Source organism: Orrella marina, assembly GCF_003058465.1.
Classification (GTDB): Bacteria; Pseudomonadota; Gammaproteobacteria; order Burkholderiales; family Burkholderiaceae_B; genus Algicoccus; species Algicoccus marinus.
Genome location: NZ_CP028901.1, coordinates 3,168,406 through 3,226,076, shown reverse-complemented (window position 1 = coordinate 3,226,076; position 57,671 = coordinate 3,168,406). Strand labels below are relative to the sequence as shown.

The window sequence follows — 57,671 nt, the reverse complement described above, 5'->3', positions numbered from 1 at the left end:
GTTGGGCTGATGATCGGCACGCTGGACGTGAACAATCAATGAATTTGTTGACTGAAATCCATACATTCCTCAATTGAAGCTCCTGCTGCGTGGCCGCCAGCCTGAAACACGACTCTGGATTCCAGGCAACCATATCAACTCCATACCTGCACTGCAGCCGGTTCTGACAGACCGCAGTGGTCATGGATCAGAGCCAGGTCAGACCAATCGAGATCAGGATACCTGACACAAAAAGCTGAATCAGACAAAAGCCCATGATGTCTTTGGCTTTGAGCCCGGCAATTGCCAGCACCGGTAAGGCCCAGAATGGCTGGAGCATGTTTGTCCAGCTGTCGCCCCACGCGACCGCCATCGCAACACGTGGAATATCTGCCCCAAGCGCCTGCGCTGCCGATATGACCACCGGGCTCTGAACAGCCCACTGCCCACCACCGGAAGGCACAAAGATATTCACCAGACCTGCACTGAGAAAACTCCAGAATGGCAGCGTCGTCGGGGTCGAGAACGATACAAACCATTCAGATAAACTCGTTGCCAGACCCGATTCGATCATGATGGCCATGATCCCTGCGTAGAAGGGAAACTGGATCACAATGCCTGCACCGCCCTTGATTGCCGCATCAAGGCTCCGAAGGATACGCCGTGGTGTGCCGTGCAAAATCAACGCCAGAAAGAGGAACGAGAAGTTAATGACGTTCAGGTTAAGGCTACCGGATCGCACTACGAAGTAGTCAAACATGTAAGCCAGGCCTGCCGCACCGAGCAACCATGAAATTAGCTTGCTGTTCTCCAGACGGTCTGCAGGTCGATTGCTCGTATCGTCATGCTCGGTCTCCTCGGTTTCAAGCTGGGCTGGATTGACATAGACGCTTTCCTTCTCAGAGGGTAGCATCAACCGATTGATCAAAGGAACAGCAACAAAAAGCGCCAGAACAATCGCGATATTAAAAACCGAGAAGATCGTTTCAGATGTCGAGATGACACCGATCTTGTTCGCAGAAAAATGTCCCGGCGTGGCGATCGTCAACGCAATCGAACTTGCCAGCCCACCATGCCAGACAAGGAAACCGGAGTAAGCGCTTGCGACGAGTAGCCGGTAATCCACTCTGACCTGACTCGCCAGTTGTTTGGCAAACAACGCGCCGACAACGAGTCCGAATCCCCAATTGATCCAGCTTGCGACCAGTGAGACAACCGTCACGAGAACGATGGCCGCTCCGGCAGATCGTGCAAGTCTCGCGAGCGCTGCCAACCAGCGTTTGACGATCGGTGTGTTAGCCAGCATATGTCCGGTCAACAGCACCAGCAGCATCTGCATCGCAAAAGTCAGCAGGCTCCAGAAGCCATTTCCCCACATACGTATGACCTGGATGGGAGAATTCTTCTCTCCTACTACCGCAGCAGTCCCTGCCACCACTGTCAGTAACAACACAAAAATGAAGGGATCTGGAAGGTAACGCTCGACCAGTCGCACCGAGGCACGAGTAAGCACTTTGAACATTTTTTGTCTACTCCAAATATTGAAAGCGGATTCTGAAGGACATCGGCACCACCTTCCCCCGAGTCCAGAAGCATCGCTTGGCAGATCCGTAGGTTATCCACCCGCTCTGAAAGTCGGTTGCGTCAAATCTTGCACGCGTAAACCGTTAAGTAAACGCAGATTTCTGGCGGCGTCTGCTCATGAAGGGGATGACAGTATCTGCACAGGCTGTGAAGAAACAGATCCCGCAAACACAAAGCAGCGATAGTAAGAAGTTTGTTGCATTTGACCAGGTTAACCAAGCATGGCTTAGGGTTATCGACTGGCAGTAACATCGCTCGAACGACCATGTCCGGTTGGTGATCAACAACCCGGCTAACGTGGCTTTGTACTGTCAGATGACTTCGCCCGGAGCTGTTTGGCCCAGATTGCCAGTTTGCCGCGATAAAAGTCTGGAGACGCTACTGCACAGCTCGCAAACCGTGGGATGTATGTGGTCTGCGACCGGTTATGTATCTTTCTCTGACGGTGCACTGAATGGGCCAAGGGGATAACACGCGTGCCCTCTGGCTGTCACTACTTTGTGCTGTCTGGCAAACCGGACTTCATCCAGTCGACCAGTTTTTCGAAGGACATGGGTCTGGCAAAGTAGTAGCCCTGAAACATGTCACAGCCAAACCCCTTGAGCAACTCAAACTGTTCCCGGGTTTCAACACCTTCTGCTATCACCTTCATGCCCATCTCGCGTGCCATGGTGATGATCCCTTTGCACACTGCGGCATCCTTTCGGTCTGTCGTCACGTTGTCCACAAACGTCTTGTCGATCTTGACGCTTTCAACCGGCAGGTCCTTCAGGTAGCTGAAGCTTGAATACCCTGTTCCAAAGTCATCAATGCTGGCACTGATGCCCTTATCTCTCAGAATATGCAACAAACCTATTGCGGTTTCACTGTTTCGCATCAGGATACTTTCCGTTAACTCGAGCTCCAGATACGTAGGAGGCAAGTCAGTCTGCTTCAGAATGTCAAGCAAACTTGCGACAAACCCTGGCCGGTGAAACTGCAGAGTGGACAGATTGACCGCGACTCTGCTCGTGAGAAGACCAATATCCAGAAGTTGTTTCGCGTCTCGACACGTCTGCGTCGTGACCCAGCGACCGAGCTGGATGATCTGCCCTGTCTCTTCTGCCACCGGAATGAATTCCGCCGGAGAGATGAAGCCCTTGACTGGATGCCGCCAGCGCACCAAGGCCTCGATCCCGCAGATGCGACCTGCCTGATCTACCTGCGGCTGATAGTTCAGATGCAGCTGCTCTTGTCTGATGGCCTCCTGCAACTCGTTGCGCAAAGTGACTCGCATGGAGAGACTTTCATTCAGATCTTCAGCATAGACTGCGTAGGTGTCCCTGCCCTGTTGCTTGGCCTTGTACATTGCAATATCCGCCTGCTGCAGCAATCTGGCGGATGTATGGCCCTCGCTCAGTAGACTGATCCCGACACTGGCAGTCACATACAGCTCGTTGCCCGCCACTCGATGCGGCTGTCCAACCTGAGTCAACAACATTTCTGCCATTCGCTCTGCCTGCGCAACCGAGCTCAGATTGGGTAGCAATAGTACAAACTCATCCCCCCCGAACCGCGCGAGCGTGTCCGCTGGGCCAACAACTTCCTGTAATGAACGGGCCACGCTGATGAGAACTTCATCACCCACACGGTGCCCGAGCGCATCGTTGATTGGCTTGAACTCGTCGAGGTCGACAAAGAGCACGGCAAGTTGCGTTCCTTTACGCTGACACATGGCGATATCATGCTCGAGCCGGTCTTCGAACAAAGTGCGGTTAGGCAGTCCGGTCAGCACATCATGTGTCGCCTGATAAGCCAGCTTGCCCGCCTGTTCGCGCATCTCAGACACATCTTTCATGATGGCGGTGTAATGGGTCACATTTCCGTCCACATCCCTGACAGGGGTCAGTGACAGCTGATTCCAGAAAGGAGCACCACTACGTCGATAACTTTTGACAGTCAAACTGGCAGCCTGACCATTCTCCATCGCCCTGTTGATCGCCTCGACATCGTCTGCCTCCTCCATCATTGAGATGAGCAAGGAAAGATTCCCAGCCATGACTTCTTCTTTGCTGAAACCCGTGACATCGGTAAATGCCGCATTGACAAACACGACTGGCATTGTGTCCTTTCTGACATCGACCACTAGCACCGCGCTGTCACTTGACTCAAGGCTACGCGTGAGCAGGTGCTGATTCTCCCGGGCAAGCAGTCGTTCAGTCACGTCCTTGACAACCGCATAGACGCCCTGGACGCGACCATCAACCAGAATGGGTACAAAAGAGATCTCATAGTCACGCGACTCATCATCAAAATTCAGAAACGTCACACTGAAGTTTTGTGCTGTTCCACCAACGGTGGTTTCGAACGCCGAGTCGAACATCGCGTAATCACGTTTGGACATGGCATTGTTGTCGAGAAAATCGTGGTAGTTGACTATCCCGAGATCTGAATCCTTGATTCCGGTAATCGCGCGCGCGTGTCGATTTAAGGACTGGTATGTTCCGTCATTGGAGAACTCGAATACAGCGTCTGGCGACTGGGAAAAGAGCGAGCGCAAGCGTTGCTCTTCCACACTCAGTTCATGTGATTTTCGTCGCTGGATCGATGCAAGACTGCTGGCCATCGTCAGCAGATAGCTCACCAGAACACCGAATATCAGAATGCCCGGAACCAACGCACCACGCAAACTGAGCATGTTGACCGGACCCGCATACGAGGAGACGTAAAAAGTCGGTCCGTTCGTGATGGAAACGGACATACTTTCATAAACTTCGTTCGGATGACCATGCCCATGGCTGAACTCCGGTTCCGATGTCGGGTCCGTCGACTCGAGTGCGAACTCGTATTCCTGGCCACCTGCATGCAATAGCGGATTCAGCAATGCCTGCAGGTCAAAACTTGCAAAAAACAAGTTCTGTGGCGAGCCCGTCGGCCGAACCAGCAGGATTGTCATCAACGAAGAAGCCGGATCCGTGATGTGCCATGCATACGGTATGTCACTTTGAACAATATTCTGCACCCAGCGCTTGCCTTGCGGGTCACTCAACACTTGCTCAAGCCATGCCTGGTCCTCAAAGGACTTACCCTGGGTCAGAATGAACTGTTCACCATTTCGGGTAACAGCCAGTGCTCGCAGGGATGGGACATCCGTCAGGTAGCGTTGCACCTCGACTCGCTGCAATGCCATGGGCACACTCATGTTCAATGAGGCCCAGCGATCGGCCAGCCGCTCAATCAATCCAACCGACGAATACATCTCCCGCTGCAATAGAGTGACCTGCTGTTCAAGCACCGCCCTTGCGGCCAGGTGACGTTCTGCATGAGATCCCCAGCTTGCAATCAGAAGCAGTCCAAAGGTTGCGCTGATACTCAGAGCCCCGATCACAGCAGCCGGGGCACTGATACGCAAACTTGGACGATCGGGTGTCATCGCCAGCAGCATCAGTCCGATACCGAAGCCAATACAGAAGACGGAGGTCATCCGACTGAAACCCAGCACCAGCTCGTCGCTCTGTTGTGGCGGCTCGAAAACGTATCCGTACATGACGACCAGGCCAACTCCGATGCCAACTAGACCTACAAAGCGTGCCAGGGTCCGGCCAGGGACAGTATCCAGCCCAAGTAACGCCAGCAGGCCTAGCAACGCAACACAAGCAGCCGGAAGGGATGCAAGGCTCGAGAGATCTGCTATCCAGGGCACACCCGAAAACAAGATCGAGACAAAGACGTTCTCGAGCAGACTGTACACAGCCATGAGCAGGAGCAAGACCCCCGAAGAAAGCCTAGGTGAACGAAGTCCTAGCAGCAACGACATCATGATGATGCCGCCGAGTATCAGTGCAATCGCCCCCTGGCTTGTCACCATCAGCGAGTCTGGTACAGATAGTTCTGGCCATGTATTGCCCACCAGACCAAGCGTCCCGGTCAACAGGCTCGACACAAAAAGGATGTATAGCCAAACCTGCAGTTCCAGGGAGTCTTTGATGGTTTTCATGGGGAGGCCTTGGCACATCCGGTGGTCAGTCGAACAGGTCCGTCGCGCTTGGGACAGTCAAATCGGGGATCCGGTAATCAGGTTTCTGAAGGCCTCAGAACGGTAGATCATATGTCTTCTGGTCACCACACCAGAACCCGTTACATTCAACAAGCCTGCCCTTCCTGAAGTATCAACAGGCTGTCTATGAAATGCGCCCGTCAACAAGTATGACACGCGCACCAGCTTTACGCACAGGTGAATAATCTGTCCGCAGCAAATCAAACCCCTCTCTTTTGCCGAATGTTGTCAGCACACCTCGCCACGCACACTCCATACAGTCCGGCCATCGACTACATTCAGCTAGATGCCCTCATCTGAGGCAGTTCGACTGCTTCACTTGTGCCGACCGATACCGAATGATGCTTACTACTTTTGCTGATGGAGAACCCGTTCCATGCGTATTCTGAAAACACTGTTGGCTGGCATCTGTCTGGCGCTCACGGGCAATACGCTGGCTGCCCCGGCACCATGGCTGCAACAGAATAATTCGCTAAATCTCGGACTGTTTGTGTGGGTGAGCGAAGACTGTCCTTTCACAGAAACAGAAGCATCGAGTCAGATTGGTAGCGAGTTTCGCAAAGCCAGACTCACCCCCACAGACAGTCTGGAACTGAACATGACAGTCAGTGTCGACTGCATGGTGATCGAGAGCAATGACAACGAAAAGATGGGAACCGCCGTCTATGTCGACAATCGCTTCGGCACTCAATTGGTAGATGGCTCGAACGTTCTGTATGAAGAACCCAACAACGGCATGTTCCTGATCGTGTCAGCAGATGAACCCAAAAGCCGGTTTCTGTACCATATCCAGCAATCGGCCAAAGACGCAATCAAGGACTACGTCGACTCTAATCGCTGAGACCCCGCAAGGCTAGGTCGTTTCTGCGGGTGTACAGCGAGCACGAAAGTACTCACGCGTTTGTTCATCCGTGCAATAGATGAAACATCCCTTCATGCCTCGAGTCATGAGCGTACGATAGGTATTGCGGATGATCAGATCGAGTTCAGCCCGAACTTTTTCGGGTTCCGTTTTGAGTCGCTTTTTGAACCCACGGATGGTCTTGTCATGCCGATCACGCTTTTCTGGAACCGTGATGATCTGACCGTCGCGTACGATCAGATCAGGCCCCACGATTACACCGATGTAATCGACTTCGAGCCCTTGGCAGGTATGTATACAGCCAACCTGCGCGATGGACTCCGGGGCGACGATCCATAGACTGGCATCCACGGTCAGATTCCATTGCCTCTTGTAGGTGTCACCAATCACAATATCCCAGGAGGCAGAATCCTTCTTGCTCGCCCACGGCCAGCAATAGCCAGCAACAACACGGGCCCGGTTCTGCCCGTTTCTGGCCTCGATTGCGGCATGCAAGTCTTGTGGCGTGTCATACACCCGAAACTCATACTCAGTGGGACCAACCCAGATGTTGGCCGTCTCCCGGATTCCGAGCGTGTTATCGAGCCAGGCCAGGTATCCGTCGGAACCACTGCAGCGAAATTGTGAGGCGAGCTCGTACTCATCAATTTTGGCCCCCTTGGTCAGAGCGAAGGATCGAATGACATCCCTGCTGCCAATATCGCTCAGGGCAACACGCTGATCTTCATCCAGAAAAAACACAGTACAGGCCGATGCATTGATGACTTCCTTGACCTGGTTCTCTCCGAGGTTGCCATACAGCCCACTTTTTTCGTTCAGGCGATGGGCCTCATCCACAATCAAAAAATCATAGGTGTTTGGCTCAACCCCATGAAACCCGCCAGAACCGGTGAACATGTTGGAGAAACGGGTTTTGGTGATGGTGCCAACGAGCTTGTGCTGATAGACCTCACGCGGAGCCGCGTTCTTTGACACATACTGCCCAAAGCAACCTTGCGCAGTCAGGCGGACCAGCAGATTGATCGCGAGTACGGTTTTGCCGGTACCCGGCCCGCCCTGGATGATCAGTACGCGCGGGTTCTCTGGACTCGCTGTTTGCACGGCTGACAGTACCGCCTCAAACACCTCTTTCTGATCATCGATCAGCACAAATTCAGGCCTGGCTGCAAGCAAGCCCGAGAGTGCATCGGCGAGTGCTTTGGACGGCCGGATTCGTCCATTGACGAGTTCGAACAGAACTTCCTTCGAGTCACCATAGCGGACATGTTGCTTGATGAACTCGCGAAGTTTTTGTCTTTCTCTCGCACCCTTCAGAAACAGAGGGGCCTTGGCCGCATACCCGGCATAGTGCTCACTGTCGAGCACCCCGTCACGGGTATAGTTGTGCAGATAGGCACAGGACCTTATCGAAATGCCGCCGTTGTAGACCGCCTCGTTGAAACCTTCGAGCAGGGATGCGTACGACCAGGCCTGATAGGAAGGGTGTACAACCTCGCGCTGTCCCTTTCCGAGATAAGTCACGACGATTGCATCTTTCTCTGTTGCGCGCGCCTTCTCCCATTGTTTGAGCTCGATCACGATCGCATTCTTGTTGCCATCGGCATCCCGACCCGTCAGTGTGACATCGATTCGCTTGGAAGACTGCGGGATGTGCAACTCGATCGCCACACCCATTTCATCGGGGATCTCGTCGTCACGCAGGACCCTGGCGACATGGCTCAGAGATTCACGCCAGGACCGGATCTCGGATTCATTAACCCTTTTGCCGGTCGTGATCTGATAATTCGCCAGAATCAGATCCTCAATGTCATCGAAATCGCTGTGATGCAGGAACTGCTTCTTGTCGGCCTCGTAGACGATCATGACTGCAGACTCCGGATTGTCCCTGTTTCAAACGCTCAGATCTGTGTGTACTTCTTGCTGGTTCCGCGGGATTTGTCGACGGGATACTTGAGCGCATTCTTCTGCAGTTTGTCGGCAACCGCCCGATTGAGATCGACACCCAGCACAGACGCCAGACGCACCAGATACAGTTGGACATCCGCAAGCTCATCTCTGACAGCCTGTGCGGTACCGGGATCGTCCCCTGCAGTCCTGGACTGATCTTCAGTCATCCACTGGAAGATCTCGGTCAGCTCCCCCACCTCGGCACTCAGTGCCATGGAAAGGTTCTTGGGGGAGTGAAACTGATCCCAGTCACGGTCGTGTGCGAACTCGCGCAACGCCCGTTCCACAGGGGCCACGTCCAACAGCACATCTTTCTCGATTGTCTTGTTTTGGGAGGTCACGAACGTCATCCAGAAATCAGTCAGGTTCATTCCTTATACGGTAAGTTCGATCGTGAAGCAATCCTGAGCGTATCAACCGGACTGGCTCTCAAGCAGTTTGTACAACCCTCTCCTGCATCGATCCGCTGTTTGAAAAACGCTGATGCCAGGCAAACGCCTCGGACAGCAGATGAGGTGTGTGCCCACCGGCAGCACAGGCACGGCGGTAATAGTCCCACAGCATGTCGCGATAGTCCGGATGCACGCAGCGATCGATGATCCGTGCGGCCCGCTCGCGCGGCGCGAGACCCCGGAGATCCGCCAGTCCCCACTCGGTTGCAACAATGTCGACATCATGCTCGGTATGGTCAACATGTGTCACCATGGGAACAATGCTTGAGATCGCGCCGTTCTTTGCGGTTGACTTGGTCACAAAAATGGACAGATGCGCGTTTCTCGCAAAGTCCCCGGACCCACCAATACCGTTCATCATGTGTGTACCGTTGACGTGTGTGGAATTGACGTTACCGTAGATATCAAGCTCAAGCGCGGTATTGATGGCAATGATCCCCAGACGTCGCACGATCTCCGGATGATTGCTGATCTCCTGGGGACGCAGAACCAGGCGTGAGCGATAGCGATCGACGTTATCCAGGAACTTTCGGTAGGTCGCTTCGGACAAGGTGATGGATGACGCCGATGCAAATGTCAGCTGCCCAGAATCCAGCAGCTCAAAGGTACTGTCTTGCAAAACTTCCGAGTACATGGTCATGCCGTTGAAGGATGACTCTACCAGTCCGTGCAGAACCGCATTGGCAATCGTACCAATGCCTGCTTGCAGTGGCATCAGAGCGGGGGTCATGCGGCCGGCAGCCACCTCACCGGAGAGAAACTCGACGACATGCCCTGCAATGGCCTGCGTCTGCTCGTCCGGGGGCAGGTTATTCGAAGGGCTATCCACACTGTCGGTCAGAACAATCGCAGCAATGCGATCGGGATCGACCTTGATGGCGGACGTGCCGATACGCTGAGACACCGTCGTGAGCGGAATCGGCTCGCGCGAAGGCCTGTCGCCAGGAATATAGATGTCATGCAAGCCCTCGAGTGCCAGCGGCATGGCAAGATTAAGCTCGACAATGATCTGGCGAGCCTGCTGCACAAAACTTGCCGTGTTGCCAACAGACGTGCTCGGCACGATGCTGCCATCTTCGCGTATGGCAATCGCCTCGACAATCGCAATGTCAACGGGTGGCAGATTGCCCGCGCGCAACTGTTCAACCGTCTCTGACAAGTGCTGGTCAGTGAACATAACGCGTCCCGCGTTGATTTCCTGACGAAGACGAGGATCTGCCTGAAACGGTGAACGTCGCTCAACCAGGCCGGCAAGTGCCATCATGCCGTCACTTTCATTTCCGAGTGATGCACCCGTCATGATGTTCAGTTTCAGTCCATCTTCGAGTGCCCTGCGAGCCAGCGCATCAGGCAGCGCCTTGCAATCACCTGCTTTGGTAAATCCGCTCATCCCGACGGTCATTGCGTTGCGAAACAGCGATGCCGCGCGCTCGGGGGTGGTAATGCGGCTCTCCAGGACCGCATGGCGAATTCTGTCTCTGTAAGTTGCCCTCATGTCTCACGTCTCCCTTGTATACGTTAAATATGAAGAGGTTGCGAGGGCAGATTAGCATCGCCATAATGAATTATATTGCTATCGATCATTCGTAAAATTCATCAAATAATTAAACTAATGGACCTGCGGTCACTTCGCTATTTCACGGAAACCGTCCGTCTCGGAAGCTTCACTGAAGCGGCCCGATTGTTGGGCGTTACGCAGTCGACGATCAGCAAGATGATCCGACAACTTGAGGACGAGACCGGGGAACCGCTCCTGCTCAGAGAAACTCGTCGACTCATTCTGACCGACACGGGCAAGATTGTTTACGATCGGGGGCGGGAGATTCTTGCAGCTGTTCAACGCCTTCAGATCGAGATACGTGAAACCCAGTCGGTCGCAAGGGGATCGCTTGCAATTGGCATTCCGCCCATGATCAACCTGCTGTTCACCGAAGCACTCAAGCAGTTCCGGGACAAGCACCCGAAGGTGGCTCTGACGCTGACCGAGTGCACCGGACAGCAGGTCGAGAAACTGGTGGCATCCGGAGAGCTCGCAGCGGGCATGACCGTACTCCCCACGCGACGACGGCCTGACGTTGCAGTCGCCCGTGTCGCAACGCATCGTGTGCTGGCGCTAGCAGCTCCAGGCATGATCAAGACCGGCAGTGATGCCCTCACCCTGCAAGCCCTATCCCAACTCCCACTTGTGCTACTCAATGATGAGTTTGCCCTGACACGACTGCTTCACCACCAGTTTGGCAAGGAAGGGCTTGAACCACGGATCGCAGCGCAAAGCGGGCAATGGGACTGGACCGTTTCCATGGCCCGTGCCGGCATGGGTGTTGCGTTACTACCTGAACCGTTCGCAAGGCGAATCAACACCGATGGACTCGACGTCAGACCGGTCATCAAGCCTGAAATCCTGTGGGAGATCGGCATACTCTGGAACCACAGACACCCGTCACACGCCCTTTCTGCGTGGCTTAACATCTGTCGCGAACGGCTAGGGGGTGAATGGCCTGAAGCGCCGGAACAATGAGCACACACTTCCTCTCAGAAAACCAGACCAGACTAGAACAGCGTCGGCTGGATGGACATATCCACTTTTGTCGCTTTGGGTTGGCTTCTTCTTGTCCTGGATACTCTCGCTGTAGTAGCCCCTGGCCTGTCAGAGAGTGTTTGTGTTGATACGTTCTGTGGGGCTTGTGCCTGACTGGGAGACAGCTGCTCGCGTCTGGAAGGTTCGTGTACGCGAGCGGTGCGCTCATGAAAGCGTCTGACAGGGACAAGCTGATGGGCAGAACGGATTTCAGTGATGGCTTGTTTGGTGGCTCGATGGGTCTGTGCAAAGTCAACCAAGGGCTCGGGGTAGCTTTTTTCCTGTGCCCAGCCTGCTGCCTCACGCAGGTTGGGTGTCATCTTCCAGGGCTCGAAGATCCAGAACTGACTGACATGAGCGAGCTCCGGCACCCAGCGCCGGACAAACTCACCCTGTGGGTCCAGCCGACTCGCCTGAATCACCGGGTTATACATGCGCAAGACCGAGCCACCAGACATGGCGCTTTGCAACTGGACCTGCGGGTAGTGAATCCCTGGCTCAAAGTCCACGAACATCTGTGCCATCCAGTGCGAAACAGGCTGCCATGGAAGCTCCAGCGAGTGCGTGGCTGCGCAGACCAGCATGGCTCGCATCCTGAAGTTGATCCATCCCTGATGGTGCAGGAATCGCATGCAGGCATCGACCATCGGCCAGCCTGTTCTGCCCATCCGCCAGGCATCAAAACGTTCCTTGTTAAGGGGACGACGCAACAGCGCCATCTGCTCGACGAGCGGCTCGTGTTCCATCTGGGAGGCCGCCTCGAAGGCCTGAATCCAGTAACAGTGCCAGTGCAACCTTGTCATGAAAGCAGCGAGGCTTTTAGACCAGCGCGTCGTCGCATCGCGCTGCGCAAGTATCGTGCGTTGAACCACCTCGCGCAAACCCAGGCAGCCATACGCGAGGTAAGGACTCAGGCGAGAACACGCTGACTCCGCCGTCAAGGGTGAGCTGATCGATCCGCGATAGACCTCACCGCGCTCCAGCAAAAAGCTCTTGAATACGTCCAGACCCGCGCTGCGCCCTCCCGTCTGTCGGCCCGGGCAGGGATACACATTCTCTCGAACCGTGCCTGGCCACGCATGAGGCGACAGTGAACTGACGCGCAACGAGTCGGGTGCCCGCCCAACGAATGTTGCGTTGACAGGGCGGGGATACTTCAAGGCCTGAACCCAGCGATCCCAGTGCTGCTTGAATCCCGTCTGCCGGGAAGATATCGGACGACATACACCGTTCTGGACATACTCATACCACTGGACCTCATGCTTGCGACACCAGCGCGCAACCGCTTTGTCACGCTCAAACGTCCAGCCAATACCCGTCTCGATATGACTGTGCAGCACGAACGAACAATAGGCCTTGCGAATGCTCTCCAACGCATCCACGGCATCGCCTTGCTGGACCACCAATGCGCCATCGAGAGCACGCAGCTGCGCATCGAGATCAGCCAGTGCTTCACGAACAAACAGCCATTGCCGATTGCTGGTACTGTCTTGTTGCCAGTAGGCTGGTTCGATCACGTACAGGCAGAGTGTGGGGCCGGTAGCACAGGCACGATAAAGCGCCTCGTGATCGGCAGTACGAAGATCTCGTTTGAACCAGACAACCTGCAGTGACACAGATGAACCTTTGACCGGATGATCTCAAAAGTTACGACAATTCGCTTGGAGCAACAGCTTTTGCATTGACGATCAGATACGGCCTGACGAGAACAGTTCCTGAACTGGATTTCGTAAGCGGGACAACCTCACTTCACGGGCGATCAAGGGCAGCTTCCAGTAACCGGTTCAAACGAGCGAGCTGTCTGTAATGCTGCACCACCCACATGGCAAACTCTGGCGAAGTAAAGACATCACTGGAGACACGCTTGACGACGAGAAATGTCTTGAGTCGTAACCATTGTTCATCGGAATGCTCCGGGTCAAACCCGCGCGGCATGCGTGCAGCCATGTTCTCGAGCTCAAAACCTTTGCTAAAGAAGCGTGCAAATGTCGGGTCGGAAAAGAGCGTGTGAAACGGTTCCGCATCTCTTGCGATCGCCTGACGGACTCGCTTGAGTTGTGCACTGGTGGGCATGAACAGACCACCGGCCAGAATCACACCCATGTAGGGAGCGATTCCGGGCAGTATCCCGAGAAACAGGTGCGGATTTCGTTCGAACCGGGAGGCTGAAGGTTTCGCAGCCGATAGCGACAGCCAGTCTTTGTAGCAGGCTTCACCACTGACCACCTTGTTGGCAGCCCGTTTGATACGGCCAATGCCTCGGGTCGGAAAATGATAGTCAGGCACCGTATCCTGGAGCTCTGACTTCAACGTCTGCGCCAACTCAAGAAACGGCAATCGAACGATCTCGTCGTACGTCTGCTGATGACGATCCAGCCAGCCGGGGTCAGTCTGCTGACCAGCCTCCAGCATGAATGGAATCGTTTTGTCGGTGAAGCGGCTGTTCATCATATGTTACGGGCACCATCAGGTGATCGTCAGATCAAGGCGATCGGATGCTCGCCCTGCTCGTAGACAACGTGCGCACGCCCAACGAGCAATGGATCAATCGAGCCAATGTTGTTCACGTCCTTGTTGTCGTACGGCAGTTTGTGCAGGACATAGCGCATTGCGTTCAGACGCGCACGCTTCTTGCAATCAGACTTGATGACCGTCCAGGGGGCCTCGGCTGTATCGGTGTGATAGAACATCGATTCCTTGGCTGCGGTGTACTCATCCCATTTGTCGAGCGACGCCAGATCGATCGGCGAAAGCTTCCATTGTTTGAGCGGGTGAATACGGCGCTCCTTGAAACGGCGGCGTTGTTCCTCTTTGCTGACCGAGAACCAGAACTTGACCAGGTGGATGCCACTGCGCACAAGATTACGTTCGAACTCGGGGGCCTGACGGATGAACTCCTCATACTCCGTGTCAGTACAGAATCCCATGACCCGCTCGACCCCTGCGCGGTTGTACCAGGAACGGTCAAACAGCACGATCTCACCGCTCGTTGGCAGATGCTGGATGTAACGCTGAAAATACCACTGGCCTTTCTCGATGTCGGTCGGCTTCTCCAGCGCGATGACGCGCGAACCCCGCGGATTCAAATGCTCCATGAAGCGTTTGATGGTACCGCCCTTGCCGGCGGCATCACGGCCTTCAAACAGAACCACAACCTTCTGGTTTTTCTCCTTGACCCACGCCTGCAGCTTCAACAATTCGACTTGCAACTGGTACTTCGCTTTCTCGTAGGCCTTGCGAGACATCAGGTTCCGGTACGGATACCCACCCTCTCGCCAGTTGCTCGACAATTCCTCGTCCTGGCCAGGTCCATCGGTCGGTTTGCCAAGACGACGCTTGACGGGCGTCATCAGCGCGCGTCTGAGCATCTGCGCATCATCGGGCGATGCGCCTTGCATGATGGTTTCAAGCGCCTGTGCCAGCTCGTGAACACTCTGTGGGAGCAGATTGCTAACAATGTCGCGGACCGCGACTTCTTTGGCATTCTGTGCTGCCGCCAGGGCATCCGCTGTGGTGTTTCGAGCGGCTGAAAGCGCACTGTTGCCCGCTTGTACATCACCGGACTGAACCCGTCTCGGTCTTTTAGAGGCAGCCGGCTTGCGTGCGGTACCTGATGTCTTGTTTGCAGTGCGTGAAGAAACTGGGGCTTTAGAAACTGGGGCTTTCTTCTGAGTCGAACTTGCCATCGGCCAGATCTCCGTTCACGGTCATCAAAAAGTTCATTGTCGCGTAGGAAGTTCGATCGCTCGTCCCTTCACGCCCTGCAACCTTGAGTTAAATCATGTGAAGCAAGAACTGCCCCAGAGGCAAGAAGAAGGAAAGCTCTTGGGAACATCCGTGATCAATCATTACGATGATGCCGCACTCATGTGATCTGGCAAAGCATGCCGCAAAACAGTCAGGGGTTACGTATCGTCACACCCAGTCATATGCATACAATTTCCTGAATCTCAAGGCGAAAGGGACCTGCCTGGCGATCCGCAACCATCAACCCCACATGGCAGACACGTTCCGGATCCAGTGACGCCTGACCGGGCACGACACGCCCACGAAAACGAGGCTCGAAACACGCAAGCGGCAATTCGATATCGACCCACATATGTTCCACACAGTCCTGACTCTGCCCTGCAGCACCTGGATTAAAACTGGCCTGATACTGAACCGAATCAAACGCCCTGTCCACACCGAGATTGAGCTTGTACTGTTTGCCATCACCACGGACCCGCAAACGATACCCTGTTGTCGTCGCCGTACCCAAGGGCACGTCCGCATGGCGAACCGATGCAAATCCTCCCCCGTTCTCAAGTGAAACGTTCCCCTCAAAAACCGCAAACCCTTGCTCGTCAAAACGCATTCGCCCATGGGACGTACCACCCATGACCTGATCGCCAATGCTCATCCATTTGTCAGTGCTGTGTGTGTTCTGAAAAGAGATCTGATTGATTCGCATAGGCTTATATCAGGTTGATCCACAAAATGGACGGAACGTACGCGACCAGGACAATGGCCAGGCACCTGGCAACCATACCTGATTGCGAAGGATGCAGGAACACCTCCAGACGAAGACGGGCACTGTACTGGAGTCGGATACTGGATCGTCGAGGATCTGGAGGCGATCGCCTCCATCAAGACCCTGGCCTACGTTGAACACATGATCGGGGTTCGTTCCGTGACTTCTGAACGTCTCGCAACGGCGCCGGATACAGCATGGGTGGCACAATCCAGCCCGTCTGAAAACAAGAACTGCACTGCATCGCGTAAAGGGCTCCTCCGCAGCGATCAACGCCAGACTGACATTCTTGAGTACCTTTTTGCCTATCCGTAACACCAGGGCATGTTGACCGCCCTGGGTCGCCGTTTCACATTCTCCGATAACGCGGACTGCCTGTATCTGCATGATCTGGCCGTGGCCCGACAGGCAAGCGGATCGGGTATCGCAACAGCGTTGATCAACGAGGCGAATCGATACGCGAAACGTCAGGGCTGCAGTTTCTCTGCGCTGATATCCTTCCAGAACTCTGTCGAGTTCTGGCAACGACATGGCTATGTTCTGCTCCTGGACCTGTCCGTCCCCCAGAGGGCCATACTGAAAACCTGCGGGGATCGGGCGTTTTACATGCGCAAGGTGCTAGATCGATCGGAATAATTCATGGCAATCAAGGGGACCGAGCAAGTCAGGGACAAACCTGAGCCCTCTCGGTGCCTGCGATAGATCGTCCGCAGTGCGGCGTACGATACTGCCAGCAGCACTCGATTATGCACGGCGATACGCAAAAACCTTCCTTGCAATACACCAAAGGGTGCATCGGACCCGATACCGGCACAGCCCTTGGCTAGGTGGGACTGTATCGGACAGGCCCGTGATGCTTTCAACAGGTGAGGGACGTATCAGCGTTTGGTTTCGATGCCAGCACCTTTGATAACCGGGCCCCAGCGATCGAAGTCGTCAAGGATGTACTGCTGGGTGTTCTCAGGGGTCGTAAAAATCAGGTGAGCACCGCCTTTCTCAAGTTGGCGCTGGGCATCCGAGTCCTTCATGGAGGCTGTCAGCGCGGCACTCAGCTTGTCAACGATCGGCGTGGGCGTTTGTGCCGGAACCATCGGGATGTAATAAAGCGAGGCGACCATTTTGGGGAAACCAAGCTCCGGGAATGTTGGCAGATCGGGATAGGCTGCATTCCTTTGATTACTCACGGCAGCAATGGGACGCAGATGTCCGGAACTCAGGCCAGACGACAGGCTGGGAAGACCATCAAACATGATATCCACCTCACCACCCATCAGCTCTCTTACCGCTGGCGCAGAGCCCTTGTACGGTACGTGAAGCATATCGATCCCTGTTTCGTTCATCAGGATCTCTGCGGTCAGATGCGGTGCACTGCCCACACCGGCCGATGCAAACTTGATGGCCCCAGGGTCTTTCCTGGCTAGTGCGATCAGTTCCTCCACTGAGTTCACTGGCAAGTCTGCCCGGACAGCCAGGATCAAGGGAAACTCGGCAATCAGTCCGAGCGACATGAAGTCCTTGAAGGGGTCATAGCTCAGGTTGTCAAAGAAGTACGGGCCAATGCCATGTGTAGAGATCGCGCCTTGCAAGATCGTGTAACCGTCAGGCTTGGCGCGTGCAACGTAGGCGGTGGCAACGGTGCCGCTCGCGCCGGCTCTGTTATCAACGACAACCGGTTGACCGACTTCCTGTGACAAAGACTGTGCAAGGCTACGGCCCACAAAATCAGCCGCACCGCCAGGTGGCACAGTGATGACATAGGACAGGGTCCTGTCCGGAAAGTTGTCCGCCGACTGGGCAAAAGCAGCGCTACCCGTGGTGATCGTCAGTGCGCATGTTGCACTGGCGAACGCGGTAAGACTCAGAAGTTTCAGTTTATTGGTGAGCATACGTTCATCCTCTGGACTAGTTGGAAAGGACTACTGGCAGCGACAACAATCCGGTCACAATCCTGGTGACTTGAGAGTATCGCCAAAACGGATTGATTCTTTACGTGGTAAAGGTTTGAGCACTCACCCTTCTGGGCGCACGCTGATCAACCCCTGACTCGACCATCCTAGTGCAATGAACTACTTCGATCTACGCATATTCCGGGTCTTAGCCATATTCATTCCAGCTTGCTCACCAAAAAATCAAGCGACACCCGAAAAATGAAAAATCATCTTAACAATCAAATACTTCCTTAGTTTGAAGATGCACCGGAAAAGCCCCACGCGGTCAGATATCTTGCACGCATAGGGGCCTTGTGGTCCGATGAGCATTCTTTCCTCCAGCCTGGGTGACTCCTCGAATGAAGATCGTGCTCGCAGAAAACTTCAGAACTGTTTTTTACACACCGTTCTATGCTGCCTACGCCAAAGGAGAGTTTGCCCGACTTGGCGTTGATGTCTCATTTGTGGAGTCTCCTACGCCCGGGAGCGCCATCGAACTGATGTATCAAGGCAAAGTCGATGTCGTCTGGGGCGGCCCCTTGCGAGCGATCAAGTTACGTGACGACCAGGCCCCTGTAGACAAGGCACTGCTTGCCTTTTGTGAGGTCGTCGGTAAAGATCCATTTTTTCTGGTGACATCAATACCTGAAACTCCTGCAAACCACTTCGCACTGAGCGATCTCATGACGGCCAGACTGGCTGTGGTGTCAGAAGTCCCGACACCATGGCTATGCTTGCAGGAAGATATCCGTGATGCCGGATTGAATCCGTCTGACATTGACATTGTGAGTGACAAGACCATGGCCCAGAACCTTGAGGCTGTGCTGGATGGTTCGGTCGCGTATGCCCAGCTATTCGAGCCGTATGTTTCTCTGGCTGTCCAGCGGGGTGCCCGTATTGTCTATAAAAGTGCTGATCGCGGTATGACGGCATATACGACTTTTCTGTCCACAGCATCTTCGATCGAAAGAAACCGCGAGGCGTTCGAGCACATGGCGACAGCGATTGAAAATGTTCGCGACTGGATCAATCATGCTGAGCCCTCTGAAATCGTCCAGCAAGTCAAACCGTTCTACCCGCATATCGACACTGATGTGCTCGAAACATGCATCGCCCGGTATCAAAAACTGGGTCTATGGACATGTCAGAGAAAGATCTCGGAAGACGGCTTTTACCAGCTTCGCCAAAGCATGAAGAACGGCAGCTTTATCAACAGCTTGCCGCAATACGATCAGTGCGTCATTGCCATCTGACCGATACTCGACACCGGCGGTAAGGATACCGCCGGTGCTACTTTCCTTATCTTACGAACTTTTACGCACTCACTTCCTTCTCACTGGTTCACTAGGTCCAGCGGGCAAGCGACGCACCATTCGGGGACGGAGGTAGATCCCAGCGAGCCGGTGTGCGTGAAAACTGTGCCACGGGAGGCAGTTGTTCCAGCTCCCCAAACGCAGACATTCTGCGCTCGAGAACCGGATTCAGCGTCTGCGCAAAATGTCCGCCTCGTAGTGACGCATCACGGGTCTGGAGCCCAAGCCCTTGAATCCACATTGACGTCCGTGTAAGACAGACTTTGACGTGGTAGCTGCCTCCCTCCTTTGCACGCCTGAGCAGGGCCAGCATTGCTCCCGTCGCCCCCAGATATCCGGTCAGATAGTCATTAAGCAGGTAGGTGGGGACAAGGCTCGGCCGACCATCCAGACCTTCATTGATGGCCAGTCCACTGACGGTCTGCCCTAATTGCTCAAAACCACCACGCTCGGCCCACGGTCCCTCGTCACCGAATGCACTCACTGAAACGTAGACGATTCCAGGCCTGAGTGCAGCCGCCTCGTGAGGCCCAAAACCTCGCCTTGCAAGGCTTGCATGTCGCCAGGACTGAACCACGACATCGGCCGTTGCCATCAGCTGACGCGCCTTGGCCTGGTCGACCGGATCATTGAGATCTATGAACGCTGTTCGTTTGCCGATGTTGGTGTCAATTGTCTGACGTAACGGATCCTGTTTGAGCGGCGGATCCAGTCGCAGCACCTGAGCACCATGTTCGGCCAGCGATCTGGCGACAACTGGACCGGCGATCACGTGTCCCAGATCCAGAACCCGGAGATGATCAAGCGGACGGCTTCCAACACTGAGTGACTCGGGTGGGCCGTCGGCCAGTTTCTCGATCTGGATAAGAGGTGTGGTGGCCAGCCAGGCGCCTTGTGAATGGTCCATCCACTCCTGACGGGTTCGTGCATACGCCCCCGGAAGTTTCTGGCTGGCGAAGGCTTGTTCCAGATCCTCTGCGTTATGTTTCGCGAATGCTCTGGACAATGCTTCAGGGGTGTTAGCGCAATCCATTAGCTCAAGCACGCCATCTCTCAGGTGCGGATAGGGGCCCACCGGAAAGAACCAGCGGGAGTCCTTCGTCTGATAAAAATCATTCCTGAGCTCCGCCATCATTGCCATTGCGGGCAGTGCTTTGCCATTCTGTTTCATAAACTGCCCTGGGTTCAGTGCACTGGCCGCCTGCATCCAGTCAATCCCGACCCTTTGGCGCTCTCCTTTCACGTGTGCCCACCAGCTTTCGACTGAGAGTGCATAGGCACCTATTGCACTGGCTGCCGCGACGGTCAGTTTGTGAGGACTGTCAAAGGACGGAATTTCCCCGAAGAGGGATAGCTGCTGAATCGCCTGTGTGCTCAGTTCATGATCATGCACGCACAGGATCTCCTGAATGGCGCGTCTGACTTCTGTATCGGCTTCATGCTTGCTTGTCATGGATTCACCGTCTCCTCGTGTTTTGATAGATTGCATAACATGATGCAGCAGAAGACAAAGATGAGCGACAGATATTTCCTCGTCGGGATAGTCAGACTGCACGAGCGATCATCATGTGCGAACACTGGATGCAGAGAATCTGACAACAATCACCCCCTGAATAAGAATCGACCATTGCTGAAGGCTGTTGCTGTCGTGTGATGTGGCGTATCGTGAACACGTTGACACCAGGTCCACGCCTTACGTGGTCGAAAAGGAGGACTCCATGATTGCCGTTATTTTTGAAGTGTGGCCCGCTCAGGGCAAGACCAACACGTATCTCGACATTGCCGCGTCACTTCGCTCTGAACTGGAGGAAATCGATGGCTTCATTTCCGTCGAACGATTCGAAAGCCTGACCACAAAGGGAAAGTACCTGTCCCTCTCCTTCTGGACGGATGAACAAGCGGTGCATGCATGGCGCAACCAGGACGCTCACCGGCTTGCCCAGAACAAGGGACGAACTAACGTCTTCTCTGACTATCGGTTGCGAGTCGCAACTGTCATTCGAGATTACGGCATGGACGATCGTGACCAGGCACCCGATGACAGCAAGAATACCCATGACCAAAATGGCTCATTGTGCTGATCACGTGGGTAGGCACTTGCACGGCATTACCAGACACTTAACGCCATCAAAAACCCATTTCTTCGCCAGCGCTAACATCCCTCATCAATCGCGTGCCTTGCTTTGACACAAGGCTACGAAGTTCTCCACCAACGGGTTATGTGCTCGGCCGCGCAGCGTAACGGCGCAAATTTTTCGACTCAATCGATCCTTGGATACGCCATTGCGTCTGATGAACCCTCGCCAGTGCTACCCGATGTGCCAACCATTGGTGAGATGGGCTATCCAGGCATCAACGCATCGACCTGGAACATGGTATTTACACCAGCAAACACCTCTATGCCGATTGTGAATAAGTTGAACCAAGCCATCAATGAAGTGCTACAGGAACCCGAAACCATTGAACGGCTGAAATCCCTGGCGATCAACCTCTCTACAGAATCAACAGTCGACGAATCAAGCGCTTTCCTCGAAAGTGAAATTCAACGCTGGGCTGATATTGCTCGTACCACCGGCATCAAGCCGAATTCGTAACGGGAAGAGGCCTCTTATGCTCATAGAGTACGTAACGGTACGCCAACTTTCCTTTCCACTCATTCGTCCTTATAAGCGATCCAACAGCAGCAGCGATGTCTTCGACCCATACGTCATTGAAGGATTGGGATCAAGTAAGTACTGCTTTTTGGATCACAAATTGACCAGTTGCTGAAGTAGTTGTGCTAAATTGGATGAAACGTTTAGCTTGTAGCCTCAAAAAAGGAACTCGACATGCGCATCAAGACTGTTCTGGCATCTCTTTTGCTGTCTCCAGTTGTAGCGTCAGCTGCAACGCAGCTGCCAAGCGCGCCTTTTCTGCCGCTTGAGTTGGCTCTCAAGGCAGCGAGCACTGCACTGCAGGCGTGTGCGGAGAAGGGATATGCTGTCAGTGTTGCGGTCGTTGCCCGTGATGGTTCGACCAAGGCTTTGTTAAAGGCCGACAACTCCGGGCCTCACACAGGAAGCAGCGCAGAAGGTAAAGCGTTTACCTCTGCAGCGATGGGTCGTGATACTGCCGGTCTATCTGAGTTCATTGCCAACAATCCAGCCAACGAAGGACTGCGTTATATGGATGCTCGAATGGTCATCCAGGCTGGCGGATTGCCCATCAAGTTCGGTGAGGCGTTGGTGGGGGGTATTGGCGTTGGAGGTGCTCCGACAGGAGCAATTGACGCTGAGTGTGCGGTAGCTGGACTCAAGAAGATTGGCGCGGCCACCCAGTAAGCGGAATGAATAAGCGGTAAGTCAGTATCTGTTACCTGGTGTTTGAACCAGATTCGGAAGGACCCCGCTATCTCTTGCACGACAAACAGTATCCAGCACGAGATGCTGTTATGGTTTTCGAGAGGTTTCTCGTCGTTGCAGAGACAGCCTTGGATGGAAACGGATGTTTTTGGGTTCTCAACTCAAGACTCGCATCGTCGCTTGTTACCCGACGAGCAGCAAAAGTCTGAATTGACCTGGGGACGCATATCATTAAGTTCGTTACTGCGATTGTGAGCGTGACAGTAGCGCTTAGTTTTACCTCCGCTTTTTCTTCGGAAGGAAGTATGAGGCAGTATCCGATGCATGCCGCTGCGCTGGAGAATAACGTCGATACCGTAAAGCAGCTTATCGACTCTGGCGTCGAGATTGACGCTCGAGATCAGTCTGGGTCAACGGCTCTGCTAGTCGCAGCAAGAGCGAACTCAATTGATGCTGCCGAGGTGCTTATTGAAGCAGGTGCCGATGCAAACGCCAAAGACAATATCAACGATAGTGCCTATCTCTATTCGGGTGCCAGGGGGCATCTGGAGATCCTGAAAATGACTCTGGCACATGGCGCTGATTTGAATAGTACGAACCGATACGGTGGAACGGCCCTTATCCCTGCTGCTGAGCGTGGGCACGTAGAAACGGTACAAACACTTGTCGAATCAGGTGTCGCCATCGATCACGTCAACAACCTCGGGTGGACAGCGTTGCTGGAAGCCATCATCCTTGGCAACGGTGGTGAGTCGCATCAACAGATTGTGAATATTTTGCTTGAGGCTGGTGCGAATCCAAATCTGGCAGATCGCGATGGTGTAAGCCCTTTGCAACATGCGCGGGCTCGTGGTTATCACAAGATCGAGCAATCCCTGCTTGCTGCGGGTGGACAATAGGCTACAAGGGGGATGGCACATGCAACGAGATAATGAGTTTCTTGAACTGGCTGTCCAGTTGGCGTACGTTAACGCTGAGCAAGGCGGGCGGCCGTTTGGTGCGGTAGTTGTCAGGGACGGCGAGGTGATCGCTGAAGCAGTCAATCAAGTTATCGAAACGAACGATCCCACGGCGCATGCCGAACTGCTGGCCGTTAGAGTTGCGAGCAAGAAATTGGGATCAGTCTCGCTCGAAGGCTGCTCAGTTTTCGCCAGTGGACATCCCTGCCCAATGTGTATGGCAGCCATGCGCCTGGCCGGCGTCAACGAGGTTACGTATGGGCACTCGAATGAGGATGGCGCTCCTTTTGGCCTATCGACTGCGGATATTTTCGCTGACCTTGCTAAGCCGTTTGATGAGCAGTCTATGAGAATCCGGTATGTGCCGACCCGGATTGATGGCAAACCGGGCCTATATGAGTACTGGAAACAGAGAGCTGGTACAAAATCCAATTGATTTCTATCATGCAGGCAGGACAAAGCTCATCGGGTTGACGCCGATTGGTGCCTAAAAACCCACTTGTCAATAAAAATCGCCCGCACAATCCTCCCAATCGTAGCGCTCACGAATCTGGACTACGTGCAGGGCGCACCTCGCGACGATCCGCCCACTTCAACAAAGCATCGAGTGCAGGACAAAGCGCCTGGCCCCAATCGGTCAGTCCGTATTCGACTTTAGGCGGAACCTGATGGTGGACAATCCGTCGAACAACCCCATCCTCCTCCATTTGACGAAGCTGCTGGATCAGCATCTTTTGTGTAATAGCAGGTATCGCCCTTTCAAGCTCTGAGAATCGAAGCAAGTTTCCACCAAACAGATGGAACAAAATAATCAGCTTCCACTTTCCTTCGAGAACTCTGAGCGCTCGCACTGATCAGAATCCCGGAACCTCAGAAATACATAGCCAGAAGTCGCGATGGTCACGATCATCGGAATACCCAAGAAGGGCCGACTTGCGAGCCCTGATCAGTTTCAGAGTAGCAGCCATTCCTGCATAGCTCACGCCGATGACGATCATGTTGTAGTGCATGATCAATTCCTTTCGCGTTTTGCTACTGGGCGGCGGCGCGCAAAGTCTGCGGCCAGATCGGCCAAGGAGAGTTCCGAGAATCGTTCTAGCAATAGCGCTTCTGCATCTATAACGGCATCTTCGAGCGCAGCGTTCACCGATTGCTCGACGAGGCACTTCGGGTTCTCGTTGCCGATGGCAAACATCGCTGGCTCGCCTAATGCCTCATGCTATTGGAACACGGTAATCAAGCCAAGATCCACGTGGATACACCACCCAACCCCATAGCCACGATCAGACGTGACAATGCCGGCCTTTCGTAGATACCCCATGGTGCGTCGCACGACCTGTGTATTGCTATTGACGTTGGACACAACGCCATCCCAGTGTTGAAATCTTGTATGGCAATACGGCAGGTATGATGGCTTGGAATGCACAAAGCGTGCCGCTTCGGTTGGCTCGTCATCTGCGCGTTTTTGCTGACGCTTACGATATGGGCGTATCGAATGAATATTGACCAGTGCCCTGTCGATGAGTGTTAATGAAACATGAACCAGATTTCTATTGAACAGCGCATCGCTGCAATCTATCTTCAAGAATCCAGTCGGGTACTCGCGACTCTGATTCGACTTTTGCACAGCAATTTCGATCTGGCAGAGGAAACCCTGCAAGCGGCAATCGCTGTGGATCATGCTGAAGCGCGGCTGGCCGAGGATACCGATTAGGCGCAGATCACTGGTCTTTATGACGTCCTCCTGAAAATCAACCCGTCTCCAATCGTGGAGCTCAATCGCGCTATCGCACTTGCGATGCGCGATGGGCCGCAGGCAGGATTGCGCGCAATCGATAAGCTGATGGATCACGAAGATCTGCAGCACTACCATCTGCTGTATGCCGCCCGTGCGGATCTCTTGCGTCGCCTGCATCAACTGCAAGACGCTAGCCTCTACTACCGGCGGGCACTGTCATTGACGCAGCAGGAACCTGAGCGACGTTTCCTGCGACAACGTCTGGCTTTGCTTGAAAAAGCGAAATAAAAATTTCCATTCTGTCGAATTCAGGTACAGGCAAACGACTAGTAGGTGACACAACCCAGAGACGTCAAAGAACCTAACAATCCCGGGGGAATCACCTCATGAGTTACATCGATGGATTTGTTCTCGCTGTGCCTAACGCCAATAAACAAGCGTTCATCAAACATGCGCAAGTGGCCGATGCTGCCTTTATGGAGTGGGGCGCGACACGCGTTCTCGAATGTTGGGAAGAGGACGTACCCAATGGAAAAGTCACTGACTTTCGTCGGGCTGTCCAGGCCAAAGAAAACGAAGTCGTGGTGTTTTCCTGAATAGAGTGGCCTGACAAAGCGACCCGTGATGCGGCCGTGAAGAAAATGATGTCAGACACGAACGCCGATCCACGCATAGATCCGGATAAAAATCCCATGCCATTTGATGGCGTGCGTCTGATCTTCGGTGGTTTTTCACCTGTGGTTGTGCTGGAAAAATAAAGAAAATCATCAACAGCCGAACTGGTGGAGAGGACCATGCCCAACCAAAATGGTGAATTTATCTGGTATGAACTATTCACTGAGAATAGCGATGAAGCACTGCAGTTTTACAGTGCAATACTCGGCTGGAAAGCCACCAACAGTGGCTTTCCTGAGACCGATTACCGTATTGTTCAGGCCCTGGATGAACACGCCGGAAAGTGGCACGACGTCGGTGGCCTGCTGCAACTGACCGACGACATGAAAAACAACGGCGCCAGGCCGGTATGGCTGGGTTATCTCAGCGTCGACGATGTGGAGCAGACACTTGCCTGTATCGTCAACAATTGTAGGCCGTTACATAACGCGAGATGCAAACTCTTTAAAAATCTCCACCATACAGAAATTATGCACTCGTAAGTTGAACGATTACAAACCAAAAGGGGAGATTTTCCCTCCAACTTGGGTATTCCGGTCGATCGTGACCGGGCATTCCGGGATCGTGACCACCTATTCTGCTGATCGTGACCAGCATTCCGGCGATCGTGACCACCTTCGGGTCAACGGTTGGGTCATGCGTGTGGGAGATTGTACTTGCAGACGTGATTCCGGCCCTGATCCTGTGACCAGGAATCAGGGCCGGCCTGGTGTGATCAGACGGGTTTCTTTGGCGTCCTGGAGCGGCTTGGCGCACGCAAGGATTCGCCCTTCAGGACCATGCGATGCGACTGCTGCAATAGCCTGTCGAGCATGGCATCAGCGATGGCCGCATCACCGATCCAGGCATGCCAGTGATCAACGGGTAACTGGCTTGTGATGATGGTTCCCCTTGATCCGCAACGATCGTCAACTATCTCCATGAGTGCGTCCCTGGCCTGGGCATCCAGGCCCACCAGCCCCCAGTCGTCCAGTACGACGAGATCCGTGCGTGCGAGTTCCGTCAGCCACTTGGTGTAGGTGCCCGTGACACGCATGGTCCGGATCTCTTCGGACAAACGGGTGATGCGCAAGTACCGCGCACTGTGACCCATTCGGCATGCGTACTGTGCCAGGGCACATGCGAGCCAGGTTTTGCCGCATCCGGTCGCACCGGTGATCACGATGGTGTTGCCTGTTGAGACCCACTCACTGAGCGCCAGACTGGTGAACTGACTGCGCTCGACACCACGTCCTGCGCGTGTGTCAAAGTCCTCAATGCAGGCCTGTGAGTACTTGAGTTTGGCCTGTTGTATCAGGCGGGTGTAGCGACGCTCGTTGCGATGGTCACTTTCATGCTGGACCAGAAATGCCAGACGTTCTTCGAAGGTCATGTCACTGCTGCCCGGTTGTTCCATCTGGCGCTGTAAGGCGTTGGCCATGCCCAGCAGTTTGAGGTCGCGCAATTGTGCAATAGTGTGTTGATGAAGCATGTTCATTCTCCGCTGAATCAGTGATAGGAATCCGCACCACGCAGGTGCTCATGTTCGGGGCTTGACCACAGATCAGGCTGATCGGCTTTGACCTTGTCACGCTCGTTGCGCAACATGTCACGCACGGCGCGGTAGTTGTAGACACCGATCGATATCGCCAGAGCGCAGGCCGTCTCGAGCCGGGCGTTGCCATAGCGCTTGGCCAGTGCGATCACGCCCAGAGAGCTGCGATATCCGTGCTCGGCGAGCTTGTGCCGCTTGAGAAGACCTTCAACCAGTGTGCCGGTGTTCAGGCTAATACTCATGCCCTAGGCAATCATTCTTTCGGGTGTCCATTGCAGGTGAGCCTTGTGTGATGGTGGCCTGTGTTCGAGCTTGGTGGAGAACTTGCCGGGCAACGATTTGCGTGGATGCAAGGCCACCCGTATACCGCGATGCAGCAACTCGACCGTGGATGTGGTGACACGCGCGATCAGATCGGTGCCGATCAAGGTGTACGGTGCGCTGTAGCGATGAAAGTCAACCTCCACGTGATGATCGATATTGACCTTGACTGACTTGAATTCGGCGTACTCATAGCGCTGAGCAGGCAAGGCTCTTAATGCGGGTGCGTCGACTTGTGCAAACACGCTCGAGCGGCATCCTTCGAGCTTCTGAAACGGACGATCATTGAGGGCTTTGAGCAGTGGCTCAATCGCCCGGTTGGCCGCGGCCAGATCCGGGAGTCTGACGTGACGCAGTCGAGCCATGATCCAGCGCTCCACCACCTGCACGGCGGATTCCACCACGGCCTTGTCCTGGGGTTTTCGCACGCGCGCCGGCAAGACAGAACAATCGTAATGACGAGCAAAGTCCAGGACACTGTCGCTGACTCTGGGTTCATAGCGATCGGGTTGTGCGACCACTGCACGAGGGTTGTCTGGAACAATAAATTCGGGCGCCCCGCGCATAAAGTGCAATGCGCCGGTCATGCCTCGAATCCAGTCCCGCGTCGTCTGTCCCGACAAGGCTCGGGCATAGGTGTAATGCGAGGCTCCCATGGCTGCAACGAACAAGTGCCCGCGGGTCCCGTCGCCCAGTTCAAGTGTCGGCCCTGCGAAGTCGACAAACAACTTCTCGCCAGCCCGATGCACCTGGCGCATCGACACCTTCAGGGTCTTGGTGTACCGACGATAGCGGTCGCAGAACTGGCTGTACTGAAGCGTAGGCTGATCGACGTAGTCAGCCTGATACTCCTGCCAGAGCAACTGCAAGGTCACGCCTTTGCGAGTCAGTTCGCGATGGACTTTGCCAAAGTCGGGCAGAACACGGTTGCCATGAACCCTTGACGGGGTGAGCCGGTGCTCGAGTTCCACTTCGGATAATGGCTCGATTGTCGACCAGTCCAGACCCGCCTGACTGGCGAGCCGGATGTACTTGGCGACCACTGCCTTTGAGATGGCTGATGCCGTGGCAATCTGGCGCTGTGAGTAGCCCAGGCAATGCGATTGATAGAGAACATTCTTGATCATTTGCGTGCTCATTGAAGGCGGTGACATGCAGGCTCCAAAAAGCCCGACACACTACCGCATGGTTGAGAAAAACACGCATGACCCAGAACCCTCTGATGGGCTGGTCACGATGACCGGAACAGGTGGTCACGACTCCGGAATCACTGGTCACGATCCCGGAACCTCAGAAATACACAGTCAGAAGTCGAGGTGGTCACGATCATCGGAATGAGTGGTCACGATCATCGGAATACGCACCAACTCATAAAAAGTTTCCTTTAGGCTTCAGCAACTTGTGCGATGTCCCCATGACCAGTCGCATGCTCATGGAAAACTGGCTAAAGCCCATCATGCCATCGAGCCTTCGGACAATCTCGTTGCTCATCATTATGTTGTGTACAACGTCCATTCGACCTTGACGCTGGAGACCGCGCAGTCAATTACTTCAAGGTTGAAAGCAGATTCTGAGCTGCATTGAAACAGTCTCTGGTTTCGCCGCCAACGATCTTCACCCCAGCGGTTTGATCCGGGTTGGTCGCGATCACATCGCCTGCTGACAAGTACAGCTTAACCGCATTGCTGGTTGTCAGGATTGTCGCCACATTGCAGGCCACCCCCGAGTCGATCAGGAACTGATGGCTATGACCGCTTGCAGTTTTTTCAAGTTTCATGGCCCGGATAATTTCACTCTTGTTCCAAATACTCCCAACCTGATTGGCGCTTGCAAAGCTCAGCCCACATGAGCCAACCATCGATGCCAAAGCGACCCACCAGTATCTTGTACGCATCACAAACTCCTCACGGAAAGTCGGCTATAGACCCTGCGCTTTTCTTGCTGCGGCCTTCTTTTCTAGCTGAGCGATGTCTTTGTCCCAGCTCCCAGACCAGCCGCCCTCTTTGGCCGTCTCACACAAGGCAATCGCGCGTTCGAGGTTGCCACGCTTTTCTCCTCGTCGCGCCATCCGTCTTCTGCGGTAAACCTACCAAACCACCAGTCCTGAAAACCGAGGGAGACGATGTCACCGTCAAGCCGACCCACCAAGCATCATCCTACGGCGACTTATGAGGCTGAGAACTCAAGCTGGGGGTCAATAAATACTTATGTAGAGAAAGATACATAATTGTAGTAACCTTTACAAATGAAATGGCTCCTCATTATTGTCACGCTTTCAACAGAAAACGCAACTGCGCGTATGCGCATTTGGCGCGCTCTTAGGTCGGCAGGTGCTGCAGCATTACGCGATGGAGTCTATCTGTTACCAGACCTCGCGGATCATTACGACAAACTGAGGTGTTTAGCTGAAGACGTGCTTCAGTCAGGCGGAGACGCCCACGTTTTACGAACCAGCGAATCGACGACAAGCCATTTTTCAATGCTTTTCGACAGGTCGCGCGACTATGAATTACTGATTCGTGATGTCGCCGACCTCCGATCACAGTTGACACCAAACACGGTTAGGCAAACGATCAAAGAGGCTCGCAAACTTCGGAGTCGGTATACACGGGTTGTACAGATCGATTTTTTTCCGGGTTTATCGCAAGGTAACGCCGACAGTGCACTTATTGAGTTAGAAACAGCTGTTAATCATGCTCTTTCTGCCAATGAGCCAATCTCAATCGCAGCAACTACCGTGAGTTTGGATACATCTGCCTATCAGGGCAAGACATGGGCAACACGTCAGCGACCCTGGGTCGACCGCCTCGCCAGCGCTTGGCTGATTGGTAGGTTCATTGACAGCAATCCTCGGTTCCTATGGTTGTCCTCACCGGAAGATTGCCCGAGCGATGCCATTGGATACGACTTTGATGGTGCGACATTCACACACGCAACCAACAGGGTGACGTTCGAAACGCTAGTGGAGAGCTTCGGGTTGCGCCAACCCGCGTTGCTCAGGCTTGGAACGCTTGTGCACTATCTGGATGTCGGGGGTGAACAGCCATCTGATGCCCCTGGAATTGAAAGTGTCCTGATGGGATTACGCGAAATTCATCTTGTCGACGACGCCTTGTTGGACGCGACTAACCAGGTCTTTGACAGTCTGTACCAGACCTACGCCAAAGAGTCTTGATCATGGCAAATATCAGCAACACAAACTCGAATCGCAAACCGAAGGCAGTCCTTATTGCCCCAGCCAATGCGAACGAATTCGGTCATGAAATTTCCTTCCAGCAGGCTTTTTACGTCTGGTTGCGGGTGGCAATGCTGAGCTTTGGAGGGCCGGCGGGACAAATTGCTGTTATGCACCGAATTCTGGTTGAGGAGAAGCGCTGGGTCAGCGAGAACCGATTCTTGCACGCGCTGAACTATTGCATGGTGTTACCGGGACCTGAGGCCCAGCAACTAGCAACCTATATCGGCTGGCTGTTACATGGCACCCGAGGTGGTCTAGTCGCTGGAGGACTCTTCATACTTCCTGGCTTTATCAGCATTCTGATCCTTAGCCTTCTGTACGCAGGGTTTCAAGACGCCACACTGGTTCAGGCAATATTTTTCGGCATCAAGGCCGCTGTTCTTGCTGTTGTCATTCAGGCGGTCATCCGGATTGGCAGTCGCGCCTTAAAAAATGCCTATATGTACATGCTGGCAACGGCGGCGTTTGTTGCACTGTTTTTCTTTGCTGTACCGTTTCCCTTGGTTATTGTGACCGCAGCCCTCATTGGATTGATTGGAAGATACTTCGACCCGCAGCGGTTCGTGATCATTAAGGGGCACAGCGCAAGCCAGGATAACGATCAAGCTATCGACAAAATGATTGACGCTGGTGACGCTCATCACACCAAGGCCACTTTCAAACGCGCAATCAAAGTACTCAGCGTCTGGGGTACGCTTTGGTTCACACCTCTAGTTGCTCTGCTCTTGTTCCTTGGACCGGACGACGTTTTCACGCAGATCGGATTGTTCTTCAGCAAACTGGCCGTTGTCACCTTTGGCGGTGCCTACTCGGTACTCGCTTATATGGCGCAAGAAGCGGTCGAACATTATGGTTGGCTAGCGCCCGGGGAGATGCTCAGCGGGTTAGCCATGGCAGAAACGACTCCAGGCCCGTTGATTCAGGTGGTTCAGTTCGTGGGCTTCATGGGTGCATTCCGGGCACCAGGTAGCCTTGACCCTTTCACCGCCGGCCTCCTGGCATCAGTCCTTGCGACCTGGGTAACGTTTGTACCTTGCTTCCTATGGATATTCCTGGGTGCACCATACGTAGAAAAATTGCGGGAGAATCGGTCCGTGAGTGCCGCACTGTCAGCGGTGACTGCTGCGGTAGTTGGTGTGATGTTGAGTCTGGCCATCTGGTTTGCTGTACATGTTGCCTTCACTGAGGTAACAACGGAACAGTTTTATGGTGTGCAATTGATGAGTCCAGCATGGAACACTATTCAGGGAGCAAGCGTGATGTTGGCCATTGGAGCATTTGTTGCCATGCTACGTTTCAAAGTTGGCATGCTACCGGTGATATGCGTCAGCGCCTTACTAGGTGCTATTTACTATCTGTTGTTCCCAGTCTCTTGATGTGTTGCTAACTGGTCTGTCTAGCGGTCGATCAGGTATAGAAAGACTGTTAAATTGCGAATTTTTCAACGCTACACTCTTTCCGACCAAGAAGATTTTGACCAGCGAAGCTGCTTTCATTGCATTTCAAAGCGCATGAGAAACGAGTTCCGAGCCGTTCTGTTGTTGATCGTCATGAGCTGGCAAACCCTCTCATTGGCGATGCCTTTCCAGGCTCACGGGCAGACGGAACAAATCGCGCATTCCATCATTCACAGTCTGGAAGTTAGCCACCACCATCATTCTGATCAGTCTTTGCATTTGAATGTAGATTCGGAGTGTTCTTCTCATCACCACCACGTCAACCAGGGTGTTCAACCTCCTGCGCTCGAACCCTGGTTTGTCTGGGTGCCAGCTGATCCGTCTTCGTCTGCACCAGTTCTTCTTCTTGCCATAGACTTCACATCTTTCACCCCAGACGGGTTGTTGCGCCCGCCTCGAACCTAACCACCTCCTCTTTAGCCTTTCGTCGGACCATCGCGAGCGGATCAATGGGGCTTATTGCGCCTCGCGTACGGCCTTAGGCATGTCGACTGAGTCTTGGTCTCAGTTGATACCGTTTGCGTATTCATCCAACGCACAGGTGGTTATTTAATTTTCAAAGCACTAAAACGCGCGAACACGGTGGGATCGCTGATCGGCCCTTCGTTGCATGCTTTCGCGCTTAAGTGTTTCCTTGATTTCAGGATAAGTTTCAATCATGACGCACTTCGTTCTTCGCAAATGGCTTGGTTTGATTTTGTGCCTGACGCCTTTGATCGCCTGGGCTCACGGTATTTCAGAGGAAGACCGTCAACGCATGCTTGACGGTAGCTACCTTCAATACGTCGGCCTAGGTGCCTCGCATATGCTCACCGGTTACGATCATCTGTTGTTTCTGTTTGGCGTGGTTTTCTTTTTGAAGACCTTCAGGGACGTTGCCAAATTTGTGACCATCTTTACGATTGGTCACTGCATTACCCTGATTTTCGCGACCTTTTATGGCATCACCTGGAACTACTACTTAGTAGATGCCATTATTGCTATCAGCGTGATCTACAAAGGGTTTGATAACAACGGCGGTTTTCAACGGGTGTTCGATATACAGTCGCCTAACCTGATGTGGGCAGTTTTCTTCTTTGGACTGTTGCACGGGTTTGGCCTTTCGACACGCTTGCAGCAACTGCCACTGGGAGACGATCCGGTTGCAATGCTTTGGCGGATCCTGAGTTTCAATCTTGGTGTAGAGATTGGCCAGATCGCAGCACTCTCAGCCATGGTTGCGTTGCTAGCTCTGTGGCGCAAGCGCCCTTCATACATTCGGTTCAGCTATGTGGCCAATCTAGGATTGATCTATGCCGGCGTGTACCTGTTATTCGTGCAGTTGCATGGTTACCAGCACGATGTAGCACCAGATAGTTTTCGCTTCCCTATCGAAGAGCACCAGCATGTTCATGAAGACATGAACATTGAGAACACTTTTGACGAAAGTCGCAATGCCCTCTAATTATCTACCCACTCCAAGGAGTATCCATGAAAAAGCTCATTCTTCTGATATCCCTCGCGTCTGCCACCGCGGTTGGTCCTGCAGCCATGGCTGCAGAAAGCAGTGCTTGTCACTTCCACGGATCCAAGCCTGCTACTGAATCTGTGGTCGTCAATTGTGCCATGGATCGTAAGCAGACACTGGTTAAGCAAGGAAAACTTGATTCATCATGGGCGCAGATCAAGCAAGACGAAGTACTTATTGTCGATGGAAAAAAGGGAAAGGAGTGGCGCCTGACCTTCAAAAATCCTGCGGTCCCAGACTCGGAAAAACAGATTCTTTACATGTTCTACAGTCTGCCAGGTAACTTCATTGCCGCAAATTACACCGGCAACTAATTTTGAAGAAAGTCAGCCTGATTTCCGAACAGGCATTCAGGCTGTCCAGATACTGCGAGCATCGTTTTTAAGTTGTTGACGTTCGACCAAAATTGACCTCAGGGCATGAGTTTCGCTCAATGCTTGCGCCGCCCACTCGACGCGGCGCACCGCAAACTCGCCTCATCTCGCGCGTTCTGGATGGTGTTCGCATCTGAAAAGTGATTTTCCTTTCGAGAAGCTCCCTCAATGGAGAACACTCCCCCAAAACGGAGGACTGTATTTATTTACGACACAATGCGTGAATTCTTTAGGGCAAGATGCAGGCAATTTCTCAAAAATTCCTAGCAGCCGCCAGGCGTGAGGCCAGTGACGGCTGCAACGCGATCAGTGCTCGGCAATCTCCGTCTCTTTATCCGCGCATGCGCTACGGGCCAATCGCGCCAGGTCCGCGATTCGAACCAGACCTCCCCGGCGCTGTCCGTTGGGAAGCGGTAAGGAACCAACGAGCTCCACCTTGCCCTTGAAGTTGCGAGCCGCCGCTGACGACTTGGTCCCCATGATCTTTCCAAGATCAGATAGCGTGATGTAGTTCCTTCCGAACGACAGCAAATGCTCTGGTCGAATCACATATCTTTGTTGCCCGGGCAGGTTCACCTCCTCGCACTGCAAGAACCCCTCCCGGATCCAGTGCATGATGGTTTCGGCCTTCCAGCTCGTGATCTTTTCCAGGTTCGTCACCGACATGCCGGCCTCCAAAGCCGGAATCCCGAAGTACCGGGTAATGTCTGACTTCAGGAACCCCATCTTTCCGAGCGTGGGGCCTCGTACGACAGGTACAAGCTCGCCCTTTTTTGCCGCTTGCATCGTATTCTGGATAGCTGAGTTGCTGCCCCAGCGACGACTCACAATCTCTGACCAAAGAATGATCTCCTTTCCTTCCTGGGTCTGTGCTGGCTTCAGGTTCGCAATCAATGTCGCATGCAGATCATCAATCGATTGCGCCTCTATCTCGCCAGCCTTCATGATGTCAATGCGCCACTGGATGTCGCTGTTAATGACTTCAGCACTGATCATGCTCTGCAACACAACCTCCCCCACGCCCGCTCGCACCATCGCATCTTTTCTGGTGATCCACCTTGCCCGCTCCTGGGCAATCCGCTGCGTTTCGGTCAATGGGATCTCATAGGTCACACCGCGCGTGCCAAGAAGGCGAGACCGATATTGGCAAATGTTCTTCATCACAGCGTTGTGCAACACGGCCTGAGTGACGCCAATCAGCTTTGCAGCAGCAGACAAACGCAAGTGCTCGACCTGATCTTCGACAAGCTGGGCCGCCGAGTCCAAACTGCGGATACCTTCAAAGTCACGCGTCGCAATCCGTATTACGACCGTCAGGAACTGCTCCAGATCACTACCCAGACTCAACTTTCTCAACTGGATGTACCACGCGCCAAGCAGCGAGTTGATTGTTCTCGCATTCTGCTTGCCAGCACGCACGCGCGCCGACACATGATCCTCAAACCTGAACGGCCAGTCACTTAGCAGCTCATCAAGCGGGGCCAGCAGTTCCACAGCCGGAGAAACCCGGCTTACGGTGCCCACCTTGCGACTGCTCGGGGGAACATCCGGATCAATAAACAGGCAAAGATCCCGTATCAATGTGCACAGTTTCGTCAGCGATACCGCTCTGACACGGGGTAGCATCTCGTTTGATGATCTGCCGTTACTCAGTATCAAGGTGGACAGCCATCGTTCGGCCTGGGTGGGCACGGATGTTTGCGACTCTGTCAGATCGTGGCCGCAAGGACAGTAGGCCAAATACTCCCGACTTTTAGCGATTGGCTTGTTGCAACCATCGCACTGGTCTACCAGACGAACATTGTGCCTCGGGCAGCATGTCACGTAACCATGCTCCCAGAACTGGCGAATGTAGGCAGACTCCTTCAAACAAGAAGGGCAAAACGCATCGGCAGTCAGGCGGCGAAGGCTGCGCCAGGATCGCACCTGCTTCTCTCGCTCAACCGCCGTAGCCGTCCATGATGAGTCGATCCCCAGCACATCAGACACGAGCGTCGGACTGTCCATCAACGCACTGCGGTCCCGGCGTATGCCAACCATGCCCGCAAGCTCTTTCCACCCCCAGAGCGAGTTCTCGGCAGCAAGCCTTCTGTAATAGCCAAAACCCGATTCATCCGCCCGGGGCGCGAAGGTATTCATCAAACTCATCTCATTGACCTCCCTCGATGGTTTGTGGAAGCGACATCAGGTTGCTCTCCATCACGCATCCATGGGCAGAGGCCAGTGCCGTGCTCGAAACGTTCTGCGTAGTAAAGGCTGGATAGTCCAGATGGCCCGCACTCTCGATCGTGGCTGCAGCCATCCGGCAATCCTCGAACGTCACCGGCCCTTGAGCACGACCTCTGAGCTGGGAAGCCAACTCCTGCATGAAGCGACTGACCACTCCGACCAGCCCTCCGGACAACAAGTAAAGCTGATCCACAAGATCATCCAGGCTCAGATCAATCGGCCATCCGTCTTGTTCGAACATGTCCGCGTAGGTGCCAACACAGGCACCAAACGCCATTTTCTGAGAAAAATCCCGGATATCGTATGGACGAAGCTCCCGTTTGGCCGAGGCACGCAAGCGAAACTGCTCGTTACTCTCGAACAGCTTCTGCAATCGTGGCACGCCCACCAGAATCAGCGTCAGATTCAGGTTATCTGCTGTCGACTTGAACCAGTCCCCGGCGGCCCGGGGTGGAACGCGCGCGCCTGCCTCAACCAGGTGACTCGCTTCTTCAAAGATAATCACGCGAGTTTGCGCCAGGCGCAGCTGATCCACCATCCGGTTGAACATGACACCGGAGGTCAGACCCAGACGGGGAATCGGCACCTGCAATGCCATCAATACACTTGCTGGCATCAGAACCGGAGAGATATTGGGCGGAATTGGAACCACCAGCACCGGTACCCTTCGTTTCCCATCAACCTTGATCTCCGGATTGGCCCTTGCCAATGTTCGGATCATCATTGATTTACCCGCGCGCGACGGACCAACCACCCATTCAATGCGAGACTCAGCACCATCACATGCATCACTAATGCGCAACTGCAAGGCCCGGTTCAAGTCTGCAAAGTGCGGATGCGGCAACTCGCACGATTCGATTTTCTTCTTCAGCTTCATTGCCGTATTCATTTCATCTCCTTGCCATCGTGGCGGTTAATAACCGGTAGCCTTTTAAAAGTCTCGCTCAAGGGGCGCTCTTTCCTGTCGGCCTCCTGCGGTTGTGGATCAGTTACCCGCGCGGTTTGTAGTTGTGCGGGCTGTGCCGGCGTGCCTGATGCCGACACCGGCGCAGATGACTCGGCTCGCTTGATTGCAGCGGTGTGCCTGACTGCGCTCTCCACGGCACGCGCCTTCTCCCTTCGAGCCTTTCTGCCACGCGGGGACTTGCTGGTTATTTCCGTAACGGACGCTTCATGCATGTCACGGCGAAACGCGACCATCAGCTCGGTGTCGCGCTTTTGTTCGCGCTCGCGCTGCAACACCTCCTTGATCTGACTAAACGAATAGGCCGGCGTTGAGTCGCTTACAAAGTCCCCAATCAAAGCGACCAGCCGACAGTCCTCACCTTCATTGACATAAACCTGCCGGACATCATCTGGATCAACCAGTATCTTGACCTTTTCCTCGCCCAACCTTGACAGCAAAATTGGGAGGTTGGGACCTCGATAGTTGATGCCCTCGATCGTGACGCCAGTCTTTCTGTTGAGCACTCTCTCATGGTGCGTGTATAGCGCCGATCGCCATTCTTTTATGCTTGGAGATGTCGGCATGGGCGTCATCAGGTCCTCGGTAATCGTCTTCCAGCGTTCAGCCGGCGTACTGCCAAGGTTTGTTTCGTCCAGGAAGTCCATTCGAAGGTGCCTTGTGAGCGGTGTATTGGCCCAGCTCTCGTAATACCAGCGCACAATCCAGCTCTCCAGCTCTTGAACCGTCATCAGCACATCGCCCAGCGCTATCGGATCTCTCATGCCGTCCTTTCGATCCATTCGCGTGCAACCGGGCAGAACCTGAATGGCCTCTTTCAAAGACTTGTTCAAGCGCTCAATGAAAGGCTTGCCGTGCGCGTGGTGAGACTTGCAGTGCATGGGGTCAATGCCCAGCCGAGTCAGATTGCTGATTCGCTCGCCTTTGGCCTCGGGGCCGTTATCAAAGACCAGCATCAGGGGTGAGCCATAACGGTCGTGTTTAGGGTCAAGCCCCAGACGTTCGAAGGCATGCGGTTTTGGGAACAGGGTTGATTCGATACAGCGCAAACCGTCAGACTCGCTCGGATGGCCGATGACCAGGTGCCAGCCAAGCGGCATGCTGGTACAACAATCAATCGCGTGTATCAGATAGATGGTTTCAGCCACGCCGTGTTTTGTCATGGCTTTGAACGGCAGGTGTACGGCATCCTGCTCGACCCGCTCAAAAGGTATGCGCGCCACGACCCGGTTCGCCCCGATTGACTTGGCTGCGGCCACCAGCTTGCCATCCATGCGTGATTTCTCCGGATCCACGCTGGCATGGGTATGAATGGTTTTTTTGATATATAGCTGACTGATTTTCTGGTCATACCCGATCAGCCCGCGATGACGCGCCTGGTCATTGATGTAGTGAACCAGATCACAAAGCGCCCACCGTGAGCCAACCCTCAAGTACAGCGTTCGGGCCGACTGCACAACAAGATCTACAACGGCCTGACCATATCGTGGCGTGCGGTTGCCTTTGTTCTTTGAACCACGCAGCAACGGCACGCCGTTTCGGTCGGAGATGAGATAGCGACTCAACGTCGCGCGAGACTTCCAGGCGATATCCGTGACCGCGTGTCTGGAATCCGATGTGGCGATCGCGTACGCTTTGCTGAAGCTGACGTTAAACTTTCGCTGAATGGCTTTGATGCTTTTGACTTGCTCCATTGCTGTGCGAAGCTCCTCGGCAAACTTCGGATCATCCTGTTCAGCAGGGCTGACACGCGGTGCATTTTTACGCTTGAGTACCAGCGTGCCGTCTACCAGGGCCTGATTGATGTCAGCCCAAGCGATGTAATCTTCCTGATGTTTGTCCAGATTGAACAACTTGATGCTGCCGCCACGGGGGTGAGGATCAACAACCTGGTAGAGCACCAGATCACTACCAGCCGGACAGATGGCGTCATTGACTCTAAGGGTTCTGTTCATCGGGACACCTTTCTGAGAAGCGAGAGATGCGCAAGATCACCGTCGGCTGAAGTCACCGCCATAGCGCCGTTGATCGGACGTTCGAGCACGTTTGCCGCCAGGACCCCGCTGACCAGCAACATGGGCACAAGGTTCGGATCAAGCGAAATCGCATTGCAAAGATCGTGCTCGGTGCGAGCACCTTGTTCGAGTGCTCTCGCGACCGAGCCAATCAGGTCATCACCCGGCCACAGGTCGATGCGAGATTTGGCCTTGGCCAGCATAGGAACATTGATCCTCATCGGATTGCGGTTGGACTTGGGCCAGACAATCTGCAGAAACTGCATGCCGCTTGCCTCGATCACGTCTCGCCCGCGTGCGATACGCATCTGATCATTGGCATTGCCCTCGTATCCCTCGAGTTTGAGTTCGATGGCAGCGCTGCCGCCAAGCGTCCAGTTCGCCAGAAAGTCAGGTGTGTAGAACTTCTGACCAATCCGTCCCCGATGGCGATGGCGCGCCTGCTTGACCAGCTCTGGAGATCGCAGGATTCGACGGTCAATAAGATCGACGGTGAAAGGTTGTGGCGCAAAGGACCGTACGGCCGGATCTAGCGTCAGCAAATGTGCGACGAGCCGCTCGAAATCTGACTCGACACTCATTATTCCGCTGGCCTTCAGGCTGTGAACGAGGTAGCGGGCCTTGCCATATGTGGGTGCTACCTTGCGCACACCGGTGTCAAAGCCGTGTCGACGGCCACGCGTGCCATACTGGCTGCTGGTATTGGAAACAGAGGGTTTCATGAGCGAATGCCTCCCTGCCTGAGTGCCTGCGCAGATGAACCGATCGCTGAACCCTGAGCGGCCACCCGATGGGCCGGCTCATTCCTTGTATAAATGGCGTGTGCACTATGTGCCATATCTGACTCCATGTTCTTGATAAAAATGAATAAAACGAACATGGGAGTTGCCATCTGACATTTGCCTGAAGGCAAACATCATCCTCCGGCCAATGCTTGACAGCATTGCCGTAACGAGGCACTATATGCACAGGTTCCGACGCCTGATGCACACAGTTTTGAAGTCAGCCACTTTCTGCAAAAAGCGGCTGACGTTGTGCAACTCCCCTCTACTTGGCTATGTCTGTGACATACGCACCCCTCCCTGCTCAGACTCGCTGAGATCAATAAAAAAATTCGACTTTATTTGGCTGATGCCACCAGTCAGTGTTTTCGTGTGTGGATATCGGCAACTGCGTAGCACTTGCAGTCCGCAATAAACATCTCATTCTTTCAACTTTACAGATAGGGGGGCTACGCAAACGAGCGAACTGACCATTTAACTTGCAAAAATCATCTTACGCCTGATTTATTGGGACGACAACTTGTTCTGTTTCTTGAAGTCTTCGATCATCTGAAGCAGAAAAGCATTGGCCGAGTCCTCGCGCAACGCTCCAAACCGCAATGAAGCCCAATCCCTCAAAAAGGATGCGGCGGTCTTACGATTGACGCCAATGTTTTCAGCAAGCAAAGTCGCTGGCGGAAACCAGTGCAGCGATCGCAACTCTGCAAGCCAGGGCATGCAGAACAACCACTTGTCCAGCGGAATATGCGAACGCGACATAATCGTGCCCGTTCGAACCGTGAAAACAAGTGGCTTTGATTCCCCCGAGGGGTGGGGGTGGGGTGCCGTGCAGCGGTAATACCCCGCGACACCATTTCGGGTCTGCTTGTAGATTGGATATCTTGGATCGCCTGGACCGCGGTTTGGATTGCAAACCGGGCAGACGGGCTTTCCACCTGGCCAGCGATATGCCTCGAACACCAGCCTTGCCTGCTCTACGGCATTCGCTTTGTGAACATAGACAGGCGGGGGCGGTAGGCTTGGATCCATCAATGAGAGGCTGTTTTCGCAGGGCCAAAACCGTTCCGGACAATTAATTCCGGTGGTTTTGTCAGCATAACATTGACGGATATTGCCAGCGAAAAGGTAGATTGAGCGCTTGTACCTGAGCTAATCTTTATATTGATTGATCAATGACAGCTTTCGGCCAGAAGCAGACGTTCACTGGAGGTCACCATCGAGTCCCATAGAAAGGACTCAAGCTGTTGTAAGGTACGATGCTTGTCAACAAGAATACCCATGTGTGCGATGCAGCGTAGATAACGCCGCTGGAAGACTGAAGCGGCGGTTGAACTAGTTACCCTAGAATGGGTGTCTTGGTTCAACCACTAGCGCTTGCTCGAATCCATCGATGACGTCCCACCTGCTGAAGCAGAAATACACTACTTTCAGCAACTTGCCGAACCGGTTGAGAGACTGATTTCACTCTAACCAAACCGTCTCCTCGGTTCTCGGTGTGATTCAAAACGGCATTTGCGAGCGGTTTCACAAGACGGCGTGGCGGCGCTGGCAGGCCGCTCTTAGCACCGTAGCTCAATATATTGAACAGAAACATCACGTGCCTTGTTGTGTACCGCCCTAAACCCGCACGCGTACCGACAAGTCCAAAGTGTATTATCCAAAAAGATTTGGCAGCATTGAGTCACTTTTATAATTAATGCGAGACAAATAATGCGAAAATCTTTTGCTCCCATAGTAGTGTTCCTCGCGGCGGTTGGCCTCTCAGGCTGCGCCTTAACCACTGAACAGATCGACTTGATCTACGTTCCAACGGAGGATGCTCAAGTCATTCAAGAGGCGGAAGGTAAGGCGGTCTTCGTACAGGTTAATGACAGCAGAATGGAAAAACCACAGGTCAGCGCGAAGAAGAACGGTTTCGGCATGGAGCTCGGTAAGATCCTCCCTAAGGAAGATGTGGCCATCACATTGCGCCGCGCTGTAGAGCAGGAACTCATTGCCCGAGGATTCTCCATTAGCGACAAAATGCCTCGTGTACTCTTGAGTGTTGACATTACCCGTTTCTGGAACGACTTTAAGTCGGGCTTTTGGGCCGGCGACGCCGTAGCAGATCTGACCATGTCAGTTCACGCTCAGAGTGATCCCGGGACGATTCTCTATTCTCGTAATCTGATCGTTCAAGGGATCGAAGAAAATATTCAGTTGGCAACTGGCTCTAACGCCAAACTGGCTCTTGACCGAGCCTTGCAAAAAGGCGTTCGAATGTTGTTCGATGACGAGCAGTTCTTGGCCGCTTTACTGAATGTAGATGAACGGCTGACCATTCGATCCAACCCTGTGATTGATACTCCGTCAGGTCAAAAAAGAAAGACGCTTTAGGCAATTACCGGCCAGAAGCGGACATTCTTCAAAATTTATATTTGGCTATAAATCTATGGGTTCTGATGTGGCAAGTACAACTGGGCGATTCGTTCCCTTCTTGTTGAGATAATAATTTCCACATTTAGTGAATTTCATTGAATTTCATTGAATTTTTACCAAATGTAGCTTTTTAAACGTAACCAGTTATACTTAACAAGTGGTAGCACCCTCAGGCATCTCTGCAGGTTGCGCTGCACGTTACCAAGCGGCCTAATGGCGCAATGGCGAGCAATCGCTTGTGCGTCATCGGCGGAATCAGCTGCAGGGACGACTCGCAAGAGACGCTCAGCAACGATGCTGCCGACGGAGCGGGAACGTCGCCCTCTACCCTCGGAGTTGTTGAGAAGGCGACTAACAAGCGTGTGGGGCGGTCAGGAGGCGGGGAGGCGGGTGAGCCACAAACGCCGATTTGCAGCATCTCGCTTTTCGCCCGATTTCGCGGTGTGCATGTTTTCGCCACCGCGTTTGCCGTGATTTTGTTGAATTTCAACGTCGGAAAAGGTGAAAGTATGAGCTTAATGAGACGCATTTGCATTGAAGTGGCTGCTACGGTGAATATTCGCATCCCTCAGGCATCTCTGCAGGTTGCGCTGCACGTTACCAAGCGGCAAAATGGCGCAATGGCGAGCAATCGCTTGTGCGTCATCGGCGGAATCAGCTGCAGGGACGACTCGCAAGAGACGCTCAGCAACGATGCTGCCGACGGAGCTTATTACTGCTGGTCCGAGGGGGACAACGCCAGCGGCGTTCCTAAATATGTCAACTAACGCTTTCACGCGGGTGTTGTCGTTGTCCGCGCTTACCAATGCGTGGGAAGAAATCTATCGAAAAGCTTCCCCAGCCTCAAGAAAAACGCTAGCTGTTGATGACTCGTGTCTTAATGACTACGCCGATAACTATCAACGAAATTTGCGAAAACTGAATAACTCTTTGAGAAATGGAAACTTCCATTTTCAAGAACTAAAACCATACAGAATCCCCCGCCCAAACGGTAAAAAAGACAGAGTAATTTGTGTTCCTACAGTTGACGACAGAGTCGTCCAGCGGGCGCTATTAAATTTTTTGTCTGATAAGTACCGTAACCAGTTGGACAATACAGTTAGCTTTGGATTTGTTTCAGGACGTTCAGTCAAAGATGCAGCTGATAAGGCTTGCAGAATTCGACGCAATCATCCATGGATTTTCAAAACTGATATCACCTCCTTTTTCGATAATATTGACCGCAAGCTTCTTCGCGAACGAATCTCAAAAATCGTAAAAGAAAAGACACTGCATCCAATTTTGTTTGCAGTACTTGATTGCGAGATACAAGGGGGCAAGAGGAGTACTGCAGACGCAATAAAAAAATTAGGAATAGTTAGAGGCAAAGGCATCCGGCAAGGAATGCCACTTTCGCCCTTACTTTCAAATCTTTTTCTTATCCCATTTGACAGCGCAACGAAACTGAGTGGTGCGAAGGCCGTTCGCTATGCAGATGACCTGATTTTCATGGCGGATAGTGAAGAGGAATGTAGAGGGCTACTAGAATTCTGTAAGGCAGAATTTAAGAATTTAAGCTTGACCATTCCAGAGCTATTCCCAGGTTCTAAATCAGAGATTTATGAACCAAATAGCCCTGCTGAATTTTTAGGTTTAGAGCTTACTGGACAAGATAAAGGTTGCGTCCTGCGGCTATCGGATAGTCAATTTGAACGCATTCGTGCAGAGCTTTTGAAATATGGCTCAATTAAAGAATTACTTAGCCAAGGGATTACCATGAAAAGCCTTGGAGCCAGCATAAATGCAAAGCGGAACGGATATTTGGCAGCTTATGATGTCTGCACAAACATAACCGAAGTGACAGACAAGCTAATGGATATAGAAAAAAAAGCACTTAGGAATTTGTACCGAGAGGGCCTGGGACTCGACCTAAAGGTTTTGTCAGCTGAAGCAAGAACCTTTCTTGGTATATGAGTTAGTACTCTCAATTCAACGGAGGTGTGGATCGCCCTGAATTTCACAGACACTCGGCAGACCATCGCAATCTTCTTCTTGTAGTTCGCCCAGCGCTTCAGATTCCAATCCGATGATATTTATAAATATTTTGCATGGATGTCCGCTTTGGGTCGGACAGCGACCAGTTGGGTGGCCGCACTGTCCGAGATTAAGTAAACATCACACTTCTGTCTGCTCTGCCATTTCAAGGGCGTCATCGACCTCGATGCCAAGGTATCGCACCGTGCTTTCGAGCTTGGTGTGACCGAGGAGCAATTGAACTGCCCTCAGGTTTTTTGTGCGACGGTAAATTAAAGATGCCTTTGTTCTTCGCATTGTGTGCGTTCCGTATGCTGTCGGATCTAAACCAATGGCGACCACCCAAGCATCGACTATCCGAGCGTATTGCCTGGTCGATAAGTGCAAAGATGCGTGGATCCGGCTTGAGAAAATGAAATCATCAGCGCGCAGTTGTTTGTAGCGTATCCATCTCACCAACGATTCGCGTGTTTGCTCAGTGATTTCAAATTGCACAGGGCGTTGGGTTTTTTGCTGCATAACAATCGCACGAGGTGCCACATGCTCCCCGTGTGCGATGTCTCGGACTCGTAGTTTCACCAAGTCGCAGGCCCGTAGCTTGCTGTCAATGGCGAGATTGAAAAGAGCAAGATTACGGAGATCGTTCGACAGTTGTAGTCGGACACGGATAGCCCATATGTCCTTGAGCTTTAACGGTGCTTTTTGCCCAACGAGCTTGCCCTTGTTCCATGGCTCGTGCGTTAAGGCAGTATGCACATTCGGTTTCATGAGGAGCTCCTTTTTATAGGGAAAGGAGTTTTAGTGTGCTGCCAATGACTCAAATTCCATAGGCTGTCGAGTGAGAACATGATCAAACGCTACCGACCCTTAGCAGTCGTTCATGTCTCGGCTACCGGTATCTGCTGAGCTGCCGGAGCGGTCCGCTGTGGCTGAACTCATCACCGACCTACAGCGGACAAGTCGATGGCTGATGAACGAATGGAGTAGGATAGGACGTGGTCCCTGAAGTTGTTTGCCTAAAGGTATCCACTAGCCGCCAGACATTGGCCTAGCCGTCACTAAACCCGGTCCGCTGCCGGGAACAAGGACACGTAGTTGTACTGAAAGATGTGCTGGAGGCGTCAAAAACCAAGGTTTGGACACGAGCCTAGCGTGAGATGAGAATTTACTCAGTTCACTGTAGAGGGATATGTATGACAGCAAATGCCAACGAAAAGGTACCAGCTAAAGCAACGATTCTTGAATCAGAAGCCGCTAAGGCATGGGTTCGGCAATTCGGAATTCGCGATCAGGCACTCGCATCCGAAATGCTTGGCAGCTTTGTCTTCGTCTCGCGGGACGAGTTCGCGACTGGTCTGAGAGACCAAGTCATGCTCCACGCGGATTCAGTCGATGGTCACATCGCGTTATACGCCGAGCGAGAGATGAGGCATCGGCTTAGAGTTCCACATCGGCTATTTAAAGAGACTAGAGCCAAAGTCAAGCGTGCGTATGGCGTCGGCCCTGCCCCGTGAAAGCCACGAAGGCATACCAACCGGAGGTTGGCAGCGAGGGTATTGTTGCCCAACTCATCACGGACCTCTGCCGTGCTCATCCAAAGCGGTTTCTAAACCACCCGGGGCCCGATGAAATTCGAAAAAAGCGAGTCCGGGCGTTTTGGGTGCTAACCGACTTTGTCGGGTCTGGCAAACGCGCGCATGACTACCTGTCAGCCGCTTGGAAAGTTCGGTCGGTCCGAAGTTGGAAGTCATACCGCTTCCTGCAGTTTGGTGTGCTTGCCTATGCGATGACGCAAGAGGGGAAAGACCGCATCAATTGCCACCCGTGTAGGCCCTTTACAGGGTGCGTTCAGCCATGCCCAACAATCTTCAGCGCGTTCGGAAGTGCGAAGGCGGACGCCTGCGTACGGCTATGCGAGAGATACGACCCGGTTGGCTCCGCTTCAGGCCCAGTCCAAGGCAACCCTGCTCTGGGATATGGCGGCGTTGGCGCTCTATTGGCATTTGCCCATGGAGCGCCCAACAACACTCCACGCCTCTTTCACAAGACTTCGACGCAGGCCAAGGGCTGGATCCCGCTGTTCCCATCACGAGTCACTGCCGGGCTTCCGATCTCGGGGTTTGGACGGAGCCTCCGCCCTGAAACAATTTCGGCTCGATTGGAAGCTCTTGGAAATACTGTTTTGGCCAAGTCACCGGCCGCAAGGGGTGCTCCTGTCGAGGTAAAGAAACGCTACTTAGTGCTGGCCGCCCTGTCCCGTGCTCATCGCGGTGATGACATCCTGGCCATCAAAACGGGCCTTTCGACTGCTGAGGTCAAGCAGGTCTGTCTGGAGCTTGAGGGACTTGGCTGGATAGGCAAACGTAGAGTCATAACGGACGCCGGATTGGGCGAGATGAGGCACCTTCGTCGCACTGGGATACAACGGAAGCAGCGCGCAGACACTATTGTTCAAGCACTCAAACCAACGTATTATCCTACCTCGTTGAGAGCGCCGGTTCTTTTGTCTAGTTGAAGAAGTGGCTTCGGCCATGGAACCATACCTTTTGGTACCGGACTCAGACTACTGCAGCTCCTATGGAATAGCGTCTGCTTGCGGCCAAGGTCGCCCGTCACTCTTACCGTGGCGGTGACTTCGGTGAGCGACGGGCGATCTCACCCCCTTGGGGGTCAAAGTAGATGGAAAACTGGCACCCTCAACACTACCAAGCCGTGGGTCACAGCCAAGGGATCTCGCCTGATGTTCTGGCTGCGGCGATGCAAACTGCGAAGGTCATCCTTCGCGTCAATCCGAGGCTTCAACCCGTTCTGACGCTGCGGCATCTCGCGTATCTGACGGATTGCGACTATGGATATTTGCGCGCCGTCATCGGTCGGGGCATCGAGAACCCTTATCGGGTATTTACGATTCACAAGCGGCCTGGTCCGAGCGGCAACGCTCGGTTTCGTACGATTTGTGCACCAGACTCCCAATTGCTAAAGGTTCAGCGGTGGCTGGTCACCAATATTCTAAATCATGCAACCGCAGCAGTTCACTCTACGAGTAAGGCGTTTGCCCCCGGCTGCACGCTCATGAAGGCGGCTGAAGCCCACTGTGGCGCTCGTTGGCTCATCAAGGTGGATGTTCAGAATTTCTTCGAGTCGGTCTCCGAAATCGCGGCGTACAGGGCATTTCGGAACCTCGGATATCAAGCGCTGGTATCGTTTGAACTAGCTAGGCTGTGTACCCGTCTGGGGCATAACACGCCAAGGCGTGGTCATGCTCAGTGGTTACGCAAAAAGGCAGGGGTTGCCTACAAGATTAGCAAGTACAACCATTCAATGGGAAGGATAGGGCATCTACCCCAGGGGGCGCCAACGAGTCCTATGCTTGCAAACCTAGCCATGCGCGCAGCCGATGCCGAGTTCGACAACCTCGCTCGTATAGATGGGATGACTTACACGCGGTACGCAGACGATTTGGTCTTTTCTACTTGCGACTCGGGATTCACCCGTGATAAAGCATCCGCAATCGTAGGTTCGGTATATCGGATTCTTGGGAAGTATGGCTTTTCGCCGAATGTAGCCAAGACCGAGATCGTCCCGCCGCGCGCCAGAAAAATCGTACTTGGCCTGCTGGTCGATGAGCCCTCTCCACGTCTACCCAGGGAATTCAAGGAGAAGATGCGTATGCATCTGTACTACCTGAAAAAAGATGGAATTGGGCCCGCTCGACATGCTAGCAAGCGCGGTTTCATCTCCGTGGCAGGCATGCGTAACGTCTTGTACGGCTTAGCGGCCTTCGCCACGCAGGTTGAACCGACCTACGGTAGCAGTCTTCGCCAAGACCTCGATGCCATTCCTTGGCCAACCTAAGTTTTTGCAAACGCAGCGAGGCAGTGCAAACGACATCGGTCTTGTCAAAGACGGGTTCTAGGAGAAGCTGACCTCTGTATAGGTTTTCGCGAGCGACTCAGTTCAGCCTGAAGCAGTCGGCCAGGCCTGCGTGGTGACCGGCTGCTCCTGGCCGTTTGCAGCCACTCACCCCTTAGACAAACAGTACCGCATCTGACCGAAGCGGTGTAACCTGATCAAAAGATTCTTGTTCCCCGTCAGCACACCTGCCGGATCAACACACCCCCTGCTTCAACCATGCAGCCACTTCACAAGCGCTTGCCCTCCAATACGAACGGACGCGATTTCATCGTCGGCGACATGCATGGCTGCTACGACTTGTTTGAAGTAGAGTTGGAGAAGGTCAGTTTCGATCCTGCTTGTGATCGCGTCATCAGTGTAGGTGACCTGATTGACCGAGGGCCGAACTCCCTGGCGTGCCTGCGCCTGCTCAAACAACCCTGGTTTCATGCGGTTCTTGGCAACCATGAAATCATGCTGCTCAATTACGCCTACCCTGCTCTGAGGTCCTGCCCGCTCTTGCAGAACGACGACCTGTTTCTCAAAAACGGCGGCAACTGGGTAGAGAGGCTCGATGATATAGGGCAGACAGAGCTGCACTACCAACTCTTACCCCTGGTTGCCGCCCTGCCCTTTGTCATCAGCGTGGGAGAAGGTTCGGACAGGTACCACGTGGTGCACTCAGAGCTGCTGACAGGCGACCCGGAGCTGAACACCCGCTTTTTTGCACAACAGAGTATCCACGAGAAACCCGTACCCGACAGGATCCTGACCGATGCTGAGCTCGATTCGTGCCCCGAGGATGTTCTGGGTACTATGCACGATGCCATGGTGTGGGGAAGACGGGTATTCAAAGCGGCCAAGCCTGGTCAGGCCCAAGCGGTTGATTCTCCGGCCGGCCGGCTTCTGGTGAGCCGAAAGCCATGGCACCCTGGACTGTCGCTCGTCTACGCCGGGCATACACCCGCATATCAGTTGCGACTGCACTCATCGCACTTCTTTCTCGACAGGGGAGCCTTTAAACGAGAGCCACACAGCTGCCTGCAACTGGTGTGCCATCAGCAGATTCATCCTTGGCTAACAGGACTTTGATCGCAAAGACCTGAGAACAACCCGTCAGCAACTTGCAAACAACACTCGATCCATCAGCAGAACCGGACAATGACATCTGCTGGAACATCGCTCCTGCCAAAGAAACCAAAGAGACTGAACATGCCGATGCCGGACGAAGTTGCCATCAAATCCGGTGCAGTTGCGACAGCACATCAGTCGTGAGATGTTTGAAAAGAGAGCTGTGACCTGTAACCTGCGATTGATGACACCAAAACCGATCGTCTCGATGGATTATCGCAACAACGATGATGCAGGCTGGACGGCGGACTAGGAAAGCCGGATGTTGGGTCGTACTGAATCTTCCGACCAGCTGGTCGTGGTCACGACACCACTCCCGGCCACGGCAGACAAGGAGGATCGCGCAATCTTGCAGCAATTTGAGCAACGTCAGGTTAGTGGTAAGTTCCTATTAATAAGCATGACTACGATCTGCAAGAAAGCGCCTCGTTTTGCTGTGTAGCCAACCTGATCCTCCAACACGAACAAATTTTTTCGACGGGCAAGATGCCAGATGAACGCGGTTGAAATCGAACAAGCCATCACAGACCTTGCGGAGCAGCCATTTGATCCAGCAGTGTTCCCCTATGCATTCCTCGAGGCCTTCGGCAACAAAGCGACGACGATCAAACGCCTCCAAGTCGGCACAACGAACAAATCCGACCTTGGTGGTGTTTTACAGACCAGCAATATCCACATCCTGACTTGCGATGCAGGGCAGGTGACACAGACACTCACCGCGCTGAAATCCAGTCCAGCCACAGTCAGGGCCAAAGCGAAGTTCGTCCTGGCCACCGATGGCGTGGACTTTGAGGCAGAGGACCTGACCAGCGGCGAGACGGTGGCCTGTGCCTTCAAGGATTTTCCAGACCATTTCGGTTTCTTCTTGCCGCTCGCGGGTATCAGTACCGTTCGCCAGATCAGCGAAAACGCCTTTGATATCCGTGCAACCAGTCGACTGAACCGACTTTATGTTCAATTGCTAAAAGACAATCCTGAATGGAGCACAGCCGAACGTCGACACGACATGAACATCTTCATGGCGCGGCTGATCTTCTGCTTCTTCGCGGAAGACACGGATATCTTCATCGGCAAGGGGCGTTTTACCGAAACCATCACCCAGATGAGCACCAGAGACTCATCCAATACGCACGAGGTCATCGCAACACTTTTCCGTTCGATGAACACCAAGCGCGAAGAGCGCACGGCGGCCAACATTCCCCGCTGGGCAGAAGAATTTCCCTACGTCAATGGACGCTTGTTTTCCGGCGCTGACGAAGTGCCACGATTCAGCAAGATCGCCCGATCCTACCTGCTGCACGTCGGCGGTTTGGACTGGACCAGAATCAACCCGGACATCTTCGGCTCGATGATCCAGGCGATTGCCGAGGACGATGAACGTGGTGAGCTGGGGATGCACTACACCAGTGTCCCCAATATTCTGAAGGTCCTGAACCCGTTGTTCCTGGATGATCTTCGCTCCAGGCTGGAAGAAGCCGGTGACAACCAGAGAACCTTGCTGAATTTGCGCAAGCGCATCGCCAGGATCAGGGTCTTTGACCCGGCGTGTGGTTCAGGAAATTTTCTGGTCATCGCCTACAAAGAAATGCGTGCCATCGAAGCCGAGATCAACCTTCGGCGTGGGGAGCGCGATCGAGCATCAGACATTCCTTTGACCAATTTTCGTGGCATTGAGCTACGCGATTTCCCTTCAGAGATTGCACGCCTGGCCCTGATCATCGCAGAGTACCAGAGCGATGTTTTATACCGAGGACAAAAACTGGCCCTCGCTGAGTTCCTGCCTTTACGCAACGAAAACTGGATCGTCTGCGGCAATGCACTGCGACTCGACTGGGAAAAAGTATGCCCATCAGAGAACAATACGGTCAGACTGATCTCTGACGATCTGTTTCAAACTCCGCTTGATCAAACCGAAATCAATTTCAGCAACGAGGGTGGAGAAGTCTACATCTGCGGCAATCCGCCGTATCTTGGATCCACGTGGCAAGACTCGTACCAAAAGGCTGACCTACAAGGAGTCTTTGCGCATCGTTGCAAGAGCTGGAAATCATTGGACTACGTAGCTGGTTGGTTCATGAAGGCAGCTGATTACTGTGCACGCAACATTGCAAGCGCTGCCTTTGTATCGACCAATTCCATCTGCCAGGGGCAGCAAGTTCCCGTACTGTGGCCACTTATTTTCAGCACAGGCAGTCGGATTCACTTTGCCCATACGTCCTTCAAATGGGCCAATCTGGCCAGCCACAATGCTGGAGTAACGGTGGTGATTGTCGGTCTTTCAGCATCCCCGCCTGCGTTGCGAAAGCTATATACCCCGGACCTCGAAGACAAGTTCGATGGGATGATTCTCAAAGAGGTCGACAACATCAATGCTTACTTGGTTTCAGGATCGAACACCATTGTCGAGAAAGCTTCAAAGCCGCTTTCGGAACAGTCTGAGATGAGTTTCGGAAACAAGCCTGTAGATGGTGGGCATCTGCTTTTGTCAGCATCGGAGGCTGACGCATTGGGCTTAACCAAAGCACAAGAACGCCGATTCATTCGTCGCATTTATGGATCAGCAGAGTTCATCCGGGGGCTGGAACGTTACTGTCTCTGGATTGATGATCAGCACCTAAACGAAGCTCAATCCATTCCAACCATTCACAAGAGAATCGAAGGCGTTCGTTCCATGCGACTGGAGAGCAGGGACAAGGGGGCCAATGAGATGGCTCAGCGTTCTCACCAGATGAGAGAAATGCGTATAGGAACCAAATGGACAATCGTAACCCCGCGGACCTCATCCGAAGGTCGACCATACTTACCTTGTGGTTTGATTGACTCAAACAGCACCATAACCAGCGAAGCTTTTGCTATGTTCGAGGCTCCCCTCTGGAACATGGCACTCGTCGCCAGTCGCCTGCACCTGGTCTGGGTTGCCACAGTCTGCGGCAAGATGAAAACTGACTTTCGTTACTCCAACACCCTTGGCTGGAACACGTTCCCAGTCCCCACCCTCACCGAGAAAAACAAGGCTGATCTCACGCGCTGCGCTGAAGACATTCTGCTGGCCCGAGAGCATCACTTCCCGGCGACGATCGCTGACCTGTACGACCCCGAGAAAATGCCTGCCGATCTTCGCGCTTCGCATGAGCGCAATGACGAAGTTCTGGAACGGATCTACATCGGCCGACGCTTCAAAAACGATACCGAACGGTTGGAGAAGCTCTTTGACCTCTACACCAAGACGACGGCGACCACGGGAAAAGTAACACCAAGAAAAACTAGCTCGCGGAGGAACGCATGAGTCGACCAGATCCTCTCATGCCTGCATACGATTTCTCTTCTGCACCGGAAACGGTCGTTCTGATGCGAGGGCAAGCGGAAATTGGATTGGACAACGAAAAGTTTGCGGGGACGGCTGACCTACTGCTGAGATTTCAACCACGCCAACGACTGATCTTTAACGCAAAGTCCCAAGCCTCAACTAGAGCAGCATTTCATTTTCTATTTCCAGATCAGTTCAGAACGTCACTTTCATTCAATGGTCATGAGATAGAGGGATTCTATGGACCATTCAAATCAAACTCTGGATCCGGAATCATAGAGCTTGATTGGCATCCAAAATCTGAGCCTGTCATGCTGTCTGACATGCAGTCCAAAACATCAGTTTCTGCAATTCTGCATCTTTTCAATTTCCCTGAATTCAGAGGAGGACAACATCAAGCCGCTGCGCCTTCTGGATGCCAGATCCTGGTTCTGGAATCAGATGAATGGCGAATTTCCATCCAATCATTGCCAAACCATGCCACCTATCAAGCATGGGAAAGAATCAGAAATGAGGATGGGTGTTTCCTGACACATGTAGCAAAGGTGGAGCGCAAAGACAGAGCTCTCTTTTCAGGTGATGACGCACGTGAAGTCAGCTTTCTGCTCTCCAATTTCCTTTCGTTCATCAAAGGTAGCCGGTATTGGACTGTATGTGAGGTTGGGTTCGATCAGACAGGAAATCGAACTTGGGAGACCTTCGCTTCACCGCATATTGGCAAACCACCTTATTCATGGTTCAACCCACACCAAGGCAGTCAGGCTGAAATCCTGTTCCCTCTGTTCGCGACGCGCTGGCAACAGTCAGAGGAATGGATGAAATGTCTACGGTCAGCAATCTATTGGTATCTACAGGCCAACACGAGCGGTGGGTCGCTTGGTATCGATTCAGCCATCATCCTTGCACAAGCTGCGTTTGAGCGCCTGGCCTATCAACACCTGGTCGTAGACAAGAAGATGATATCGCCGGAAGGGCTCAACCGATTAAAAGCGTCAGACCAGCTACGACTATTATTTTCAAGCTTGGACATCCCTGTCTCGATTGGTGATGCAACGCCAAGCATTAAAGGGTCGGCTTCTCAACTCAAGTGGGAGGATGCCCCTCACGCCTTGACTGAAATCCGCAATGAGCTTGTTCACCCTGTCAGCAAGAAGCGGATCCGTGCATGCATATTTGACGCATGGAAATTAAGCCTGTGGTACTTGGAGCTATCTGTGCTGGCGTTATGTGGGTATGACGACACGTACACCAATCGGTTGACCGCCAAGTACGTCGGCGAATCAGAAAAAGTGCCATGGAGTAAATCCACATGAGCGAAAAAATGAAATCCGTACCCTCCGTATCTGTCACCTATGCGCGCAATGGCGCATCAACCAAGTCCAACGAGTTTGGTATGCGACCCATGCAGGAGCGCGCTTATGAAAAGCGGGGTGAACAGTACCTTCTCATCAAGTCGCCACCGGCATCGGGCAAGAGCCGTGCGCTCATGTTCATCGCGCTCGACAAGCTTCAGAACCAGGGTCTCAGGCAAGCCATCATCGTCGTCCCAGAAAAGTCCATCGGTGCCAGCTTCAATGACGAACCTCTATCAGATTTTGGTTTCTGGGCTGACTGGCATGTGGAGCCAAAGTGGAACCTGTGCAATGCGCCCGGCAATGACGGCGGTGGCAAGGTCCGCTCCCTGGGCACGTTTCTCGAAAGTGATGACCAGGTGTTGGTCTGTACGCACGCCACCTTTCGTTTTGCCGTGGATGCCTATGGCGTGGAAGCCTTTGATGCTCGGCTGATCGCGGTGGACGAATTCCATCATGTGTCGGCCAACCCGGATAACAAGCTTGGCGCCCACCTCGGACAATTCATCGAACGCGACAAGGTTCACATTGTTGCCATGACTGGCTCATATTTCCGCGGTGACGCCGAGGCGGTAATGGCCCCGACTGACGAATCAAAGTTCGATACTGTCACCTACACGTACTACGAGCAGTTAAACGGTTACGAACACCTCAAGCACCTGGACATCGGCTACTTCTTTTACAGCGGCTCGTATGTCGATGACATTCTCAATGTCCTCGATCCATCCGAAAAAACCATCCTGCACATCCCCAACGTCAACTCGCGTGAGAGCACGAAAGACAAGATGCGCGAGGTGGAACACATCATTGAGGCCTTGGGTGAGTGGCAGGGCATCGATCCCGCCACAGGATTCCAGCTCGTGAAGTGCCCGGACGGAAGGATCTTGCGCATCGCGGATCTGGTCGATGACGACTCTTCCAAACGGGACCGGGTTTCCGCCGCACTGAAAGACCCGAAACAGAAGAACAATCGGGATCATGTCGACATCATCATTGCGCTGGGCATGGCCAAAGAAGGCTTTGACTGGATCTGGTGTGAGCATGCACTGACGGTAGGCTACCGCGCGAGCCTGACTGAGATCGTGCAGATCATTGGCCGCGCAACCCGTGACGCACCGGGAAAGACCCACGCCCGTTTCACCAACCTGATTGCCGAGCCGGCAGCCACGGAGGAAGCGGTAACCGAAGCCGTCAACGACACGTTGAAAGCCATCGCTGCCAGCTTGTTGATGGAACAGGTGCTGGCACCCCGATTCGAGTTCAAACCCAAGAACGCCGAGAGTGTCCCGACACTGGGTTTTGATTACGGCGAAAACGGATATGATCCGAACCGTTGCAATGTTGGTGTCAATGAAGCCACTGGTGTGTACCAGATCGAAATCACTGGACTTGCCGAGCCCAAAAGCAAGGAAGCCGAGCGCATCTGCAAAGAGGATCTGAATGAGGTGATTGCCGCCTTTGTTCAGGACAAGACCAACATCGAGCGGGGCCTGTTTGATGAGGATCTGGTGCCTGAGGAACTAACCCAGGTTCGGCTGGGAAAAATCATCAAGGACAAGTACCCTGATCTTGATCCCACTGACCAGGAAGCCGTGCGTCAGCACGCCGTCGCAGCACTGAACCTCACCCAACAAGCCAAAGGCCTCGTGAACGATGGCGAACGTGACGGGTCGCCCAACACCGCACTACTCGATGGGGTGCGCCGATTTGCCATGGATGTGCGTGACCTGGACATTGACCTGATCGATCGGATCAACCCATTTGGTGAGGCCTACGCCATTCTTTCAAAGACCATGAGTGAAGAGAGCTTGAAACAGGTTGCTGCTGCCATTTCCGCCAAACGAACAACGCTGACGCCGGAGGAGGCGCGGGAGTTGGCCATCCGTGCTGTTCAATTCAAACGGGAACGAGGCCGTATCCCAGCGCTCGACGCCCAGGACCCATGGGAGAAACGGATGGCAGAAGGTGCCACAGTCTTCATGCGTTTCAAGGCAGAGGGGCGATATGAGTGATCACGACCTCGATGCGTTGGCTGAAGAACTGTCCGAATTTGCACCGAAGGAAAAGAAAGCCGGACGATCTGCCCGGGAAGAACGAATCATCGCAGGCTTCGAAGACATTCAGCGTTTTTTTGAGAAACATGGACGTCCTCCACTGCACGGGGAAGGACGGGACATTTTCGAGCGCCTGTACGCCGTGCGCCTGGATCGACTGCGTGCGCTGCCGGACTGCCGGGCGTTACTGGAGCCCCTGGATCATCAGGGATTGCTCGATGTCGTGAAAGCATCCATTGAGCCCACAATGGATGCGCCGCTGGATCTGGACAGTCTGGCAGCCGAGCTCGTAGACGCTGCGGACACCACTGACATCACGGTCATGCGCCATGTTCGAACCAGCGCAGAAAAAAGAGCCGCCGAAGAGGTTGCAGCCCGACAAGCATGTGAGGATTTTGAGTCATTCAAAGACCTGTTTGAACAGGTTCGAATGGATCTGAAGTCGGGCATCCGGATCACACGGCCCTTCGGACAGTACGCCACGATTGAGGTGGGCCACTGGTTCATTCTCGATGGACAAACCGCCTATGTAGCTGAACAAGGCGAAGAGTTCGATTCACCCCAGGGCAAGAAGGACGCTCGTTTGCGCGTCATTTTCTCCAATGGCACCGAAAGCAACATGCTTCGCTTGTCCCTGGCTCGCGCCCTCTACAAAGATGACACATCGCGACGGATCACTGATCCTGACCTGGGTCCCTTGTTCAGCGACACTCTGGAAGAAGGAGATCTGGAGAGTGGAACCATCTATGTGCTGCGTTCGTGGTCCGATCACCCATACGTGGCCCAACACCGGGACGTGATTCACAAGATCGGGGTCACCGGTGGCAAGGTGGAAACACGGATTGCCAACGCCGAACTCGAATCCACTTATCTATTGGCCAAAGTCGAGGTGGTCGCAACCTACAAGTTGGCCGGCATCAACCGCACCAAGATGGAAAACATCTTCCACAGACTGTTTGCACCAGCCCGCCTGAACATCACCATCAACGATCGGTTTGGCAACCCGGTGCAACCCGAAGAATGGTTCCTGGTCCCGCTGTTCGTCATCGATGAGGCTGTCTCGCGGATCAAGGACGGAAGCATTACCGACTACATCTATGATCCGAGCGAAGCGAGACTGATCAAAAAGTAGATATTGTCCGTAGGCAGAGCGATCGCCCTCGAAAAACCGCCCGTCTG

The 57,671-nt window shown here is 53.5% G+C and carries 48 protein-coding genes and 4 pseudogenes; 28 read left to right on the top strand and 24 right to left on the bottom strand.

Annotated features, from left to right (window positions below):
• Positions 1 to 187: 187 nt before the first annotated feature.
• Positions 188 to 1,501 (bottom strand): short-chain fatty acid transporter, encoded by a 1,314-nt coding sequence (locus DBV39_RS14725; protein WP_108622180.1) that lies wholly within the window; start codon positions 1,499 to 1,501, stop codon positions 188 to 190.
• 555 nt (positions 1,502 to 2,056) lie between these two features.
• The gene (locus DBV39_RS14720; protein WP_159078974.1) at positions 2,057 to 5,539 is read right to left on the bottom strand and encodes a putative bifunctional diguanylate cyclase/phosphodiesterase; all 3,483 of its coding nucleotides are present in this window, start codon (positions 5,537 to 5,539) and stop codon (positions 2,057 to 2,059) included.
• A 436-nt stretch (positions 5,540 to 5,975) separates the two neighbouring features.
• Between DBV39_RS14720 and DBV39_RS14715 the strand changes: the two genes are divergently transcribed.
• Entirely contained in the window at positions 5,976 to 6,440 is a 465-nt protein-coding gene (locus tag DBV39_RS14715; protein ID WP_108622178.1) for a hypothetical protein, read from the top strand.
• A gap of 12 nt (positions 6,441 to 6,452) precedes the next feature.
• Here DBV39_RS14715 and DBV39_RS14710 read toward each other — a convergent pair whose 3' ends face one another.
• The 3 genes from DBV39_RS14710 to DBV39_RS14700 all read right to left on the bottom strand — a co-directional run bounded on the left by DBV39_RS14710 (position 6,453) and on the right by DBV39_RS14700 (position 10,355).
• Complete coding sequence (locus tag DBV39_RS14710) at positions 6,453 to 8,324, bottom strand: DNA/RNA helicase domain-containing protein (RefSeq protein ID WP_108622177.1); 1,872 nt, start codon at positions 8,322 to 8,324, stop codon at positions 6,453 to 6,455.
• Between the two features lie 35 nt (positions 8,325 to 8,359).
• Positions 8,360 to 8,716: a nucleotide pyrophosphohydrolase gene (locus DBV39_RS14705; protein ID WP_407669294.1), complete on the bottom strand. Its 357-nt coding sequence runs from the start codon at positions 8,714 to 8,716 to the stop codon at positions 8,360 to 8,362.
• Positions 8,717 to 8,837: 121 nt separating this feature from the next.
• Complete coding sequence (locus tag DBV39_RS14700; RefSeq protein WP_108622176.1) at positions 8,838 to 10,355, bottom strand: acetyl-CoA hydrolase/transferase family protein; 1,518 nt, start codon at positions 10,353 to 10,355, stop codon at positions 8,838 to 8,840.
• A gap of 117 nt (positions 10,356 to 10,472) precedes the next feature.
• Here DBV39_RS14700 and DBV39_RS14695 point away from each other — a divergent pair, with 117 nt between their 5' ends.
• Positions 10,473 to 11,378 carry a LysR family transcriptional regulator gene (locus DBV39_RS14695; RefSeq protein ID WP_108622175.1) on the top strand — a complete coding sequence of 302 codons (906 nt, stop codon included), beginning with the start codon at positions 10,473 to 10,475 and terminating at the stop codon, positions 11,376 to 11,378.
• Between the two features lie 32 nt (positions 11,379 to 11,410).
• Here the strand turns inward: DBV39_RS14695 and DBV39_RS14690 are convergent, their stop codons facing one another.
• From DBV39_RS14690 to DBV39_RS14675, 4 genes are all read right to left on the bottom strand, one after another.
• Entirely contained in the window at positions 11,411 to 13,054 is a 1,644-nt protein-coding gene (locus DBV39_RS14690; RefSeq protein WP_108622174.1) for an FAD-binding domain-containing protein, read from the bottom strand.
• Positions 13,055 to 13,187: 133 nt separating this feature from the next.
• A complete protein-coding gene (locus DBV39_RS14685; RefSeq protein ID WP_108622173.1) occupies positions 13,188 to 13,889 on the bottom strand; it encodes a DUF2461 family protein in 702 nt (233 codons plus the stop codon).
• 26 nt (positions 13,890 to 13,915) lie between these two features.
• A complete protein-coding gene (gene ppk2 / locus DBV39_RS14680; protein ID WP_108622172.1) occupies positions 13,916 to 15,124 on the bottom strand; it encodes a polyphosphate kinase 2 in 1,209 nt (402 codons plus the stop codon).
• A gap of 239 nt (positions 15,125 to 15,363) precedes the next feature.
• Positions 15,364 to 15,837 (bottom strand): CIA30 family protein, encoded by a 474-nt coding sequence (locus tag DBV39_RS14675; RefSeq protein WP_265416008.1) that lies wholly within the window; start codon positions 15,835 to 15,837, stop codon positions 15,364 to 15,366.
• Positions 15,838 to 16,272: 435 nt separating this feature from the next.
• On the opposite strand from DBV39_RS14675, the gene DBV39_RS14670 reads away from it, so the two are divergent.
• The gene (locus DBV39_RS14670; RefSeq protein ID WP_108622170.1) at positions 16,273 to 16,584 is read left to right on the top strand and encodes a GNAT family N-acetyltransferase; all 312 of its coding nucleotides are present in this window, start codon (positions 16,273 to 16,275) and stop codon (positions 16,582 to 16,584) included.
• Between the two features lie 242 nt (positions 16,585 to 16,826).
• Here the strand turns inward: DBV39_RS14670 and DBV39_RS14665 are convergent, their stop codons facing one another.
• Entirely contained in the window at positions 16,827 to 17,834 is a 1,008-nt protein-coding gene (locus DBV39_RS14665) for a Bug family tripartite tricarboxylate transporter substrate binding protein (protein ID WP_108622169.1), read from the bottom strand.
• 401 nt (positions 17,835 to 18,235) lie between these two features.
• Here DBV39_RS14665 and DBV39_RS14660 point away from each other — a divergent pair, with 401 nt between their 5' ends.
• On the top strand, positions 18,236 to 19,129 hold the full coding sequence (locus DBV39_RS14660) for an ABC transporter substrate-binding protein (protein ID WP_108622168.1): 894 nt from the start codon (positions 18,236 to 18,238) through the stop codon (positions 19,127 to 19,129).
• 91 nt (positions 19,130 to 19,220) lie between these two features.
• Here the strand turns inward: DBV39_RS14660 and DBV39_RS14655 are convergent, their stop codons facing one another.
• Positions 19,221 to 20,642: a CoA transferase gene (locus DBV39_RS14655; RefSeq protein WP_159078973.1), complete on the bottom strand. Its 1,422-nt coding sequence runs from the start codon at positions 20,640 to 20,642 to the stop codon at positions 19,221 to 19,223.
• A 265-nt stretch (positions 20,643 to 20,907) separates the two neighbouring features.
• Between DBV39_RS14655 and DBV39_RS14650 the strand changes: the two genes are divergently transcribed.
• From DBV39_RS14650 to DBV39_RS14630, 5 genes are all read left to right on the top strand, one after another.
• Positions 20,908 to 21,270: an antibiotic biosynthesis monooxygenase family protein gene (locus DBV39_RS14650; RefSeq protein WP_108622166.1), complete on the top strand. Its 363-nt coding sequence runs from the start codon at positions 20,908 to 20,910 to the stop codon at positions 21,268 to 21,270.
• 102 nt (positions 21,271 to 21,372) lie between these two features.
• Positions 21,373 to 21,783, top strand: coding sequence for a Bug family tripartite tricarboxylate transporter substrate binding protein (locus tag DBV39_RS14645; protein ID WP_159078972.1), 411 nt, complete (start codon positions 21,373 to 21,375; stop codon positions 21,781 to 21,783).
• A 234-nt stretch (positions 21,784 to 22,017) separates the two neighbouring features.
• Entirely contained in the window at positions 22,018 to 22,509 is a 492-nt protein-coding gene (locus DBV39_RS14640; RefSeq protein WP_108622164.1) for a GlcG/HbpS family heme-binding protein, read from the top strand.
• 326 nt (positions 22,510 to 22,835) lie between these two features.
• Complete coding sequence (locus DBV39_RS14635; RefSeq protein ID WP_227870654.1) at positions 22,836 to 23,429, top strand: ankyrin repeat domain-containing protein; 594 nt, start codon at positions 22,836 to 22,838, stop codon at positions 23,427 to 23,429.
• A gap of 19 nt (positions 23,430 to 23,448) precedes the next feature.
• The gene (locus DBV39_RS14630; protein WP_108622162.1) at positions 23,449 to 23,925 is read left to right on the top strand and encodes a nucleoside deaminase; all 477 of its coding nucleotides are present in this window, start codon (positions 23,449 to 23,451) and stop codon (positions 23,923 to 23,925) included.
• Between the two features lie 106 nt (positions 23,926 to 24,031).
• Here DBV39_RS14630 and DBV39_RS14625 read toward each other — a convergent pair whose 3' ends face one another.
• The 4 genes from DBV39_RS14625 to DBV39_RS20070 are packed head-to-tail and all read right to left on the bottom strand — an operon-like array spanning position 24,032 to position 25,413.
• Positions 24,032 to 24,340, bottom strand: coding sequence for a winged helix-turn-helix transcriptional regulator (locus DBV39_RS14625; protein ID WP_108622161.1), 309 nt, complete (start codon positions 24,338 to 24,340; stop codon positions 24,032 to 24,034).
• A gap of 3 nt (positions 24,341 to 24,343) precedes the next feature.
• Positions 24,344 to 24,499 carry a hypothetical protein gene (locus DBV39_RS19570; protein ID WP_159078971.1) on the bottom strand — a complete coding sequence of 52 codons (156 nt, stop codon included), beginning with the start codon at positions 24,497 to 24,499 and terminating at the stop codon, positions 24,344 to 24,346.
• A 2-nt stretch (positions 24,500 to 24,501) separates the two neighbouring features.
• The gene (locus DBV39_RS20075) at positions 24,502 to 24,684 is read right to left on the bottom strand and encodes a helix-turn-helix domain-containing protein (RefSeq protein ID WP_227870653.1); all 183 of its coding nucleotides are present in this window, start codon (positions 24,682 to 24,684) and stop codon (positions 24,502 to 24,504) included.
• Between the two features lie 24 nt (positions 24,685 to 24,708).
• On the bottom strand, positions 24,709 to 25,413 hold the full coding sequence (locus DBV39_RS20070; RefSeq protein WP_227870652.1) for an Rrf2 family transcriptional regulator: 705 nt from the start codon (positions 25,411 to 25,413) through the stop codon (positions 24,709 to 24,711).
• 200 nt (positions 25,414 to 25,613) lie between these two features.
• Here DBV39_RS20070 and DBV39_RS14610 point away from each other — a divergent pair.
• Positions 25,614 to 25,985: pseudogene (locus tag DBV39_RS14610) on the top strand (DUF1428 domain-containing protein).
• A 36-nt stretch (positions 25,986 to 26,021) separates the two neighbouring features.
• Positions 26,022 to 26,384: a VOC family protein gene (locus DBV39_RS14605; protein ID WP_108622159.1), complete on the top strand. Its 363-nt coding sequence runs from the start codon at positions 26,022 to 26,024 to the stop codon at positions 26,382 to 26,384.
• A 233-nt stretch (positions 26,385 to 26,617) separates the two neighbouring features.
• Here the strand turns inward: DBV39_RS14605 and istB are convergent, their stop codons facing one another.
• The 3 genes and pseudogenes from istB to DBV39_RS14585 form a co-directional block, all read right to left on the bottom strand.
• Entirely contained in the window at positions 26,618 to 27,373 is a 756-nt protein-coding gene (gene istB, locus DBV39_RS14600; RefSeq protein ID WP_108623298.1) for an IS21-like element helper ATPase IstB, read from the bottom strand.
• A 17-nt stretch (positions 27,374 to 27,390) separates the two neighbouring features.
• Positions 27,391 to 28,911 (bottom strand): annotated as a pseudogene (gene istA / locus DBV39_RS14595) (IS21 family transposase).
• A 392-nt stretch (positions 28,912 to 29,303) separates the two neighbouring features.
• Entirely contained in the window at positions 29,304 to 29,651 is a 348-nt protein-coding gene (locus DBV39_RS14585; protein WP_108622157.1) for a hypothetical protein, read from the bottom strand.
• A gap of 351 nt (positions 29,652 to 30,002) precedes the next feature.
• Here DBV39_RS14585 and DBV39_RS20475 point away from each other — a divergent pair.
• The 5 genes and pseudogenes from DBV39_RS20475 to DBV39_RS14565 form a co-directional block, all read left to right on the top strand.
• Positions 30,003 to 30,248: pseudogene (locus DBV39_RS20475) on the top strand (Chromate resistance protein ChrB); the annotation flags it as partial.
• A gap of 246 nt (positions 30,249 to 30,494) precedes the next feature.
• Positions 30,495 to 30,932 (top strand): chromate resistance protein ChrB domain-containing protein, encoded by a 438-nt coding sequence (locus DBV39_RS20060; protein ID WP_227870649.1) that lies wholly within the window; start codon positions 30,495 to 30,497, stop codon positions 30,930 to 30,932.
• Between the two features lie 2 nt (positions 30,933 to 30,934).
• A complete protein-coding gene (chrA, locus tag DBV39_RS14575; RefSeq protein ID WP_108622155.1) occupies positions 30,935 to 32,371 on the top strand; it encodes a chromate efflux transporter in 1,437 nt (478 codons plus the stop codon).
• 739 nt (positions 32,372 to 33,110) lie between these two features.
• Positions 33,111 to 33,896: a HupE/UreJ family protein gene (locus DBV39_RS14570; protein WP_108622154.1), complete on the top strand. Its 786-nt coding sequence runs from the start codon at positions 33,111 to 33,113 to the stop codon at positions 33,894 to 33,896.
• Positions 33,897 to 33,922: 26 nt separating this feature from the next.
• Positions 33,923 to 34,273, top strand: coding sequence for a DUF6488 family protein (locus DBV39_RS14565; RefSeq protein ID WP_108622153.1), 351 nt, complete (start codon positions 33,923 to 33,925; stop codon positions 34,271 to 34,273).
• Between the two features lie 366 nt (positions 34,274 to 34,639).
• Here the strand turns inward: DBV39_RS14565 and DBV39_RS14560 are convergent, their stop codons facing one another.
• The 5 genes from DBV39_RS14560 to DBV39_RS14540 all read right to left on the bottom strand — a co-directional run bounded on the left by DBV39_RS14560 (position 34,640) and on the right by DBV39_RS14540 (position 41,352).
• On the bottom strand, positions 34,640 to 36,472 hold the full coding sequence (locus DBV39_RS14560) for a TniQ family protein (RefSeq protein WP_159078970.1): 1,833 nt from the start codon (positions 36,470 to 36,472) through the stop codon (positions 34,640 to 34,642).
• A 10-nt stretch (positions 36,473 to 36,482) separates the two neighbouring features.
• Positions 36,483 to 37,451 carry a TniB family NTP-binding protein gene (locus tag DBV39_RS14555; RefSeq protein WP_108622151.1) on the bottom strand — a complete coding sequence of 323 codons (969 nt, stop codon included), beginning with the start codon at positions 37,449 to 37,451 and terminating at the stop codon, positions 36,483 to 36,485.
• Positions 37,448 to 39,481 (bottom strand): Mu transposase C-terminal domain-containing protein, encoded by a 2,034-nt coding sequence (locus DBV39_RS14550; RefSeq protein WP_108622150.1) that lies wholly within the window; start codon positions 39,479 to 39,481, stop codon positions 37,448 to 37,450. The genes DBV39_RS14555 and DBV39_RS14550 overlap by 4 nt, the downstream gene beginning before the upstream one ends.
• On the bottom strand, positions 39,478 to 40,263 hold the full coding sequence (locus DBV39_RS14545) for a hypothetical protein (RefSeq protein WP_108622149.1): 786 nt from the start codon (positions 40,261 to 40,263) through the stop codon (positions 39,478 to 39,480). Before DBV39_RS14545 ends, DBV39_RS14550 begins: the two co-directional genes overlap by 4 nt.
• 564 nt (positions 40,264 to 40,827) lie before the next feature.
• Positions 40,828 to 41,352, bottom strand: a complete 525-nt coding sequence (locus DBV39_RS14540; protein ID WP_108622148.1) for a hypothetical protein — start codon at positions 41,350 to 41,352, stop codon at positions 40,828 to 40,830.
• A 279-nt stretch (positions 41,353 to 41,631) separates the two neighbouring features.
• Here DBV39_RS14540 and DBV39_RS14535 point away from each other — a divergent pair.
• The 4 genes and pseudogenes from DBV39_RS14535 to DBV39_RS14525 all read left to right on the top strand — a co-directional run.
• Positions 41,632 to 41,793 (top strand): annotated as a pseudogene (locus DBV39_RS14535) (IS3 family transposase); the annotation flags it as partial.
• A 240-nt stretch (positions 41,794 to 42,033) separates the two neighbouring features.
• Positions 42,034 to 42,699, top strand: a complete 666-nt coding sequence (locus DBV39_RS14530; protein ID WP_108622147.1) for a YajG family lipoprotein — start codon at positions 42,034 to 42,036, stop codon at positions 42,697 to 42,699.
• Between the two features lie 263 nt (positions 42,700 to 42,962).
• Positions 42,963 to 43,508 carry a hypothetical protein gene (locus tag DBV39_RS19565; protein WP_159078969.1) on the top strand — a complete coding sequence of 182 codons (546 nt, stop codon included), beginning with the start codon at positions 42,963 to 42,965 and terminating at the stop codon, positions 43,506 to 43,508.
• Entirely contained in the window at positions 43,498 to 44,694 is a 1,197-nt protein-coding gene (locus DBV39_RS14525; RefSeq protein WP_159078968.1) for a reverse transcriptase domain-containing protein, read from the top strand. The genes DBV39_RS19565 and DBV39_RS14525 overlap by 11 nt, the downstream gene beginning before the upstream one ends.
• Positions 44,695 to 44,895: 201 nt before the next feature.
• On the opposite strand, the gene DBV39_RS14520 is transcribed toward DBV39_RS14525, so the two are convergent.
• Positions 44,896 to 45,522 (bottom strand): tyrosine-type recombinase/integrase, encoded by a 627-nt coding sequence (locus DBV39_RS14520; RefSeq protein WP_108622145.1) that lies wholly within the window; start codon positions 45,520 to 45,522, stop codon positions 44,896 to 44,898.
• A gap of 425 nt (positions 45,523 to 45,947) precedes the next feature.
• Here DBV39_RS14520 and DBV39_RS20055 point away from each other — a divergent pair, with 425 nt between their 5' ends.
• The 8 genes from DBV39_RS20055 (at position 45,948) to DBV39_RS14480 (ending at position 57,624) form a co-directional block, all read left to right on the top strand.
• The gene (locus tag DBV39_RS20055; RefSeq protein ID WP_227870648.1) at positions 45,948 to 46,268 is read left to right on the top strand and encodes a hypothetical protein; all 321 of its coding nucleotides are present in this window, start codon (positions 45,948 to 45,950) and stop codon (positions 46,266 to 46,268) included.
• Positions 46,265 to 47,269: a phosphoribosyltransferase-like protein gene (locus DBV39_RS20725; RefSeq protein ID WP_456093826.1), complete on the top strand. Its 1,005-nt coding sequence runs from the start codon at positions 46,265 to 46,267 to the stop codon at positions 47,267 to 47,269. Before DBV39_RS20055 ends, DBV39_RS20725 begins: the two co-directional genes overlap by 4 nt.
• Before the next feature lie 164 nt (positions 47,270 to 47,433).
• The gene (locus DBV39_RS14510; RefSeq protein ID WP_108622144.1) at positions 47,434 to 48,609 is read left to right on the top strand and encodes a reverse transcriptase family protein; all 1,176 of its coding nucleotides are present in this window, start codon (positions 47,434 to 47,436) and stop codon (positions 48,607 to 48,609) included.
• Between the two features lie 276 nt (positions 48,610 to 48,885).
• Positions 48,886 to 49,740 (top strand): metallophosphoesterase, encoded by an 855-nt coding sequence (locus DBV39_RS14505; protein WP_108622143.1) that lies wholly within the window; start codon positions 48,886 to 48,888, stop codon positions 49,738 to 49,740.
• A 532-nt stretch (positions 49,741 to 50,272) separates the two neighbouring features.
• On the top strand, positions 50,273 to 53,065 hold the full coding sequence (locus DBV39_RS14495) for a class I SAM-dependent DNA methyltransferase (protein ID WP_108622141.1): 2,793 nt from the start codon (positions 50,273 to 50,275) through the stop codon (positions 53,063 to 53,065).
• A complete protein-coding gene (locus DBV39_RS14490) occupies positions 53,062 to 54,399 on the top strand; it encodes a hypothetical protein (RefSeq protein WP_159078967.1) in 1,338 nt (445 codons plus the stop codon). Before DBV39_RS14495 ends, DBV39_RS14490 begins: the two co-directional genes overlap by 4 nt.
• The gene (locus DBV39_RS14485) at positions 54,396 to 56,450 is read left to right on the top strand and encodes a DEAD/DEAH box helicase (protein WP_108622139.1); all 2,055 of its coding nucleotides are present in this window, start codon (positions 54,396 to 54,398) and stop codon (positions 56,448 to 56,450) included. The genes DBV39_RS14490 and DBV39_RS14485 overlap by 4 nt, the downstream gene beginning before the upstream one ends.
• Positions 56,443 to 57,624, top strand: a complete 1,182-nt coding sequence (locus DBV39_RS14480; RefSeq protein ID WP_108622138.1) for a GIY-YIG nuclease family protein — start codon at positions 56,443 to 56,445, stop codon at positions 57,622 to 57,624. Before DBV39_RS14485 ends, DBV39_RS14480 begins: the two co-directional genes overlap by 8 nt.
• Positions 57,625 to 57,671 lie beyond the last annotated feature (47 nt).

Coding starts and splice junctions, on each gene's coding strand:
- DBV39_RS14725 (WP_108622180.1), bottom strand. CDS start 1,501: ATGTTCAAAGTGCTTACTCGTGCCTCGGTGCGACTGGTCGAGCGTTAC.
- DBV39_RS14720 (WP_159078974.1), bottom strand. CDS start 5,539: ATGAAAACCATCAAAGACTCCCTGGAACTGCAGGTTTGGCTATACATC.
- DBV39_RS14715 (WP_108622178.1), top strand. CDS start 5,976: ATGCGTATTCTGAAAACACTGTTGGCTGGCATCTGTCTGGCGCTCACG.
- DBV39_RS14710 (WP_108622177.1), bottom strand. CDS start 8,324: ATGATCGTCTACGAGGCCGACAAGAAGCAGTTCCTGCATCACAGCGAT.
- DBV39_RS14700 (WP_108622176.1), bottom strand. CDS start 10,355: ATGAGGGCAACTTACAGAGACAGAATTCGCCATGCGGTCCTGGAGAGC.
- DBV39_RS14695 (WP_108622175.1), top strand. CDS start 10,473: ATGGACCTGCGGTCACTTCGCTATTTCACGGAAACCGTCCGTCTCGGA.
- DBV39_RS14685 (WP_108622173.1), bottom strand. CDS start 13,889: ATGATGAACAGCCGCTTCACCGACAAAACGATTCCATTCATGCTGGAG.
- ppk2 (WP_108622172.1), bottom strand. CDS start 15,124: ATGGCAAGTTCGACTCAGAAGAAAGCCCCAGTTTCTAAAGCCCCAGTT.
- DBV39_RS14675 (WP_265416008.1), bottom strand. CDS start 15,837: ATGAGCATTGGCGATCAGGTCATGGGTGGTACGTCCCATGGGCGAATG.
- DBV39_RS14670 (WP_108622170.1), top strand. CDS start 16,273: ATGTTGACCGCCCTGGGTCGCCGTTTCACATTCTCCGATAACGCGGAC.
- DBV39_RS14665 (WP_108622169.1), bottom strand. CDS start 17,834: ATGCTCACCAATAAACTGAAACTTCTGAGTCTTACCGCGTTCGCCAGT.
- DBV39_RS14660 (WP_108622168.1), top strand. CDS start 18,236: ATGAAGATCGTGCTCGCAGAAAACTTCAGAACTGTTTTTTACACACCG.
- DBV39_RS14655 (WP_159078973.1), bottom strand. CDS start 20,642: ATGACAAGCAAGCATGAAGCCGATACAGAAGTCAGACGCGCCATTCAG.
- DBV39_RS14650 (WP_108622166.1), top strand. CDS start 20,908: ATGATTGCCGTTATTTTTGAAGTGTGGCCCGCTCAGGGCAAGACCAAC.
- DBV39_RS14640 (WP_108622164.1), top strand. CDS start 22,018: ATGCGCATCAAGACTGTTCTGGCATCTCTTTTGCTGTCTCCAGTTGTA.
- DBV39_RS14635 (WP_227870654.1), top strand. CDS start 22,836: ATGAGGCAGTATCCGATGCATGCCGCTGCGCTGGAGAATAACGTCGAT.
- DBV39_RS14630 (WP_108622162.1), top strand. CDS start 23,449: ATGCAACGAGATAATGAGTTTCTTGAACTGGCTGTCCAGTTGGCGTAC.
- DBV39_RS19570 (WP_159078971.1), bottom strand. CDS start 24,499: ATGCACTACAACATGATCGTCATCGGCGTGAGCTATGCAGGAATGGCT.
- DBV39_RS20075 (WP_227870653.1), bottom strand. CDS start 24,684: ATGTTTGCCATCGGCAACGAGAACCCGAAGTGCCTCGTCGAGCAATCG.
- DBV39_RS14605 (WP_108622159.1), top strand. CDS start 26,022: ATGCCCAACCAAAATGGTGAATTTATCTGGTATGAACTATTCACTGAG.
- istB (WP_108623298.1), bottom strand. CDS start 27,373: ATGCTTCATCAACACACTATTGCACAATTGCGCGACCTCAAACTGCTG.
- DBV39_RS14585 (WP_108622157.1), bottom strand. CDS start 29,651: ATGCGTACAAGATACTGGTGGGTCGCTTTGGCATCGATGGTTGGCTCA.
- chrA (WP_108622155.1), top strand. CDS start 30,935: ATGGCAAATATCAGCAACACAAACTCGAATCGCAAACCGAAGGCAGTC.
- DBV39_RS14570 (WP_108622154.1), top strand. CDS start 33,111: ATGACGCACTTCGTTCTTCGCAAATGGCTTGGTTTGATTTTGTGCCTG.
- DBV39_RS14565 (WP_108622153.1), top strand. CDS start 33,923: ATGAAAAAGCTCATTCTTCTGATATCCCTCGCGTCTGCCACCGCGGTT.
- DBV39_RS14560 (WP_159078970.1), bottom strand. CDS start 36,472: ATGAATACCTTCGCGCCCCGGGCGGATGAATCGGGTTTTGGCTATTAC.
- DBV39_RS14555 (WP_108622151.1), bottom strand. CDS start 37,451: ATGAATACGGCAATGAAGCTGAAGAAGAAAATCGAATCGTGCGAGTTG.
- DBV39_RS14550 (WP_108622150.1), bottom strand. CDS start 39,481: ATGAACAGAACCCTTAGAGTCAATGACGCCATCTGTCCGGCTGGTAGT.
- DBV39_RS14545 (WP_108622149.1), bottom strand. CDS start 40,263: ATGAAACCCTCTGTTTCCAATACCAGCAGCCAGTATGGCACGCGTGGC.
- DBV39_RS14540 (WP_108622148.1), bottom strand. CDS start 41,352: ATGGATCCAAGCCTACCGCCCCCGCCTGTCTATGTTCACAAAGCGAAT.
- DBV39_RS14530 (WP_108622147.1), top strand. CDS start 42,034: ATGCGAAAATCTTTTGCTCCCATAGTAGTGTTCCTCGCGGCGGTTGGC.
- DBV39_RS19565 (WP_159078969.1), top strand. CDS start 42,963: ATGGCGAGCAATCGCTTGTGCGTCATCGGCGGAATCAGCTGCAGGGAC.
- DBV39_RS14525 (WP_159078968.1), top strand. CDS start 43,498: ATGTCAACTAACGCTTTCACGCGGGTGTTGTCGTTGTCCGCGCTTACC.
- DBV39_RS14520 (WP_108622145.1), bottom strand. CDS start 45,522: ATGAAACCGAATGTGCATACTGCCTTAACGCACGAGCCATGGAACAAG.
- DBV39_RS20055 (WP_227870648.1), top strand. CDS start 45,948: ATGACAGCAAATGCCAACGAAAAGGTACCAGCTAAAGCAACGATTCTT.
- DBV39_RS14510 (WP_108622144.1), top strand. CDS start 47,434: ATGGAAAACTGGCACCCTCAACACTACCAAGCCGTGGGTCACAGCCAA.
- DBV39_RS14505 (WP_108622143.1), top strand. CDS start 48,886: ATGCAGCCACTTCACAAGCGCTTGCCCTCCAATACGAACGGACGCGAT.
- DBV39_RS14495 (WP_108622141.1), top strand. CDS start 50,273: ATGAACGCGGTTGAAATCGAACAAGCCATCACAGACCTTGCGGAGCAG.
- DBV39_RS14490 (WP_159078967.1), top strand. CDS start 53,062: ATGAGTCGACCAGATCCTCTCATGCCTGCATACGATTTCTCTTCTGCA.
- DBV39_RS14485 (WP_108622139.1), top strand. CDS start 54,396: ATGAGCGAAAAAATGAAATCCGTACCCTCCGTATCTGTCACCTATGCG.
- DBV39_RS14480 (WP_108622138.1), top strand. CDS start 56,443: ATGAGTGATCACGACCTCGATGCGTTGGCTGAAGAACTGTCCGAATTT.